Below are 57,671 nucleotides of genomic sequence, written 5' to 3'. Positions count from 1 at the left end.
TTCTACGGCACCCACAACGAAGACTACATGGCCGATCCGCTTGCGCCGATCCACTGGCACTGTTTTAAAGAAACGGCGGGTCTGGGGGCACTTGGCGATCTGGCGGCGCATATCGTCAATATGGCGCAGTACCTGGTTGGGGATATTCATCAGGTCTGCGGCGACCTGAAGATCGTGGTGCCACAGCGTCCGGCGCAGGTCGGTTCCTCGCAAATGGTGACGGTAGAGAACGAAGATCAGGCCCACGCGATGGTGCGCTTTGCAGGCGGTGCGCAAGGGGTGATTGAAACCTCTCGCGTCGCCTGTGGCCGCAAGATGGGGTTGTCGTATGTGATTACCGGGACCAAAGGAACCATCAGTTTTACCCAGGAGCGCATGGCTGAGCTGAAGCTCTATTTGCATGACGATCCGGTCAACCGCCAGGGGTTTCGCACTTTACTGGTTGGTCCGGCGCATCCGGACTACGGCGCGTTTTGTATGGGAGCCGGGCATGGCATCGGCTTTAACGACCAGAAAACGGTGGAAGTGCGCGATCTGGTGGACGGCATTGCCGCCGACGCGCCGATGTGGCCGGACTTCGAAGAGGGCTGGAAGGTGTCGCGTGTGCTTGACGCCATCGCACTCTCGCACCAGGAAGGCCGCTGGCTGAATGTGAACGACATTGTCTGAAGAGGTATCAACGTGGAAAAGCAGTTTGATGTGATATGCATGGGCCGCGTGGCGGTTGACCTCTACAGTCAGCAGATTGGCGCACGCCTGGAAGATGTGTCGAGCTTTGCCAAATATCTTGGCGGATCGTCCGGCAACGTGGCCTACGGAACGGCGCGACAGGGACTGCGTTCATCAATGCTGGCGCGGGTTGGCGACGAACATATGGGGCGTTTCCTGCGTGAAGAATTAAACCAGGTAGGCTGCGATACCAGCCATCTGATTACCGATAAAGACCGCCTGACAGCGCTGGTGCTACTCGGCATTAAAGACCGGGACACCTTCCCACTGATTTTTTACCGTGATAACTGCGCGGATATGGCGATTACCGCCAGCGATGTTGATGAACAGTACATCGCTTCTGCTCGTTGTCTTGCCATCACCGGGACGCATCTTTCTCATCCGCAAACCCGCGAGGCGGTGTTGACGGCGCTGGCTTACGCCCGGCGTCACGGCGTGCGTACGGCGCTGGATATCGACTATCGCCCGGTGCTGTGGGGGCTTACATCCTTAGGCGACGGCGAAACACGTTTTATCGCCGCCGATCAGGTCACCCGTCAGTTGCAGGAGGTGTTGCATCTTTTTGATGTGATTGTCGGCACCGAGGAGGAGTTTCATATCGCGGGCGGCAGTACCGATACGCTGCAGGCGCTGTCGCAGGTTCGCGGCGTGAGTAACGCGACGCTGGTCTGCAAGCGCGGTGCGCTCGGTAGCTCGGTGTATACCGACGCGATCCCGGCCCGGCTGGACGATGGCCTGACGGTGACCGGCGTACGCGTGGAGGTGCTGAACGTGTTGGGGGCGGGGGATGCGTTTATGTCCGGCCTGCTGCGCGGCTACCTGAACGATGAGGGCTGGGAGCAGGCGTGCCGCTATGCTAATGCCTGTGGTGCGCTGGTGGTATCGCGTCACGGCTGTGCGCCGGCGATGCCGAGCAAAGTTGAGCTAGATGATTATCTTTCTCGTGCTGCGGAGGTTCCGCGTCCGGATCTCGATCCGCATCTCAACCATTTGCATCGCGTGACGACTCGCCGTCGCACATGGCCGGAACTGTGCGTGATGGCTTTCGATCACCGCAGTCAGCTTGAAGAGATGGCGCTACAGTGCGGTGCGTCTTTGAAGCGTATTCCGGCATTGAAACAGCTTATTTTGCAGGCCAGCCGTGAAGCGGCCAACAGCGCCGGGCTGGAGGGCAAGGCCGGGCTGCTTTGCGACGGTACGTTTGGTCAGGATGCGCTGAATTCGATAACCGGAGAGGGCTGGTGGATAGGTCGCCCTATCGAACTGCCGGGATCTCGCCCGCTGGAGATGGAACACGGCAATATTGACTCGCAGCTCATCAGTTGGCCGCAGGAACATGTGGTGAAGTGTCTGGTTTTTTTCCATCCGGAAGATGCCCACGCGTTGCGTCTGGAGCAAGAACAGAAAATCGCCGAGGTGTACCGCGCCTGTTGCCAGTCTGGTCATGAGCTGCTGCTGGAGGTGATTTTGCCGGCCAGTATGCCGCGCAGTGATGAACTGTATTTGCGCGCTATTTCCCGCTTCTACAACTTAGGGATTTACCCCGACTGGTGGAAACTCCCACCGCTGACTTCTGCTGGCTGGACGGCGTTGAGTGACATTATTGAACGGCGCGATCCGCACTGCCGTGGCGTGGTGATCCTTGGTCTGGACGCACCGGCAGAGCAACTGCGCGCTGATTTCAAAGCGGCTGCGGGTCATGCGGTGGTGAAAGGATTTGCCGTGGGACGCACGCTGTTTGGCGACGCTTCCCGCGCGTGGTTGAAACACGATATTGACGATGCGCAACTGGTGGCGCGCATTAAAGATAACTACCTGCAGCTTATCGCCTGGTGGCGCGAGCGCGGACAAGCATAATTCAGGAGAAGATAATGACGGTACAATTAGGTATTAATCCACTGACATGGACGAATGATGATCTTCCTTCACTGGGCGCTGAGACGTCGCTTGATACTTGTCTGAGCGAGGGCAAAGAGGCCGGATTTGCTGGTTTCGAACTGGGTAATAAATTCCCGCGCGAGGCGCGACTGCTCGGCCCCATTTTGCAGCGTCACGACCTGCAACTGGTTTCCGGCTGGTATTCCGGACGTCTGCTGGAACGCAGCGTGGAGGAGGAGATTGCCGCCGTGCAGTCACATCTGATGTTACTGCGCGAGCTGGGGGCCAAGGTGCTGGTCTTTGCCGAAGTCAGTGGCTGCATTCACGGCGAGCAGCAGACGCCGGTACATCTGCGTCCGCGCTTCCCGCAAGAGCGCTGGCAAGAATACGGTGAAAAGCTCACCGAGTTTGCGCGCTACACCCAGCAGCAGGGGGTACAGATTGCCTATCACCACCACATGGGAACGGTGATTGAATCTGCTGAAGATGTGGGTAATCTGATGACGAATACCGGTGATGAAGTTGGATTGTTGCTCGACACGGGACACTTGACCTTCGCCGGGGCCGATCCGCTGGCGGTGGCGCAGCGCTGGGCATCGCGTATCAACCATGTTCACTGTAAAGACGTGCGTGCCGACGTGCTGGCGGATGTCAAAAATCGCAAAACCAGCTTTCTCGATGCGGTACTGAGTGGGGTCTTTACAGTGCCGGGCGATGGCTGCGTTGACTATCCGCCGATCATGGCCTTGCTGAAGGCGAACCAGTATCAGGGGTGGTTAGTCGTGGAGGCGGAGCAAGATCCGGCCATCGCGCATCCGCTGACATATGCGCGTCTGGGCTATAACAACCTTAGCCGTCTGGCGCGTGACGCTGGTCTTATCTGAGGAGGTGATATGTCACGTTTATTATCACGTTGGCAGCAGCCGGACGCGCAGGGGCGTACGCAGTCAGTGACGCCGGAAAGCGCCGGTTGGGAATATGTTGGCTTTAAAGCGTACGAACTGGAAGAGGGGCAGCAGCTTACGCTGCCCGCCGTCAGCGAAGAACGTTGTCTGGTATTGGTCGCCGGACGCGCGACCATCACCACGCCGGGTGCAACCTTTACAGATATCGGCGAACGGATGAGCCCGTTCGAACGGATAAAACCGTGGGCGGTCTATGTCACTGCTGGTGAAACCATACAGGTTCAGGCAGTGACCAGACTAGAGCTGGCGGTCTGCGCTGCGCCGGGGAAAGGCACACACCCAACACGGCTGATCGCCCCTAAGGATATCGACGGGGAAGCGCGCGGCAAAGGTCACAACCAGCGTTACGTGCATAACATTTTACCGGAAGATAAACCTGCTGATAGCCTGCTGGTGGTGGAAGTGTGGACCAACGAAGGCTGTACCAGTTCCTGGCCAAGTCATAAGCATGATACCGACAATCCGCCGCAGGAGACCTATCTGGAAGAGACTTACTACCATCGCCTCAACCCGCCGCAGGGATTCTGTCTGCAGCGGGTATACACCGACGACCGATCGCTTGACGAGTGTATGGCAGTCTATAACCGCGATGTGGTGATGGTGCCAAAAGGGTATCACCCGGTGGCAACCCTGGCAGGATATGACAGCTACTACCTCAACGTGATGGCGGGCCCGGTACGCAAATGGATGTTCACCTGGGAAGAGGAACATGCGTGGATTAATCGGGATTATCCGGTTGATAAGTAAGGTTTTGAATGGCTTTGTTAAAAGCGAGTCGTTTTTTCCCTCCTTTTGAGCAGTAAAATGGGAGGGATGGGATGACGGTTGGTACTATTTAAGTGCTCATTATTCTCATAGCTCGCCTGGCTATGAGAATAATGCAAGCGTCGATATATTTGGGGTTATGGCAGTAGCCAGGGTGCTGTCGAAAACACCCCGGCTATCTTTTGTTGCGGGCTGATTAGAAATGATATTTCAGTCCTAACGTTGCCGCGCTGTTGTTGTAACCGTTGTCTCCCATCTGGACGCCCACATTACCCCACAGATTTAAATCTGGCGTAATCTGGCCTTCGACACCCAGTTTAATCTCTCCCAGATTGCGTGCACCTTCCTGGCTGACGCTAACGTCGTCCATTTTTGTGCTAAAACTGCGTGTATTATGGAGCCAGTTAGCTTCAATAAATGGCTGGAATTCGCGGCCTTTGTCCTCATCCATTTTATTAAAGCTTTTCAGATAGGCTCTGGCTCCAAGACGGGTTTGAATATTACCGTTACCATTCATCTCGATACGCGTTCCGTTAGCTTCCCGATGGTCATCTGATTTGACCCCCATCCAGGTAACCTGCGCCTGCGGTTGAACATACCACTCATTAACGGTTCCTTTGCTGCCTGAGAATTCGCCAACTTTAAAGGTATACCCTGTTTCAACAGATGCCGTCAGACCTTTGGATTTATAGGACTCAGAAGCCAGTCCTTCACCTTTGACATGGTTATCAAACCATCCATATTGTGCCCAACCGTCGAAGTACAGGCCTTTATGATCAGTGTTATCGGCAAACCACGTGGCATAAAGGCCAGTGCTGTAGCCATTGACGCTACCTCGCGAGGCGTAACCCGTTGCTGATGAGCGGGTCTGATTATTGTCATGGCCATATCCGGCCATGATCCCGAGACGCCAGCTATCATGCCCGTTGGTTGAGCCCTGCGCGATATCGCTGCCGAGCTGCATCACATAGCGATTACTTTGAGTACGCAACTGGCTGCTACCGTCATACCAACTTTGGTGGCTACCTGCCTGACGCATCCACATACCGGTGGTTTTCATCTCTCCGGTTGACACATCTGTGTACTGAGCTTTGCCCGAGCGATCGTGTAGCTGCATGTTGAACATGGTGTTTACAGCAGCATGGTTCGCGGTATAGGTTCCTCCTTCCGGGCGAAGCATATGCTCTGTGGGCGAAACCGGTTTTTCGGGATTAATCAACTGACTGGTCAGATACCAGTGATTATTGTTAGCCCCCTGACCTCGAACCAATGAATAATCATACGCACCCGCAGTGATACGCCCGCTCTGAGCAAAATCACCATCAGAACGGCCATCAACATGAATAAGCTCAATCCCCTCCAGAGTTTGTGAGCCCTGGCCTCCTGCATTGGTGACACTTACTTGAGTATTGCCAGTAGTATCACCTTTTACAATAAGCTTATCGGTGGCCGAACGATCGTCCCCCAGAACCGTATCAAAATTAATATGACCATTGTTGCCGTGGTAATTTCCTTCAACAATCAGCTGGTTGCCGGCGGACTGTCCAATATTCCCCAAAGATATCGCACCCTGATTGGTGAGATCTCCGCCAACAGTAAAGTGGCCTGATGCTCCATTTCCGGCAACAAACAGTCCGGCATTATGGATACTACCTAATACCGTTCCCGCGCCTGAAAGCATACCGGCCGAAGATATATTGACCTGCTGGCTCGCTAAAGTAACAGGCGCATCCTCCTGACCCAGCATCAGCCCCCCTTGTTGAATATCCGTGGTGCCGGTATAGGTGGAATTCGCAGTCAGAGTGACAGTGCCCTGGCCCTGCTTGATGATATTACCGCTGCCATCGACCTGGTTTTGCATGGTCCAGTCATCCATGCTGTTAAGGATCACGTCACCCTGATTGTGAATCGTCGCCTCCCCCAGATGTTCGGCGGCTGACGCCACTAATTGTGTGTTTTTATCCAGGTTAAGCTGGCCGCTAAATCCACTGTTATCCCCCTTAAGAGCGACGTTAGATTCGCTGAATGAAACTTCACCCTTACCGCTAAGGTTGTTGGACAAGTGTCCCTCAACGGCATTGAGGTTGAGATGACCATCGGCAATAATATCTCCGGTCCCCAATCCCTGAACATTGTCCAGAGTGACCTCTGCGCCGGAAGCGATGGCCGTTGTTGCGCTTAAGGACGCATTAGAGCCCTTCACGCTAAAGACACCGTTATCTATATTCAGATTACCGCTGCCGACCAATGCCCCCGCGGATGTTCCGCCGTTAGAAATCGTCAGGCTACCGCCATTAATATTCAGAACTGATCCCGCTGCGCTGGTTAGCTGCCCAATCGTCTGGCTATGCCCATTCATATCCAAAACGGTGTCTTCTGCCATCTGCAGACCTGCTGTATGGCCCAGGACATTATCATTGAGCATCAGTAGATTACCGCTGCGCAAATCGGTCAGACCGGTGTAATCATTATTCAAACCAGATAGTGAAACTGTGTGGCCTTTCTGGCTGTCGAGCGCCAGATCTCCGGAGCCGGTCAGGCGGGAACTCAATTCCGCAGCCGCCCCGACTTTTCCGTTGGCGTTCAGGCTCAGTGCATTCTGACCCTGTCCTTGTAGTTCAATCTGCGTCAGACCGTAGCCCACATAAAGGCCGTCATGGTTTTGCCCGCTGGTCAGGCGATAGTCGTATGTTCCCTTTGCTACAACCTGCCCGTCCTGGCTGATGTCATGCTGAACAGCATCTGTTATCGCGTTACCGTTCAGATCCTGCAGTTGCAGGTTTCCGGCATCTCCTGTTACAACGGTTGCTGAATTGGTGGAAACCAGTTTAATTTCCGCATTGGCGTCTTCCTGCTCCATTAAGGAGAGACCGGTATCAATACCTTGAGATATGGCGTCCACTACGCCCACAGGATCCACCTGCACAGCACCAGACCCTGTCAGGTCTAACCGGTCTTTAACATTCACCATTTTGTCGGTTTGGTGTATGCCGGGGGTAATGTTACCAAACTCAATGGTACCGCCAGAAAAGGCCAGACTTCCGATGGACTGTGTGCCTGTGCCCAGTGAAATTTCACTCCCTTTTCCTGCAATCAGCCCTGCTTTTGCAAGAGCATCGGTGTTGGTTCCCTGCAGGTTGAATGTCGTATTTTGTAATGCCAGAGCACCAGTGAACCCAGAGGTCGCTGTACTATTTTTAAAAGAGAAAGCGTGATTTCCCGTATCGACCCCCAGGATCCCAGACCCAGAAATCTGGTGGCTAAACAACCAGTCGCTGGTGCTATTGAGCTGCAGTTTCCCGTCAACGGATAACCCGGCAGAGCCCAGGTTTTTCTGATCGGACACGGTTGCAACGGCACCCGATTCAACATTGATCTTTCCTTTAAAGGCGGTGTTATCACCTAATAACGCCACATTTCCGGCGCCGACGGAGATAATTCCGTTCCCCGCAACCTTATTGGTAAACTCCATGTTGTCCTGGGCGTTCAGTAAGAGTTTGCCGCTATTGCTAATATCAGCGGTTCCCAGGTTCTGCGTAACCCCAAGGGTGGCATTCCTGGCAATTTTTACGTTGCCGCTAAATTTTGAGTTATCACCAGATAAAAACGTTGTGCCATTTAGCGCATTGATATTACCCAGCCCCTCACTGCCGCTTGATATATCAGCTGTTATATTGGCGTTATCACTGGTGTGGTTCAATGTGATTTTTTTATTGTCCGTGCCAGCCCAGACAAACTCTATTTTCTTGGCGTCAATAACCCCTGCAGATTTAGCTTTCTCACCTTCTTGAGTGCCTAATGCTAATTCTGAGTTCGTACTCAAGCTAATTTCTGGGGCAGATATTTTTCCCATGTCAGATACCACCAGCGTGGTATTTGAATCTTGATTATAATACCCCAGGCTTAATTTCTCACTGGCGTTAATTTCACCCTTGTTATTAACCGACAGGAATTGATCGCCACCGTAGCTCTTGAAAACACCCATAAAGAATGTTTGTGTATTTACCTGGCTACCTTCGCCGCTAATGTTTCCCCTTTCATAGGTAAGACGACTGGTCCCTTTAACATGAATCTTACCGCCATCAGACACGTTAAAATAACCACCAGTTCGCCAGTTGTCTGATGCGCTGTCATATAAGTCGTCAGCATAGAGTTCGCTGCCTGCATTGGACACGTTTAGGTAACCCGTACCTCTCAGCAGAACGTTTAGCTCGCCATTGATACGCACTGTTCCTTGGGTAATATCCAGCCCACCACCTGATGTGAAGGTCAGGCGGGGGCGAGAGTCCGGCGCATTGATTACCAGGTTAGCATTATCTTTTACATTGATATGGTAATTAATAGACTGGTTTTTTTCGCCGAAATCAACGGTGTTATCTGTGCTGACATCAATATCATTAGCAAAGGCCATTGATGAACATAGCGCTACAGCACCGGCTAATAACGCCCTGGACTTTTTTTTCGTGTTCTTCCTTCCCAGTTCGGAGCACACACACCAGCAATTACGGACTTTACTCCATTTTATTTGATATATTTTGTTCATAAACTCTCCGCAAAATAATCATAATAAAAATTTAACACTTTTGGGGTAAGGTATTTATCGGGCCACATTTTTGAGAGTGAAAATGCAGATCTCCGAATTGATGATATATGTCATGTGTCATTAATGTGGTGTAAACATCAGTACTGGATACTTGATTCAAGTCTCCCTGCGTAGTTTGTCACGTGATAAATTAATTTTGATAATGTAGCCATCAGTCTGAAAATATTTTACCTGAGGCTTTGCCGATATTTCCAGCCCCTTTATTATATTGCTGCTTGTTTTAAAATCAACGGGGGAGGGGGAATCGTCGAGAGTGAACTTAGCTTTGCTATACCTATTACAGTTCTGAGTCTTAGTGGGTAGAAGACGTGTGGACAATATATAGAAAGGGAGATAGCCGCCATGCTGCGGCTATCTCCTGTTTATATCCCGATCAGGAATTCGGTTGATGATTCTCAACTACCCAGACGGTGAGTTCTTTTTCCAACGTTTTATCTCCCGTCGTTGCCTTCACTTTCACCCAACTTTCACCAGCAGTATCCGTTCTCAGTTCAGAGTAGGCATTTCCTAACTTAAAGTTGGTTTTATCCGGTGTCATCGTAAAGGTTCCGCTGTCGGGTTTGGCTCTGCTGCCTGCGCTAAATTCGACACTGCCGTTTAACGGATTGCCAAATTTATCCCGCAATCGGGCCATAAAGCCCACCGGCTCAAGGTTGGCAACGACGTAGCCAAAATCCTGCTCCAGAGTGAGTACTGGATTCTGGGCATCAGCATTCAGCATCAGCGAAGCATTTGCCGAGACGTTGCTACCGTGTTCAGCCAATGTGGCGGTCAGCGTGTAACGACCCGCCTTTTGACCGTGGACATTTACGGTCGCAGTACCGGAAGCATTGGTGGTGACAAGCGTATTATCAATCACCAGAGGATCGCGTGGCGATGGGCCTGTGGCCGTAATCTTCAGCTTACGGTTGCTGACGCTGTTCCCCGATGTATCGCTCAGATGCAGGGTAAACGCCACGTTATCAACATCACTCACTACGGCGGATGTGGTTGACGGTTCGATCGTCAACGCTGCATTTTGCAGATCTGATACCACCTCAATCGCCTTACCCGCCGTAACGCGTTTACCCTCTTTGATAAAGGTTGCCTGCAATTGATAGTGCCCGGCTTCTGTGGCAACAAAGGTTGTCGATGCCATTCCTTTCTCATCCAATGTCAGTTCTGACTGGCCCAGTTTTAATCCATTGGCAGGGGTACTGGTCAGGTGCACGTCGCCACTAAATGGGTTGTTCTCACCGTCGACAACCTGTACCTGAATTTCATGCGTAGCTGATGCGTTTGCCACGATGCTCTCAGCAGGTGCCGCCAAATTCAGCACTGCGCTGTTAATATCAGGTACGAATTCCAGGTCAACGCTTGAGGACTCAACGCTGTGCTGCCCATCTGTAACCCTGGCATTAACAGTGTAATGACCCGCCTTAACCGTTGTTATCGTTACCGTCGCGTAACCCTCTTTATTGGTGGTGATTTTGTCCGGGTACACGAGCCCTTGTGGCGTTACGATAAGCTCCACTTTCTGTCCTTCAACCGACGCGTTGGTATTGTTGAGCATGATCTCAAGTGTGGCTCCATCGCGACCGTTTGCTGCAATATTGGTGATTGCGCCATTGTCTTTGGCTGTCAGAGACAATGTTGCCCCCTCCATTGCAGAGGCAAATGTGACGCTTAGGGATGAGCTGATGTTCCCCACGTTCAGCGTAACCTCATAGGTTCCCGGTGTTGAACTGGTCAGTGAGAATCTTGCTTCACCTTTGGCATCGGTGGTGGCAACGTTCTCGCCATTCGCAACCTTGACCTGTGACGGTAACGCCAGGGTGACCGTGTATCCGGATAGCGCGTTACCATAAGGGTCGGTCAGGGTAACGACCGCGACATTACTCTGTTTGCCATCCGCCAGCGCATTGTCTCTGGTCAGGTTAAACGCCTGCACCACCGGCTGCGTTTTGTCTGCAATCCAGTTGGCTTGTTTTTCCAGTCCGGAGAAATCATGTTTTTGTGACGTCACACCAATGCGTGCCGCCTGAGCCAGTTCAGATGTTGCCTTAGCGCTGTACACGCCGTCTTTCTCTTCTACTGCAGTAAAACGGATCTCGCCGCTGGCTGAAACTGCATAAAAACGTAAGCCGTCGTCGCCGGTGATGGCATTCCCGTCTTTATCTTTTGCTTCTAACGCCAGGTTAATCGGGTGCCCAACGACCTGCTCCATGGGCATTACTGTGAATGTCGATTTTGCCGACTCGGCGGAAACCGCTTTAAGTGTCACTGTCAGGGTTTCTGTTTTACCCAGGACTTTAGCGGTTATGCGTGCCGTCCCCGCCGTTAAACCGGGCGTCAGCATCGCTGTATACACCCCGGAACGGGTTTCCTGCACTTCACCAAGCTTTGGAGCCTGTGCCGAACGCTCACGATTTTTCTGTGCGTCAGGCGTAAATGCCAAAGACAATTCAATGTCATGTGCAAGCCCTGTTAACGGATTGCCATTGGTATCTTTAAGCACCAGCTTAACCGGATGCTGTGACTTCCCATCAGCCGCGATGATCGGTTGCTGCTCGTCGTTCAATGTAAAATCCATTGTGCCGACAGAGGCTGAATTCCCCGTCACCGTTACGCTCATCACTGCATAGTTAGAGACGTTTCCTTTAACATCTCGCGCCGTTGCGCCGATCTGCCACTGATTGGTGCCGCCTGGTGTATAAGCGGGTAACGTCAGTTGCCATGACGTGCCGCTACCGGAAATGCGCCCGCCAGCGGCGGCAAATGCGCTATCGTTCCACTCTACCGACTGAATGCCCCAGTGGGATTTATCCAGTGAAATAGTCACCGGAACAACGGCGCCACCTTCCCCCTGCACGCTTTCAGGCAGGCGGATTTTCAGAACCGATTTTTTGCGGTATTCCAGAACAATATTGTTATTTCGTTCGACAAAATCGTAGCGTCCGTGCTGAACTTCGCGCATCAACGCAACATTGTCGCTATCCAACTGCTTCGCCAGCGGGATGCCGGGGCGATAGTTAATCTCTACGCCGAAGCGTGAATCATGAGTATTGCTCTGCCCCTGCTTGTGTTCAGCGGAAAGCGTAACTAGCGGAACCGGCGTATAGCTGATCCCACCTGTAAAGGCGTACGGATTTTCCTGAAGATGATCGCTGCCAAAGAGGCCGACATTCTTGCCGTAATACTTTTCATATTTAAGCGATGCGCCCAGTTGCGGATACGATGGCAACCAACCTTGGGTATAGATATCCCATCCATCCGCCGGACGTTCCTGATAATCATCCAGATCGTGGGAATCCTTCCATTTTGATAATCTTAAATAAGCATTTGCGCCTGCATGTAAATAATCTCGCCAATACTCAACGCCTGCACCCATACGTGCGTGATGACGACTTAAATCGTAGTCATAAAATAAGTTTGCGCCCAGCATTGAATTATCCGCCGTGAAGTAGCGATAACCCATACCGATATTAGTTTGGGTTCTGTCATCGGTACGGTGAAGCGATGTCTGGCTAAATAAAACATGCTGCTTTGTATCAATCCACGGATAAAGGAAATCGAACGACGAATCTTTCAACGAGAAAGCGTCATCGACGTTGAGTTGAATACGCGCATTACCGTACTTCTGTAGCCACTCTACCACCTCCTTCGTTGCCTGTGCTGAGACGGTATTGGCAGCAAAACTGCCCGCATGGCCGTTTTCAATACTTCTGCCAGCTTGCGCGGCGAGAGAAGACAGGCCGCGCAGTTCTTGCTGTTCTGCGGCGGTCTGCGATGCCTTAACGGCTGACGCATGGCTAATGGTTGGCGTGAAGCTAAGAAGGGCAGGATACAGGGCCTGCAAAGCGATTGTTGACCATGCGACAACCTTATTAACGGGGCCTGTTGCCCCATTGCTCCGCGAAATTTTCTTATTTGACATTCGTAACTCCAATATCAATTAAAAAAATCAAAGGTTATTCTATGTACTGAACGGGATGCGTAATATATGTATTTAGTAGGAAAATTCAAGAGTTGTTCATGGAGAAGTTAACTGGATATTTTTACACGATCCTCTATCGGGGTTGTCTAGCGATGTCGAACGTTTAAATGGCGAATGTTCTAAAAAATACGTTTCTTTTTATCGTGACGATTTTAAGCTTATAGGGATATTCTTTAAGCTAGGTCGTTCACTGTTAAATAAAAAGGGGTATCAGGAAATTAATCTGCTTGTTCGTATTCATCTATCATCACGTTCTCCGGATTTAAGTCTGGAACGTGCCAACGCTATTCAGGACGGGTCAAAGAGCATAAAAAAGCCCGCTTAAGCGGGCTTTTTTATCACTCGGGAGCCGCGGCTCCTTTGCGTATCTTTTTTTGTCTCCTCACCGTCTGGTCGGTGTCCTGCTGAGACTGCTAACTTCCTGTTTTTGCTAGTGCTGTCCTGGCACTATCCAATCATGATTGGTGGAGCTGGCGGGAGTTGAACCAGCATCCGTAATCCTATAACATGCTGTTTTTATTGAAGTCTTTATCATTGATGAATTCGGCGTATCTTTTGCGGATACCTTCAAGTCCCTTTACTGTCTTTTCCTTTATACCAATTTTGTTGAAAGTAATTTTCCCATTCATCAAGATATCATCGTCGTTATTAACTATGTTATAAAAGTCTACTTCTATATCGTATTCCTCTTTGAATTTACTACCACCTATATCTTTATAGCTTATTGTGAGTGTGAGTTTTGGTAAATCTCTATTTACCTTACCTTCGGCACTTAGTGAGTAGATTAAAATCGCACAATTTAAAGATATGCAGGGAAATGGGATTAGTATTTCTGTTAGTGCAGGGTTTTGATTGAATGATAGAATATAATCATGAGTATCCTCTCCATAACGTGAGGCAAATTGATATCCAATCTCGGGATCTGCGTTATCAATTGTTAATTCATTTTCATACAACGAAATCTTAGTCGGCCTTTCTAATTTACTGAAGTATGAGTTTATTGTATCTATAGATTTTTGATATTCATACTCCCAATGGATAACTACATCCAGCGCGGCTCCAAGTCCAATGTTTATAGCTATGTTACTTTTATTTAGATGAGTGTTATTACTTCTTTTTAGATGGATTCTGTTGAATATGTCATTTTTATTATTGTTTAGTTTATAAGTAAATGACTGAGGGTTAAATACAACTTGTGGTTTATAAGATAGTTTTCTTTGTAAACTAGCCTGTCCAACAACCATTAAAGCAGCTATTGCAGATACCAATGCTGCAATAGCTGCTACTAAGGCTATCACTCTATCTGGGGTCATCTTCACATCTCTACTCTATTCAAGAGCAGAGATTATTCTTTAGTTTTGTTTGCAATTCAATGTTTGTAGTGAAGTATTATTATCGTACTCTTTCAGATATCGACCATAATGCCTAAACAACATTTCTGGGCCTTTATGGCCCATCTGAGTTGCCAGCCAAAATAGGTTGGCTCCACGGCTAATATGGCTGGTGGCGAATGTGTGTCTTGTCTGGTAAGGGTTACGATATCAGTGTTGATCGCTGGCAGTGTCATCATCGGTTTAACCCGAACATCAGCATCGGGGAAGATCCGGTGAACCCTCTTGGTCAATTCGCCCAGAATGATATCTTTTGCACCGGGCAGACCATCAAAATTCCTTTTGTCATAAATGAGTTCCACGAACATTGCTCATTGCCTCTTTACTGGATGAATATGCAGTACTTGTACTGTGTTTTTATCCAGTGTTCAAGAGAGGGTGTAATGATGCCACGACGTAGCGATATTGAAATAGCCTGGCATGCTTCGATACAGCAAGAACCGAATGGCCGGAAGACTGTCACCACACAGCGATTTGTCCAGGAACTGAGCAAGGTTAACTGGCACTGGACGATGAAGCAGGCCAACGAATGGATCGAGTGGTATGTGACAACGTTCCGCGATGTATCAACGCAGGAAGGCGAGAACCGTACCTTTCAGTTGTTCAATCCAAACAAACGGAGGACTATAGCCATGGGGTTCCCTTCATCTGCCAGTGATTACGTTGAAACAAGGATCTCCCTCGATCAGTTGCTTATCAGCCAGCCTGCAGCGACTTATTTCATGCGGGCATCACGTTCACATTTCAGGGAAGGAATACTTCAGGGGGCGCTGTTGGTTGTGGATGCGTCACTTACTGCCTGTGATGGCTCATTGCTGATATGTGCAATCGACGGGGAATTCAGGAGCAAGCGATATCGAACTCACCCTCAGCCCCACCTGATAAATCTGGAGAACGGGAGAAGGGAAGCGCTACCAGAAGATGGTGATGGCTACAATTCCTCACACGCAATATTTGGAGTTATCACGTACATCATTAATGATGCCAGGAACGCGGAGTTTGATGACTGCCCGGTTATGTGAATAGCTTAAACTTTACGGTAAAGCCGATGTTTTGTGTCGGGGTTTTTCCCCGATTATTCCCCGTTCAGAAAACAGGCATAAAAAAACCAGCCGTAACAGGCTGGTTCTTCGAGGATTTTTGGTCGGCACGAGAGGATTTGAACCTCCGACCCACGACACCCCATGAAGGATATGATGGTAGTTCTAAAGCTATCTTGAATTAATACCCCAACTCTCAATCTTAAGTAAAAATAGCCAATCGAAAATATCTCATGATTAAGTGTTTTTTTTAGGTCTTTTAGCTTTGGGGGGAATTTTTTCAGTTATATGCTCAAGTGATTTTTTACCTAAAAGAGTTCTTTGAACAAAACTTTCAAGAGCTTCTAACATTTGTTCAAATTCGCTTTTGTTTGGACTCCAACCTCGATGTGCGGCTGCATTACCAGCATTAATTACTGACGTTAAAACAAGTGCTTCAGTTTCTCCGATAAATCCATCCAGCTTTAATTTTTCTACTTTTTCGCCAAGAGGCAGACCCGGATGGATTTGTAAGAGTTCAGCTGTACGATCGAAGATCGTGCGCAAACCAATGGAGGATAGAATGAAATGACTAGAGTTATAAGAGGAATACATTTCATTGAATATTTGGAATAGTTGACCATCGACTGATTCAAGTTTGGATAGCCAAGCTGGTGGTTGAAATGTTTCACTTGATGGGTAGGTAGTGACCATATCAATCGGCGTTTCTATAAGCTCACCATTGCTGTATTCATGAGTAGTATGTTCGCTAAAGTGCTCATTATGATGATAAAAAACCGTTTCACAGCCATTGCATTGAAGAAGGTGGTGGTAATGATATCCATAAACTGGATATTTTTGATCTTCCCAACTGGTGGTCAACTCTCCATGTATGGTGCAGTTACGTAGACCTCCACAAGTGGGACACAGGGCTTTAAGCAGTTCCTTAGTCATAAAAATTTCTGACCCCTGATTCAACAAAAAGTTACATACCAAAAGTTATCAATCGTCTTCAGATATAAAAAAGCCCGCATAAGCGGGCTTTTATGTCACTCGGGAGCCGCGGCTCCTTTGCGTATCCTTTTTTGTCCCCTCACCGTCTGGTCGGTGTCCTGCTGAGACTACTAACTTCCTGTTATTGCTAGTGATGTCCTATCACTGTCCAATCATGATTGGTGGAGCTGGCGGGAGTTGAACCCGCGTCCGAAATTCCTACATCCTCGGTACTACATGCTTAGTCAGTCTTTACATTCGCCTGGCACCTGCGGACAGACACGCCACTACCAGACTAGCCTGATTAGATTTAACGCTTCAACCCCAGGCAGGGCATCCACGCGATCTCTTTTGGGTTTGACCTCTCTTTGATCCCCGTCTTAAGAGCGGAAGCTAGGGAGAGAGGGCTCAGAGCAGGTTATTAAGCTGCTAAAGCGTAGTTTTCGTCGTTTGCGACTATTTTTTTGCGGCTTTTTACGAGGCCAACCGCCCCTCGGCATGCACCTTGGGTTTCGCGAATCCCGTCGAATCCAGAATCAGCCCCAATGTGTTAGGACAAGTATAACAGACTTGTGACACGCGTGACCAGCCCCCACAACCCCTAATCCTCAAGGATTTAGCGCTCACGCAGCGCTTCTTTTGCACGATTAAACGGTTTGATTAAATAGTCGACGATGGTTTTTTCACCTGTTTTTATATCCACTGTGGCAATCATGCCCGGTACGATGGAGAAATGGCGTCCCAGTTTGTTCTGTAAGAAGTCCTGATGGGTGCGGATAAACACGCGGTAATAGAAGATTTCCGGTTTCACTTTATCCTGAATGGTGTCCGGTGAGATGGTTTCGACTACGCCTTCCAGGCCGCCGTAAATGGCGTAGTCATAGGCGGTTATCTTCACCAGCGCCCGCTGGCCGGGATGGATGAACGCGATATCACGCGGCGACAGGCGGGTTTCGATCAGCAGATGATCGTCCAGCGGCACAATCTCCATCATCTCGCCGTTGGGCGGGATAACGCCGCCAATGGTGGTGACCTGGATATTTTTCACAATACCGCGCATCGGCGCGCGTACGGTCAGGCGGGTGACGGAATCCTCGCGTCCTTTTAAAATAGCCGCCAGCATATCCACTTCGGCGTTAGCTTTTGACAGCGCTTCCCGCGCCTGCACAAAGTATTGCGAGCGCAGGTCGGTAATTTTTAATCCCAAATCGCTTTTTTGGCGTTGCAGGCGCAGCACTTCTACGTGGCTGGCGGCACCGCTTTTCTCCAGCCGTTGGGTGATGGCCAGCTCTTTATTTACCGAGACCAGCGCATCCTGCAGTTCCGCCATTGAATCCGCAAGCTGCGCGCGGCGGCTTTTATACAGGCGAGTTTCGGAGGCGATGAGATCCGGCCAGGCGCGCAGTGAATCGGGAAAGACCAGCGGCAGATCGTTAACTTCGGCATTGAGCCTTGCGCTGGAGGCCAGTGAGGCGCGATAACGGGCGGCGCTCTCCCCAACGTTGGACTCTGAACGGGTGGGGTCGAGGCGAGCAACAATTTGATTAGCCTGGACTTTATCTCCCTCGCGGACCGTCAGTTCGGCGAGAATACCGCCATCCAGTGATTGCAAGACTTGCTCTCGCGAGCTGGGGATCACTTTCCCGCTGCCGGTTGAGACTTCATCCAGCTTGCCGAAATATGCCCAGATACCCAGGACGGCAAACAGCAGCGTGCTGAGCAGAATAATGCGGCTGGCCCCGGAAAAACGGTGCTCGCGGCGAATATCGAGGTCGTCCATAGCGGCATCATGCGGATTGGTTTTCATTTTTCCACTCCCGACCGTGAGTAGGGGCAGGTGCCCGGCTCGCATTCAACGCCTGCGTTTTCGGGGCATCCATGACCAGTTGACCTTCTTTCAACACCACCACGCGTTCGACCAGTTCCAGAACCGGTACGCGATGGGTGGCGACAATCAATGTGCGGTTACCCAACCACTGGTTGAGGCGCTGAATAAATTCCCGCTCGGTATGTTCATCCAGCGAGGCGCTGGGTTCGTCGAGCAGCACGATATTGGGCGATCGCAGCAGCATTCTAGCCAGCAGGATCGACTGCCGTTGTCCACCGGACAAACCGTTGCCGCCTTCCATAATGGGATGCGCCAGCCCTTTGGCGAGCTGTTTAACGAAAGCAGCCGCGCCGCTGACCTCCAGCGCTTCGAAGATCTGCGCGTCGCTGGCGTGCGGTGCGCCGAGGGTCAGGTTCTCGCGTAGGGTGCCGAAAAACAGTCGCGCATTCTGGCTGAGAAAACCGATGTTGCGGCGTAAATCGGCCATATCGATTTGCGCCAGACTCAGGTTATCGAGCCGGACATCGCCCTGGATAATCTCCACGCCGCCGGCCATGGCCTGTAGCAGCGTTGATTTTCCGGCACCGTTACGCCCGAGGATCGCCACCCGTTCGCCGGGCATGACCTCCAGGCGCGAGATCCGTAGTGGAACGCGCTGATCGTCACTGTGGTAGCGAAAGTGTGCGTTCTCAAACAGATAATGGCCGTGAAAAATCTCCTGATGCACCCGGTCTTCGTCGTACTGCGTTTCGGTGGGAAGCTGCATGATGCTGTCTAATCCCATCTTCGCCGCCTTAACCTGTTGCCAGCGGGCCAGCACGCCGCACAGATTAGCCATCGGGGCAATCATTCTGGAACCGAGCATTGAAGCCGCCACCACGGCGCCGGTGGTCATCGTGCCTTCAATGACCATCGGCGCACCGAACATAATGATGGCGGCGTAGACCAGGCTTTGTACCGACATGCCCCAGCCAATCAGCCCTTGAGTCAGCTTACGCGTGCGTAGCCCTGACTCTCCGGTAATACGGATATAGCTGTTCCACTGCTGTAAAAAGCGGTTTTCCGCCTGCATCAGCTTGATGTCTTCCAGCCCCTGGACGCTTTCGACCAGCACCGCGTTGCGCAGGGTGGATTCATGGGCAGCCTGGTTGGCAAGCACAGCCAGCTTCTTCTGTAACAGCAAGCCAGGCAGGATCATCAGCAGGGCCGCGACGGGTGCAATCCACGCCAGCGGCGGGGCGATAAATGCCAGCACCACGATAAACAGAAAGAAAAACGGCAGATCGACAATGGTCGACATGGTCGAAGAGGTGATCATCTCGCGAACTTGTTCCAGCTCGCGCAGTTGAGAAATAAAGCTCCCCGTCGAGCGGGGGACGGCGCTGTTGCGCAGCCGCAATGCGTGGCTAAACACGCGATCGGAAATGCGCATATCGGCGCGTTTGCCGAGCAGGTCCATTATGTGGGTACGCGCTTCGCGCAGCAAAAAGCCAAACAGCACCGCTACCAGAACACCGGTAGAGAGAACATACAGCGTCGGATAAGACTGGGCGGGGATCACCCGGTCATAGACCTGCATGGAAAAGATAATCCCGGCGAGCGACAGGACGTTAATCAGAAAGGCGGCAATCATGACCGGCAGGTAAGGGCGGATGTCCTTTAACACCAGTTCGCGCATCCAGTCGGGCTTGAAGCGCGAAATATAGCGGTCTACCCGACTGTCCTTCAGCGCCGACAGCGGGCGCAGCGCGGTAATGCTCATGATCTCCGGCAGAAGTTCTGCAATCGTTAACCTGTTACGCTGGCCCTCTTCGGCGATGATGAAAACATCTAACGTATCTTCGCCGTTAAAATGTTCTATTACCATCAGTTGGCCGTCGCGCAGTTCCGCCACCACCGGCAGGCGCCATTGACCGAACGCCTGCGTGGCGGTATTCAGCGCATGAAATGACAGTCCCACCTGACGCGCCAGTTGCGACAGGGCCGTGGCCCGGCTTTTTCCCGCAAACCATGGGGCGTTGGCCTGGATTGCGCCAGGAGAACAGGCCACGCGATAGTGATTGGCAATATGCGTCATCGCCTGCGCCCACTGGCTCAGGGCGTGTTCGCCAATTACATCATCCGCATGTGAATCGAGGTTGCTCATAGCTTGATCTCCACCGATTGAATGCTGCGATTATTTAAGGCGAACGCCTGGCGAAGCGAGCCGGTGTTATAGAGACAGTTCAACTGGAGCTGGCGCAGCTGGTTTTGAGTCTGGAGTTCAGCAAAACGGGCCTGATACACCTCTTGCTCGGCGTTAAGCACGTCGAGCAGCGGGCGCGAGCCAAGGTCCAGATATTGCTGTTGATAAAGCTCGCGCGTTTGTTCGCTCAGCCGTTGTTGGCGACGTAGAATTTGCAGGGCGGTGGCGAGGCTCATCGCCTGGCTGCGGGACTCCAGTAATTTCTGCCGTACTTCGAGTCGGGTGCGCTGGATGGAGTATTGTGCAGATTCTACCGCATGGCTGGCGGCGTTGCGTCTGGCGGTGAGTCCGCCCCCCTGATACAGCGGCATCTCAACTTTTACCCATGCAGAATACTGGGTTTTGTCGAGTACCTCATGGCTGGGGTATTTGTCGTTGAGATAGTGCTGAACCGACGGTTCCAGAGAGATGGTGGGCGTCATCTGCGCGTTGGCGTAGTCGAGATTTGCCTGCGCCACATTCGCCTGCGCCCAGGCCGCCAGGACCGCGGGAACCAGTTTATCGTCCGGTTTGACCACATCACAACTGCTGTCCAGTTTGACCGGGAATTCATTACTGATGCCGTTAAGCGAGTTCCAGCCGAGGAAGCTCATCAGCGTTGCCTTGCTGCTGTCGAGATTGGCCTGATACTGCGCCAACTGAGAACGTGCAGACTCGATACGCGCATCGGTTTGCACCACGTCTGACAGCGAGGTTGCCCCTTCATCATTGCGTTGACGGGTCAGTCGACCAATGCCGTTTAAGGCGGTGAGCTGCTCTTCGGCGGCGTCCACCATTTGCTGCCACGTCTGCACCTGGACTATCGCGTTGGCGGTGGCGTGGGCGATGGTATCAATACTGAGTAACACATTCGCCTGCTGTTGTGCGGCTCCGGCGGTCTCGGCGCGGACCTGGCTTGCCACTTTGCCGAAGTCGTACAGCATTTGCGATACCGAAATCACCAGCGCCGGGCTGAAGCCGTGGTCGGTGTAGGTATTGCTGTAACCGTTGTTCATTCCGGCAGAAACCTGCGGGTAATATTTTGACTTCGCCACGTCGATTTGCTCGTTTTGCGAGAGCAGTTTGCCGATGGATTCACGAATAGAAGGATGCCAGCTCACGGCACGACTCACCGCGTCGTTGAGCGTCAGGCTACCGGGAGCGGCGGCACTTAGCGGCAGATCGGCAACCGCGCCGTCCAGCGAGGGAAGCATCTGGCTAGTGGCCAGTCCTTCCGGCGTAATAATTTGCGGTTCATCTTCGGCATTCACCCGCAGGGTACAGAGCGTTAATGCCAGCAGTAAGGCAACAGGCGCGACATTTCTCATAGATTATCCCTTACAAAATACGGCAGCGACGACTGTTATTGCCCCGGATGTCATCGCATCCGGGGCTGTAGTTATGGCGCTTTAACGCTATATGTTCACTTCAGGGCACAATGTGATTTTGTTGCACCAGCTCGTCGAGCGTGGTGTGTACGTTCTCCAGCGTGATGAGATTGGTTGAGTGATAAGTGTTGCCCGTACCGTCACGGTCGATGGCAATAACCGTGTTGTTACCGCTGGTGGTAACGGTGAGGTAGTTACCGAGCGTCGCGTTCTGCCCGTTCCAGCCCACCAGCAGGTCACCGATATCGATTTTGTCACCCTGGGCCAGCGAGAAGTTGGTCCAGGTGTCCGCTGTTCCGTTACCGCCGGTAGCGTCGTTGGCATTGAGCAGGTGATAAATCAGCGTATCGCCGTAGGCGCTGCCAGTCAGGCGATCGGCATCGACGGTACTCACCACTTGCGGATTCATATTGATGGTCAGCGTAGCGGTATCGGTATGGCCATTCAGGTCGTTAAGGGTGTAGGTAAATGTCTCTTTGGTGACGATGGTGGAGAGCGAGACATCGCTGTTGAGGGCATAGGTGTAATGACCATCAATGCCAATGGTCAGTTTGCCGTACAACCCGTTAATGATGGCGCTGGTCGTGCTGCTCAGCGGATCCAGCGTGGCGGCGCTGCCGCCCGTGCCATTCACCGTTAGCAAGGTATGCACGCTGGCAATATGGTCTCCGTCATAAATATTGCCGGTGACGCTATTCGCTGTGGAAGTCTCGAAGTTTTGCAGGTCGATTATCGTGCCTTTCACGCTGGGGGTGATGGTGATATTCCCCAGCCCCAGAGCCCCGACGCTGCCGGTATAGTCGAGGCGATAGTTGCCGGGGTGCAGTACTACCCCGCTGAGGGCAATATCAATATTGCCGCCAATCAGCAATCCGCCATTGAATGAGTTACCGGCAATCTTGACGTTGTTGCTGTCATACAGCGCCCAGGTGACGGTCAGTCCGCCCAGCGTCAGACCTGAAGCGACGTTAAAATGCAGTATGGCGTTTTGCACCGCCGTTCCCGTCGCGACTTCAATGACGCCAGTACCATTTTGTGAGGTGGGGGAAAGGAGTTGGGCGCTCCAACTGGCGTTGCCAACGCTGTTGTCGGTAAACGACCTGGATGTATCGGCCTGGGTGGTGACCGCCATCTGGCTGCTGATGTCGTTTACGGCATCCAGCGCCTGTGGGGTTGCCGTAATGTTCAGCGACGCGCTGCCGGTATCGCCGTTTGGTGCTTTGACCTTATACACGAAGCTATCCGGCGTATTGATACCGTCTGCGCCCAGTCCGCTTCTCAGCGTGTAGGTATAGTTCCCTTTCGCATCAATAGTCAGTGTGCCGTACTGTCCGTTAATGGTGGTAGTGCCTGTTGTGTTAACGGTGACACCGTTAACTTCGGTGATAACGGTATTAGCCGGAGCCGAGTCGTTGGCCAGCAGATTTCCATTGGTTGCTGCACTCAGGCTGTCGACGGCGTAGGTGTGATCGGCCTGAATATTCAGGGTATAGCTGGTTAACAGCGTCAGGCCGCCGGAAGCGTTAAGCAGGAACAGATAGTCACCGCCCGGCAGTGTAATGGTATACGCCGGTGAGCTGCCGCCCAGCAGGGCGGTGACCCAGTTCGGCTGTACCCGGTACTGCTCATACTGCTGAATAGACTCGTTGAAGCGGTAGACATAGAGATCAAAGCCGCCCAGCGTTACGCCAAGTACGTTGGCCTGAACCGTGATCGTTCGCGTCGCGCCGTCATCAACGTTGAATTTAATCGGGTTGGTCAAACCGTTGACCAGGCTAACATCCAACAATTGTCCCAAACCAACGCTGGCGAGCGTGAAGCCGGTTTGTTGTGATGGATGGTTGTCGACTGCGATGACCTGCGTCCCGTAAGTCAGCGCAGCCACATCGTCTGCCGCAGTTACCGTGCTGGTGGTTGGGGCCTGACCCAGCGTGACCACCAGTTTTGCCGAGGAGTGATCGCTGCCATGCGTTAGCGTGTAGGTAAAGCTTTCGGAACGTCCATACACTGAGATTGACGTATTGGTCAGAGTATAGGTGTAGCTACCATTCTGATTGATATGCAGGGTGCCGTATTTACCCTGCACATCAATGCCGCCCGCCGGGATGTTCACCATGTTGCCGTTACCGTCAGTGATGGTGGTGACCAGCGTGCCGGAAGGGGCGTTATCCTGCCCATTGGCGGGATCGGTATCGGTGATGATATTGCCAGACTCGGTAGTACCACCGGTGATGGTCCCTGCGCTGGCTTTTACCACCGAGACATCAAGGCTGGTGTATGCCCCTGTCGCCAGTAGGTTGGTGTTGTAGCTGACCACGCGGTAATCCCCGCCAGTCAGTCCGCTGTAATTGAGCGTTACGCCCGAGGCGCCCAGGGTGAGCAGGCTGGCAAAGTCTGGTTTCCCGGTATCCACCACCGTTACCCAGGCATTCAGCGCGGTGTCAAAGCGCTGGATGACGACTTCAAGCGTGTTTAACAGCGACAGCACCACGCCGGTCGCTGCGGCATTGATTGTAATGGATCCGCTGCCGCCAGAAGCGATGCTGAAATTGACGCTTGCTGTATCGTTCCCCAGCACGTTGGCGACATTTCCCAGCGCATTGACCAACAGGAAACCATAATCGCTTTGATGCTCGGTGCTGACGGTGACATCGGTTTGTAGAGGCAGACTGGTGACATTGTCTTCAGCCAGCAGCGGCAATACCGGCGCGATAGCGCTTGTTGGCAATGAGGTATTTCCCGCCGCATCGGTCGCCGTGGCGGACAGCGACTGCCCCTCAATCTGGCGAACCGGCAGGTTGACGCTGTAGACACCGCTGCTGTTGGCGATTGCCGTCACGCTGGTGCCGCCGGGCAGAGAGATGGTAACCGTGCTTCCCGCTTCGGCGACGCCGCTGATGGTACCGCCATCGGCGCTGATCAGTATCGTTGGTGCGGTCGGCGGCGTGGTATCCACAATCACGCTGAACGAGCCGGACACCCCGCTTACGCCGTTGGCGTTTGTTGCCGTGGCGGTAAACGCGTGGTTACCTTCGCTGAGCGCGCCGGATGGGGTAAAGTTCCAGAGCCCGTTACTATCTGCGGTCGTACTACCCATGGGTACGCCGTTGTTGTACAGATTGATGATGGCGTTAGCCTGCGCCGTTCCGCTAAGGGCTGGACGGGTATCATTGGTGGTTTTACCTGCCGCGACCAGACCTGTAATTGTGCCCACGTCGTCAAATACGCTGGCAATAACCGGCGCAGGCGGTACACCAGTAAACGGTGCCAGCACGTTACCCGCTGTGCCGATGTTGCCTGCGGCATCCTGTGCGCTGACCAGCAGCGTTTGCCCACTGATTTGCGGTGGGCTCAGCGTGAAGGTGAAATTACCGGAGGCGTTGGCTGTTGCGGTACCAAGTACGGTTCCGCTGCTGGAAGTGATGATCACCGTACTGTTCGCTTCGGCAACGCCGGTCAGCGTGGTGCCGTTGGCGTTGACCGCCAGACCGGTTGGAGTACCCGGTGCGACGGTATCGACCACAATTGCAGAGGCAGACGATAGCCCGCTGGTATTACCTGCGGTGTCTGTTGCTGTGATGGTGAAGGAATGCGTCCCCTGACCCAACGCCGTAGGTGGCGTGTAATTCCAACTGCCGCTGCCGTCCGCCGTTACGCTGGTTACAAAGGTGCCGTTATCATAAATATCGACCCGAGCGTTGGCTTCCGTGGTGCCGTTTAACGTTGGGCGTGCGTCGTTGGTTGGCTGATTATTGCCAATCGCCCCGATGTTTGGCCCAACATCGTCAATAATGCTGCTGATTGAAGGCTGCGTTGGTGCCGTGGTGTCGACCACTACGCTAAAGCCTGCCGTTGCGCCGCTGGTGTTGCCCGCCGCATCGGTAGCGGTGACGGTGAAGGTGTGCGATCCATTCGCCAGCGGCGTGGTTGGGGTAAACGACCAACTGTTATTGCTTTGCACCAGCGCCGTGCCCAGCAGGGTGCTGCCGTCATAGATGCTGACGGTGCTGCCCGCTTCGGCGGTACCGTTGAGCGTTGGTCGGGCATCGTTAGTCAGTTGCCCGTTGCTAAGCCCCGCGTTGAACACACCGCCTGCGACGTCATCCACCACCGAGGTCAGGAGCGGCGCTGACGGCGCGATCGTGTCAACGTTGATAATAAATTCGCTTGAGGTGGGGCTGACGTTCCCGGCGGCATCCGTGGCAATGGCGGTAAAGACATGCTGGCCGTTGCCCAGTGTGGCAGGCAGATATTCCCAGGTACCATCTATTGCCGCAGTCACCGTCGCCAGCAGCATGCCATTATCGTAGATGGCTACCCGGGCACCGGCTTCCGCCGAGCCGTTCAGTACGGGGCGAGTATCATTGGTGTAAGCGCCGTTCGACAGCGTTCCGGTTCCCGGCACCACGTCATCAAAAGCCTGGATAATCGTTGGCGCAAGCGGAGCAACAGTATCAACAACGATGTTAAATCCAGCGGACGTTGAGCTAACGTTTCCGGCTGCGTCGGTTGCTGTCACCGTCAGCGTGTGGTTGCCGTTGCCAAGCGCGGTTCCCGGCGTGAAGCTCCAGGCGCCTGTACCATCCGCTGTGATTGAACCGATAAACGATCCGTTATCGTAAATTCTCACCGTGGAATTGGCTTCAGCCATACCGCTGAGGGTAGGGCGCGCATCGTTTGTCGCCTGGCCGTTGTTCAGATTTCCGGTCAGCGGGCCGACATCATCTGCAACCTGAGTAATCACTGGTGCTGCCGGTGCTTGTGTGTCGACGGTGTAGGTAAAGCCGCCTGAAGGCAGACTGGTATTGCCTGCGCTATCTGTCGCCGTGACGGTCAGAGTATGCAGGCCGTTACCCAATGTCGTTGAGGGCGTAAAATTCCAGGTTCCGCCTGCGCCGACGATGGTGGTGCCAATGGGCTGACCATCGCTCAGGACGGTAATGGTCGCGCCAACTTCACCGGTACCGCTGAGCGCCGGGCGACTTTCGTTACTGATTTGCCCGTTGGAGATTAGCCCGGTTGTCGGCGCGGTATTGTCCTGAACGGTGAGAATTACCGGTGCAGACGGGGCAACTGAATCGACCAAAACGGTGAACGAGGCAGAAGCTCCGCTGGTGTTGCCCGCCGCATCCGTTGCGGTCACCGTAAAGATATTTTCCCCCTGCGCCAGCGCGTTTGTTGGGGTGAAGCTCCAGCTACCGGAGCCATCGGCATTTGCGGTGCCAATGATCGTTCCGTTACTACGAATGGTGACAATAGCATTAGCCTCGGTCGTGCCACTTAGTGTTGGTTGGGCATCATTGGTCAGTTGGCCGTTGGTCAACAGCGTGCTTCCCGGCTGATCGTCGATGACCGAGGTAATACTTGGCGCGGCGGGCGCCAGCGTATCGACAACTACGACGAACGGTGGCGCTGCCGGGCTGATGTTGCCCGCACCATCCGTGACGGTGGCTGTCAGCGAGTGGCTGCCTTCACTGAGCGCAGGGGCTGGCGTAAAGCTCCAGTTACCGCTGGCGTCGCTGGTGGTTGTGCCAATCACTGTGTTGCCATCACGGATGGTGACAATTGAATCTGCCTCGGTAACGCCCGTGAGCGTTGGGGTATTATCGTTAGTTGACTGTCCGGACGTCAGGTTTTGAATGGTGCCAACGTTGTCTGTGACTGTGACAATGGAGGGGGCATTCGGAATTAAAGTATCAACAATGATCAGAAAATCAGCGGAGGCATCGCCTTGGTTGCCAGCAGCATCGGTTGCGCGAGCGGTAAAGAGGTGATTGCCTTCTCCCAGCGCGTCTGTCGGGGTAAAGCTCCAGAATCCGTTGCTGTTTACCGTGGTTGTGGCATAAGCGATACCGTTATCGTAGAGGGTGATGGTTGCTCCTGCTTCGCCGGTTCCGTTTAAGGTTGGGCGTGAGTCATTGGTAATTTGTCCTTTATCCAGCGGTCCACTGCCGGGTGAAACGTCATCGATAATGCTGGTGATGAGCGGTGCCAGCGGCGCGGTGGTGTCGATGGTAATGGCATAATTGGGTGACTGCCCGCTGGGTATTAAGTTGACGGTTTGTGAGACTGCGAAGTTATAGGTTGTGCCGTTAGTTAGCGGGGTGAGCAACTGATAACTCCAGGCGCCGGAAACCGCATCGGCGGTGACCGTGGCGATAGACGCGCCATTTTGATAGATAGTCACTGTAGCCCCAGCCGTGGCGGTTCCTTGCAACCGCGGTAAAGTGTCGTTGGTGGTTTTTCCGCTGCCGATTTCGCCCATGCCGGGGGCTACGTCATCAACGATCTCAAGAGTTGGCGGGTGTGGAACGCTGGAGGTAGCAGCGGTAAACGGGGTGGGATTGCTCTGGTTACCCGCGGGATCCTGGGCGATGGCATTCAGTGCCTGACCAGCCGTTTGCGCTGGTGAAATCGTGACAGAGAAGATACCTGAACCGTCTGCCACCCCCTGGCCGAGAATGGTGCTACCGCTGCGAATAATCACGGTACTACCAGCATCGGCTGTACCGCTAACCAGCGTACCGTTCGGATCAACGCTGGTAACGATAGGCATTGCAGGAGGTAGCGTATCAACAATCAACGTGACAGGATTTCCTGCCGGCAGCACATTACCGGTAGCATCTTGTGCGCCGAAAGTCAGCGTATGAATCATGTTGGGCGTGAGGGGAACATCTATGCTCCAGGAGCCATTCGCGCCCACGGTGGTTATCGCGATGGGAATGCCACCGTCATAAATTAACACCGTACTGCCCGGCGTACCCGTCCCGCTAATGGTTGGGGTGGTATCGTCCGTGACGCTACCGCTGGTGAGCGAACCGGTAATCACGCCGACGTTATCTTCGATATTCGTCACAAGTGGCGCTGTGAGCGGGGTGGTATTCACCGTAAACGAAATGCTATTTGAGCTGCCGCTGATGTTACCTGCCGCATCGGTTGCGGTAGCGGTCAGCGTGTAGTTGCCGTTTGCCAGCGCAGTCCCGGGCGTAATACTCCAGGTGCCACCAGCCACCGTTGCCGTACCGATCACTACACCGCTGTTATACAGGGTGATGATATCCCCGTCAGTGCCAGTACCGCGAATGGTTGGCGTGGCGTCATCGGTCACGGCATTGGGCAAGAGATCGCCTACCGAGCCACCGACGTTATCATTGGCGGCGATAATCACCGGAGGTGCAGACGGCGTCGTGTCGATGTTCAGTGTTATGGCATTCGACGGCTGGCTGACGTTGCCAGCCGGATCGGTTGCGGTAAGGGTTATCTGGTAAGTACCAGGGGAAACCGGTGCTGATGGAGTAAAGCTCCAGGTTCCGTCTGCACCTACTGTTGCTGTTCCCTGCAAAGGGGGAGTGCCGTTCAGATAAACGGTAATCAAATCCCCAACGTTCCCTGTACCGCTAAAGGTTGGCGTGGTGTCATTGGTGTTGCCATTCGTGACCACGCCCGTTACCGGAGCCACATCGTCAGTAATGATAGGGGCGCCAGGCTGCGCGGGAGGCGTATTGTCTACCGTCAGAGTGAAGCTAGCCGATGGGATCCCCGTATTACCTGCAGCGTCAGTCGCCGTGGCGGTGAATTTGTGTGGCCCCTCGATGAGCACGGGATCTGGGGTAAATGTCCAGGTTCCATTTGGTTGAACGGTGGCGGTGCCAATACTGACGTTATTGTCAAAAATAGTAATGGTTGCGCCCGGCTCGCCCGTACCGGAGAGGGCCGGGGCGGTACTTTTCGTACTACCGCCGTTCGCCAGAGCAACGGTGGCGCTGCCCACGAGTCCTTCACCGGCGATAATCACCGGAGCCGCTGGTGGGGTGGTATCAATGGTCAGCGTGAAATTTCCGGCATTGCTGGCGTTACCCGCTGCATCTGTTGCGATAGCCGACAGCGCATGTGGACCTTCACTCAGCGGTTGAGTGACCTGGAAACTCCAGGTGCCCCCAGACACGACCGTTGCGGTTCCAATAAGTGTGGCGCCATCATAGATAGTGATGGTGGAGTCGACGGTCCCGGTCCCCTTCAGCAGCGGCAGGGTATCGTTTGAACGGCTACCGGTGGGCAGATCGGTTGGTGCATTCCCGACGTCGTCGGTTGCGGTCAAAATCACGGGGGTCCCAGGTGCTTGGGTATCCACGGTAACACTGACTACGATGGGCGAGGTAATGACGTTACCGGCTGCATCTGTTGCTGATACCGTAAACTGGTGGATGCGATCGTTGAGCGCCAGATTAGTTGGAACGGTATAGCTCCAGGTCCCCGAGCTGTCGATAAGCATCACCGTCATCAGCAGACTGCCATCGTACAGGCTCACGAGCGAGCCCGGCTCACCGGTACCTGAGAGGGTTGGCGTGTTGTCGTTGGTAATCCAGGCATTGCTCGTGGCGTTACCGGCGCTGCTGCCAACATCAGCGTTAACCAGCGTTATGACTGGCACTGTCGGCGCGATGCTATCGACAATGATTTTCCAACTGGCGGCAGTGCTGGTGTTATTAGCGGCATCGGTTGCCGTCACTGTAAATACGTGTGCCCCCTGGCCCAATGCCGAGGTGGGCGTATAGTTCCAGTGACCGTTGATATCAGCGGTAATGGTCGTAAGCAGAGTTCCGTTATCGTAAATTTTGACCTGAGAGCCGGCCTCAGCTTTGCCCTCAATTTTCGGTTTATCGTCGTTGGTTAACCCATTGTTATTGATGGGGCCTGTGATATCGGCGACGTCATCAGTAACGGCAATGATAACGGGTTGGTTTGGCGCGGTGAGATCCGGGGCAACAGCTGAAGTTGGCAGGCTTTCGTTACCAGTGCTGTCCGTTGCGGTGACGTTTACTGTTTCATTGTTGATTTTCGACGGGGTGATCTGGACGGTGAAATTGCCGCCGCTGTCAGCCTGACCCACGCCAATAGGAGCCCCGTTGCTGTCTTTGACGGTGATGGTACTTCCGGCTTCGGCGTGACCGCTAACCGCTCCACCATTTCCTGCAACTGTGACGCCTGTCGGCGCATCAGGTGCGGTGGTGTCCGGTGCGTTGACAGAGGCGTCGTCGCCCTTGTTGCCTGCGGTGTCGGTCGCATTTGCCGTAAGGGTCTCGCCGTTGGTTTGTGGCGGAACCAACGTTGCGGTGAAATCCCCATTTGTATCGGCAGTTGCTGTTCCAATGATATTGCCATCCGGATCCAGAATATTGACCGTACTGTTGGGTTCGGCCTTGCCGGTGACCTGGTCTCCAGTGCCATTAACTAGCAGGTTTGTTGGGGGCTGTGGCGCGGTAATGTCTGGTGCAAGCGCAGTTTCTGGCAGGCTTGGGTTTCCTGCCGGATCGGTTGCGATGGCTTCAATGGTTTCGCCATTGGTCTGTGGTGGGTTAATGGTGATGGTAAATGAGCCATCCGGCCCGGCGACGCCGCTGCCGATCTGAGTTCCGCCACTGCCGGTGATAACCACGGTATTGCCTGGCTCGGTCGTTCCGGTGACGACAGTCCCATCCGCAGATACGTTGAGATCATCAGGTGGCGACGGTGGTTGGGTGTCGATGTTGATATTGAACGCTGGTGACATGCCTCCTGTACCTGACTGGTTTGTCGCGGTGGCGGTGAAGGCGTGTAGCTCATCTGATAACGGGGAGCTGGAAGTCCATGTCCAGTTACCGTTACCGTCAGCCAGTACGCTGTCGATAATTGTGCCGTTGTCGTAAATAGTCACCGTGCTGTTGGCATCGGCAGTGCCAGAGAGCGTGGGGGTATTATCGTTGGTGGCCTGATTGTTGCTCAATGGCCCGGTTGATGGGGAGAAGTCATCCATCACGCTGACGATAACCGGTACGCCAGGATAGCCCGAGTTCGTCGCATTGAATGGGGTATCTGGCCCGATGTTACCAGCCTGGTCCTGAATCTTCGCGATTAGCGCTTCACCGTGCGTCTGTGAAGGTGAAATCGCGATGACGAAATTGCCGGTTTGGCCGACCGTGGTTGAACCCAAAATCTGATTATTACTACCGATGATAATGACCTGGCTTCCTACCTCTGCACTACCGGTTACCTCGGTGCCTTCCGGATTAACGGAGGAAATGACCGCGCCTTCAGGCGGGGTAGTATCGACGGTGAATGTAGGTACGCTCGTTTCCGCGCTCACGTTACCCGCATCGTCAGTTTGCGTCAGCGTCAGATTGTGAACACCGTCGCTAAGCGGTGTGTCCGGTGTAAACGTCCAGTTGCCATTGTCATCTACCTGGACCATACCAATCAGAATGCCGTTATCAGAAATGCTGATGTAAGAACCAGCTTCGCCAGTGCCTGTGAGCGTTGGCGTGGCATCGTCGGTTACGCCGTTAATACCGATCAAGCCTTTAATGGAACCGGAATCGTCAGTTACTTCTGTGACCACAGGGGCGTCGGGGGCAAGCGTATCGACAATAATCTCCCAACTGTCTGACATGCCGCTGCTACCTGTACCGTCTGATGCACTGACGGTAAACTTGTGGGTACCGTCTGCGAGTGGAGAGGATGGCGTAAACGACCAGTTGCCGTTGGCATCGATAGCGACCTGGCCGATTTCTACGCCGTTATCAAAAATATGCAATGTAGCATTTGCGGGGCCGGTACCCTGGAGAGTGGGCGTATTATCGTTGGTGGATTCCTGCTGATTAACAGGACCAGTAATCAGCTCCTGGTCATCGATTACACTGGTAATAACCGGCACATCTGGTGCGTTAGGTGTTGTCGTTGGCGGATCGCCACCATCGCCATCGCCATTACCGTTTCCACCACCATCGCCGTTACCGTTGCCATTACCGCTTCCGGCGTTGTTATCGCTCCCACCGCCGCCACCTCCACCGCCGCCACCTGCGGCAAGGCCAATTCCGCCAGCAACCGCGATCCCGCCAAGAACCCACGGCCAGACGGCGCCGCCTTCATGGCTTCCCTCGGCAGTCATTAACGGAGTGAGATCGTCTAAATGCTGGAAGTGGAACGCTCCATCAGTATCCTGAACCCACCACAGCGCGCCATTGCTGTCTTCCAGAACAAGCTGGTTTTGCGCATCACCTTTTCCGACGTAGAAGTTTTTAATGGTGATGGTTTCACCCGAGCGGAGTGTGACAACCAGATCCTGATTAACGCGTGTCAGTTGACTTACCTCCTCACGCGACACTGACAGTTTCACGATAGAAGGCGAACTGAGCGTAACTTCAGAGGATTCAACATTTGTGGAAACGCCAGTTAATTTTGATACAACGGCGAGTAGACGCATATGTTCACTCCTGATGGCATGTCGGGAGTATTAATCCGCAACAGCGAGCTGGGAAAATGAGCAGACAGGGGCCCCGTTCATCATAAAGATGAATTTACACATGTAATTACATTGATTAGGTCATGCAGATGCTCGTTTACTTAGTAAATACGTTCGGGACCTGCCGACAGAATAGTTCTTTCGTATTAGATGATATAGTCAGAAAGAAAGTATTCTGCAACTTATCCATATTAAAAATATATTTGGCTAATTGAAAAGGATACTTTCCGGTGCGTATTTAATGATTTGTTTTTGGTTAACTTATTGTATTTTAATGTTTTTTATTTAAATTGAAATGAGGGGGATATAATAAACAACAGTAATAATAGTGTTATAAAATAAGCCTAAATATAGGCGATATGGTCTTGAAGTTTTATTTTATTAGACTATGGGTCGCTACGGTAATGCCATGGCAGTTTATTTCATACCTGAACGATTCAGCACAAATAAACCATAAATTTGATGAATGTATTGGGTGGGTTTCAATAACTAAAAAATAAGAACCAGTCTCAGGGGGAGAGACTGGTCACAGAGGAGTAGCGTTTAGCGACCAGCATTTTTCATAATACGCGCTTTATCTAACTGCCATTCGCGTTCTTTCACATCGGAGCGCTTGTCGTGCTGTTTCTTACCTTTTGCGACGCCAATTTTCACTTTGCACCAGGCATTTTTCCAGTACAGTGAAAGCGCAACGACGGTATAACCGTCACGATTCATACGACCATACAGGGAGTCGAGTTCACGCTGGTTTAACAACAGCTTACGGGTACGGGTGGGATCACATACCACATGCGTTGAGGCAACAGCCATTGGCGTGAAGTTGGCGCCAAACAGGAACGCTTCGCCGTCTTTAAGGATGACATAGCTATCGCCGATGTTAGCTTTACCTGCGCGTAGAGATTTGACTTCCCAACCTTGCAGAGCGAGTCCTGCTTCGAACTCTTCTTCAATAAAGTATTCGTGTCGTGCGCGCTTGTTAAGCGCGATTGTGGCTGAGCCAGGTTTGTGTGCTTTTTTCTTCGTCATAATGCCGCTCAGTATAGGTAATCTGGAATCGAAAAACACCCCATTTCATCCAGCGGGGCGCAAGGCGCTATCTTAGCACGAGTTAGGCTATAGCGTTTTTTTTAGCGGGGGATAAATGGTATTATTTGTGTGATTGATATTGATGGAAATTGTTATGCCTCAGATTAGCCGGACCGCTTTAGTACCTTACAGTGCGGAACAGATGTATCAGCTAGTGAATGATGTTAAATCCTATCCCCAGTTTTTACCGGGTTGCACCGGTAGCCGTGTGCTGGAGTCAACTCCGGGACAGATGACCGCGGCTGTGGATGTCTCGAAAGCAGGGATTAGCAAAACGTTCACCACGCGCAATCAATTGACCAGTAACCAGAGCATCCTGATGCATCTGGTCGACGGCCCGTTCAAGAAACTCATTGGCGGATGGAAGTTTACGCCACTGAGTCATGAAGCATGTCGTATTGAATTTCATCTCGATTTTGAGTTTACCAATAAGTTAATCGAGCTGGCGTTTGGTCGTATCTTTAAAGAACTGGCTTCAAACATGGTGCAGGCCTTCACGGTTCGCGCGAAAGAGGTTTACAGTGTCAGCGTCGGCTAAAATTGTCGTTGAAGTGGCGTATGCGCTGCCCGAGAAACAGTATCTACAGCGTGTAACACTGCAACAGGGTGCTACGGTGGAAGAGGCAATCCGCGCTTCCGGTCTACTGGAATTACGTACCGATATCGATCTCAGCAAAAATAAAGTCGGGATATACAGCCGTCCGGTTAAGCTTGCTGATGTTCTGCATGACGGCGATCGGGTGGAAATATACCGGCCACTGATTGCTGATCCGAAAGAGCTGCGCCGACAGCGAGCAGAGAAATCCGCAAAAAAATAGCAGACAATAAAAAAGGTGCTCATTGAGCACCTTTTTTTGATCTGTTAATCCTACTTGTTGTCGGTCAACGCAGGTTTGTTATCAATGTTCGTCAAAACGCCGCTGCTGTTAAAAGTCAGCGTCAGTGTTTGCTGGGTTACGCCTTCATGACCAGGTTGCTGACGGAACACATAAAACCAGGTGTTAGTGCCAAAAGGATCGGACATCATTGGTGTACCCAGAGCATAAGCAACCTGCTGTTGCGTCATACCCGTGCGCACTTTGGCGACATCGGTAGGTGTCAGATAATTTCCCTGGTTGATGTCAGGGCGGTAAACCACTCGCTCCAGAGTGGAACAGCCTGCAGTCAACATCAGTAGTACTGCTGCAGCAGCAGTCAGCGTTTTACAGCGCATAGTGATTTGATTCCTTTTCGGGCCCGAGCAGTACGCGGCTCATATGTAATATGCCGATGATAATAGACCTTTCACCACTTTAAAACCTTTTGCTGTCGGGTCGGTCGGCGATTTTATGTTGAACTCAGACCTTAACAAGGTAAAAAAGTTTATGCCGCCAGCAGTTCTTTTGCATTTGCGAGGGTATTGCGCGTTACTTCGCTACCTCCGAGTAAGCGGGCTAATTCCTGCAGACGAGCGCGTTTATCAAGTGGCTGCATGTGTGTTTCGGTCATCGCGCCGTCAGTTTCTTTGCTGACATAGAAATGTTGATGGCCACAGCCAGCAACCTGCGGCAGGTGAGTAACACACATTACCTGGGTTGACTCGCCCAACTGACGCAGCATTTTTCCCACCACCGCAGCAGTCGGGCCGCTGATGCCGACATCCACTTCATCGAAAATCAGCGCCGGTGTTTCCATTTTACGTGCGGTAATAACCTGAATAGCCAGTGCAATGCGCGACAGTTCCCCACCGGAAGCGACTTTCGCAATCGGCTGTAACGGCTGGCCTGGGTTAGTGGTCACTTTAAACTCTACGCGATCGGCACCGTCTGAGCTTAAATGATGTTCCTCAAATTTCACATCAATGCAAAAGACACCGTGCGGCATTGAGAGAGTATGCATGCTCTCTGTAATAAGCTGTCCCAGTTCCTGAGCATAATGCTGGCGCTGTTGGTGCAGCATTTTTGCCGTTTCCAGTGCCTGCTGGTGGTGATTGTTCACCGCCAGGGTTAAGGTTTCGAGAGAGTCGGCCTGGTCGTCTAACTGCTGTTGTTCATCCAGCAATGACTGATAGAACTGTGGCAGCGCTTCAGGGGCAACATGATGCTTTCGCGCCAATGAGATTTGTTTGGAAATACGCTGCTCAAGTTCGAACAAACGGTTAGGGTCTAAATCCAGACGATCGCAATAGTGGCGCAGCTCGTCGCTGGCTTCGCTGAGCTGGATAGTAGCCTCTTCCAGCATGTCCAGAATACCGGAGAGCTTACCGTCCATTCCTGCCAGTTCACTAACCAACTGTTTTGCCGTGTACAGCTGGCTTTGCAGATTAACGTCTTCGCCGTCTGCCATGATAGCCAGTGCCTGTTGGCTGGTGGTGAGCAATTGCCCGCTGTTAGCCAGACGCTTGTACTCTTCATCAATTTGCTCAAATTCACCTGGCTGCGGGTTGAATTCGTTCAGTTCTTTTAACTGGTATTGCAATAGCTCTGCCCGGGCTGCGCGTTCCTGACTCTGTTGTTGATGATGTGCCAGGTCACGGCAGCTTTGGTGCCACAGTTGGTAGCGCACAGCCATTTCCTGAGTCAGGGATGCTTCATTGGCGTAGCCATCAAGCAGGGATTTTTGGTGTTCTGATTTTGTCAGGAGCTGATGCGCATGCTGACCGTGGATTTGAATAAGCAACTGGCCCAACTCGCGCAGCTGTGACAGCGGTACGGCAGTGCCGTTAATGAAGCCACGTGAACGTCCGTCGCTGCTGATAACGCGACGTAGCAAACACTCACGGCCTTCCTCAAGCTGGTTTTCTTCCAGCCAGCGCAGGGCCGCGGGGGTGTCTTTTAAGGTGAAGCGGGCGCAGAGGTCGGCTCGCGTGGCGCCTGCACGTACCATGTCGGCGTCTGCGCGTCCGCCCAGGCACAAACCGAGAGCATCAATGGCAATGGACTTACCCGCACCGGTTTCACCGGTAATAACGGTCATTCCGTTCTGGAAATCGATCTCAAGTTCACGAACGATAGCAAAATTGCTGATGGTCAGTTGTGCCAACATAGCTGTTTTCCTGTATGAAAAACCATAACTGTAATTGTATACAGTATAAACTGGTTTTTTATACAGTAAAGAGGTTGGCGTTAAATTAGAATAATTTTTTTGACCAGCCTAGCTTAGTGCTTAATGTGTTGAAATAGCTGTAATCTTTTGGGTGTATCAGGTTCAGATGATAATCACAGCGGCGAATTAATACGTCTTCACCTTCCTGTATAGGCAGGGCGATCTGGCTGTCACAGCTGATTTCCAGATCGTTACGGCGATGAGAGAAGCGCAGGCGAATGGTGCTGCTACTGTTGATCACCAGCGGTCGTGCGGAAAGCGTATGTGGGAACATCGGCACCAGCGTAATGGCATCCAGCGAAGGCGTCAGTATCGGGCCTCCGGCAGAGAGTGAGTAGGCGGTAGAGCCGGTCGGTGTGGAAATAATCAAGCCGTCTGAACGCTGGGAGAAGGCAAAAATTTCATCGATATAGACTTCAAATTCAATCATGTGCGCCACTTTTCCGGGGTGCAACACAACTTCATTGATCGCAGTGCTAATACGCTTCTGGCAGTCCAGTTGGCACACCTGGGCTTCGAGTAAAAAGCGCTTTTCGCTGATGTAGTGGCCTTCCAGCACGTCAGCTAACTGTTGTTGCGCATTGTCTGGGTCAAGGTCGGTCAGGAAACCGAGGTTGCCGCGGTTAATGCCAATAACCTTGATGTCATAACGTGCCAGGGTGCGTGCGGCGCCCAGCATATTGCCGTCGCCACCGACAACCACGGCGAGGTCTGCCTGCTGGCCAATCTCTGCGAGCGTACCGGTTTTCACATTTTTCAGCTGCAGCTCGTGGGCGATTTGTTGCTCAACGATTACCTCATAACCTTTGGCGCACAGCCAACGGTAGAGCATTTCATGTGTGGTCAGTGCAGTGGGGTGACGTGGATGCCCCACAATGCCAATACACTTGAAATGTTTGTTCATTTTCTCGAGGTCCTTGTAACGAAGATTAGTGACAATGTGAGTACTTCCCTTGAAACCCTGAATCTTATCCCCATAATAATCCAGGTTAGCGAGATGAATGCGAAAAAAACGCGGAGAAATTCATGAGTAGTAAAGAACAGAAAACGCCTGAGGGGCAAGCCCCGGAAGAAATTATCATGGATCAGCACGAAGAAGTTGAGGCGGTTGAATCAGACGCTTCTGCTGAGCAGGTGGATCCGCGCGATGAAAAAATTGCGAATCTGGAAGCTCAGCTTGCTGAAGCCGAAACTCGCGAGCGCGACAGCGTGTTGCGTATCAAAGCGGAAATGGAAAACCTGCGTCGTCGTACCGAACTGGACGTAGAAAAAGCGCATAAGTTTGCACTGGAAAAATTCGTCAACGAGCTGCTGCCGGTGCTGGATAGCCTGGACCGTGCGCTGGAAGTTGCGGACAAAGATAATGACGCGATGGCGGCTATGGTTGAAGGTATTGAGCTGACCCGTAAGTCAATGCTGGATGTTGTGGCGAAGTTTGGCGTACAAGTGGTTGCGGATATCGACGTGCCGATGGACCCGAACGTGCATCAGGCGATTGCCATGGTAGAGTCTGACGACGTTGCTGCCGGTAATGTGCTGATGGTTATGCAGAAAGGCTATACCCTGAACGGACGTACCATCCGTGCGGCGATGGTCTCTGTGGCGAAAGCCAAAGGCTAATCAGTCTCAGACCGGGTAATGCTGATGCGCTACCCGGTCTGGATTACTCTCACTGGTCCGATACACTTTCCCGCAGCGGTTTGACGGGCAACACCTGCACCTGTTTAATCATATTGTCCTGCACGTCGAGAATATCGATATCGTACTGCCCAATACGCACACGTGTGCCGGCAACCGGGATTTCTTCCAGCGCTTCAAGAATAATACCGTTCACGGTACGTGCATCATCCTCCGGCAGGTGCCAGTTAAACGCTTTATTGATTTCACGAACGTTGGCGCTACCGTCAATGATCACCGAACCGTCATTCTGCGGTGTGACTTCTTCGGCAAGCGTCGGTGACATTGAGGTCGTGAAGTCACCAACAATCTCTTCCAGGATATCCTCGACCGTAACCAGTCCCTGAATATCACCATATTCATTGACGACCAGGCCCACTTTCTTCTTATTACGCTGAAATTTAATGAGCTGGGTGCTGAGTGGCGTGCCTTCCGGAACGTAATAAATTTCGTCGGCGGCGCGTAACATGGTCTCTTTGGTGAACTCTTTTTTCTCGGCCATCAATCGCCAGGCTTCACGTACGCGTAGCATACTGATAGCGTCGTCCAGCGAGTCACGATACAGCACAATACGACCGTGCGGAGAGTGCGAAAGCTGACGCACGATTGATTTCCAGTCATCGTTGATATCAATGCCGATAATTTCATTACGCGGGATCATGATGTCATCGACGCTGACTTTTTCCAGATCCAGCACTGACAGCAGCATATCCTGGTTACGGCGTGAGATTTGCGAGCGTGATTCATTCACCAGCGTTCGCAGTTCATCTTTGCTCAGCGAACCGCTCACTACGATATCCGTTTTGATGCCCATCATGCGCATCAGCAGCCGCGTGATGGTGTTGAGTAGCCATACCAACGGCATCATCAGAATCTGCAGGGGAGCCAGCAGGACACTGCTCGGATAGGCGACTTTTTCCGGATATAGTGCGGCAATCGTCTTTGGCAGTACTTCGGCAAAAACCAGTACCACAAACGTCAGTACCCCAGTGGCAATGGCGACTCCCGCATCGCCATACAGGCGCATACCGACAATAGTACCGAGCGCGGAGGCCAGAATATTCACCAGATTATTGCCGATGAGCACCAGGCTTATCAGACGATCAGGCTTGCGAAGTAACTTTTCAACGCGTTTTGCCTGTCGATTTCCCTGCTTGGCCCGATGACGTAGACGATAGCGATTCAGGGTCATCATTCCGGTTTCAGAACCGGAAAAATAGGCGGAAATGACCACCATGATGAGGAGCGTGACAATGAGCGTGGTGGTGGAGATGTGTTCCACGTAGGATTCCTTAAAGATTTAACTCACGAACTGCTGCAGAATACGACTGCCGAAATAGGCCAGTGTCAGAATGCCTGCGCCTGCGACGTTAAACCATACGACGCGACGTCCGCGCCAACCTCCATGGTAATGCCCCCACAACAGAACGATATAGACAAACCATGCCACGATAGAGAGAACGGCTTTATCAATGTTCTCGGTACTGAACAGGTTATGCATGTAAAACAGGCCTGTGCACAGGGTGAGTGTCAGCAGAACCACGCCAATTTGGGTGATATGAAACATTTTCCGCTCAATACTCATCAGCGGCGGCATCTCATTGCTGAAAGCCAGTTTTTTGTTTTTCAGTTGGTAGTCAATCCACGCAAGCTGTAGCGCATAGAGTGCGGCGATAATCAGCGTGGCGTAAGCGAAAAGCGAAAGCCCGATATGGATCATCATGCCCGGCGTAGCTTCGAGATGGGTGATGAACTCGTTCGGCATAAACGTGGCGAAGGCCAGGTTTATCAGCGCAAAGGCGTAGACAATGGGCAGCAATAGCCAGCCACGATTGCGGGAAGCGACAATGGTCATTACCGTACAGATCATCAGGCTCACCAGCGAGCCGACGTTCAACAGACTCAGGTTTTGTCCGCTTTCACCGCCGGGCAGAATACGCGCTTCCAGGGCGATAGCATGGCTTACCAGCGCGACAACCGCAGAGAGAATAGCCATACGCCGCCAGCCGCTGTTTTTTTGCAGCAGAGCGGGAATAATCAGCGCGAGGCTGACTGAGTAGGCGACAAGAGCAAGCAGAGCAAAAACGGGCATATAGGTGTCGACAATTGGCCAGTGATAAAGAAAAGCAGTATAGCGTTACGTGACCGCTGCTCCAACCGTTGCATAACAACAAAGGCGGCTTCATGTTATACTGCGACAAATTTCTGTTGATGTGTCGCTGTCGCGACCGACCGTTTCCACTCCAGGCGAGAGACAATGTTTGATAATTTAACCGATCGTTTGTCGCGCACGCTGCGCAATATCAGTGGCCGTGGACGCCTTACTGAAGACAACGTTAAAGAGACGCTGCGCGAAGTGCGCATGGCGCTGCTGGAGGCTGACGTAGCGCTGCCGGTAGTGCGTGAGTTTATCAATCGCGTAAAAGAGAAAGCGGTTGGTCATGAAGTTAACAAAAGCCTGACGCCGGGTCAGGAATTCGTCAAGATTGTCCGTAACGAACTGGTTGCGGCAATGGGCGAAGAAAACCAGACCCTGAATCTGGCTGCACAGCCGCCAGCCGTGGTGCTTATGGCGGGCCTGCAGGGTGCGGGTAAAACGACCAGCGTCGGTAAGCTGGGTAAATTCCTGCGCGAGAAGCACAAGAAAAAAGTGCTGGTGGTCTCCGCGGACGTTTATCGCCCGGCGGCGATCAAACAGTTGGAAACTCTGGCCGAGCAGGTCGGCGTGGACTTCTTCCCGTCGGATGTTGGCCAGAAGCCGGTCGATATCGTTAACGCCGCGCTGAAAGAAGCCAAACTCAAATTCTATGACGTGCTGCTGGTGGATACCGCCGGTCGTCTGCACGTTGACGAAGCGATGATGGACGAAATCAAACAGGTCCACGCTTCTATCAAACCGGTAGAAACGCTGTTTGTGGTCGACGCCATGACCGGTCAGGATGCCGCGAATACCGCAAAAGCCTTTAACGAAGCGCTACCGTTAACCGGTGTAGTACTGACAAAAGTTGATGGTGATGCCCGTGGCGGTGCGGCGCTTTCTATTCGTCATATTACCGGTAAGCCGATTAAATTCCTCGGCGTCGGCGAGAAAACCGAAGCGCTGGAGCCGTTCCACCCGGACAGGATTGCTTCGCGTATTCTCGGCATGGGCGACGTGCTGTCGCTGATCGAAGATATCGAAAGCAAGGTTGACCGCGCGCAGGCAGAAAAATTAGCCAGCAAGCTGAAAAAAGGCGATGGCTTCGATCTCAACGATTTCCTTGAACAGCTTAATCAGATGAAAAACATGGGCGGTATGGCAAGCCTGATGGGCAAGCTGCCGGGCATGGGTCAGATCCCTGACAATGTGAAATCGCAGATGGACGATAAAGTTCTGGTGCGTATGGAAGCCATCATCAATTCGATGACGATGAAAGAACGCGCTAAGCCGGAAATTATCAAAGGTTCCCGTAAACGCCGTATCGCTGCCGGTTGCGGTATGCAGGTACAGGACGTAAACCGCCTTCTGAAACAGTTCGACGACATGCAGCGCATGATGAAGAAAATGAAGAAGGGCGGTATGGCGAAGATGATGCGTGGTATGAAGGGGATGATGCCGCCCGGCTTCCCTGGCCGCTAATCGGCCTGGCTTGTTTGCCATTTCGGCACCGGGGTGTGCTCGCCATCCTCACGTACTGCGTGTACGCTCCGGTGGCTGCGCACACACCGGCACCGAACTGACGGCACCGCCGACGGCCTTTTATAGCAGAGTTATCAACTGCTGATTGCATTTTCCCCAGAAATCAGTAAAATTTTCGGGCTTTTAATATGACACCCGGGCTCCGTTCCTCGATGGGGCCTGGGTGTTTTATTCACACAAGAGGATGTTATGGTTACTATTCGTTTAGCTCGTCACGGCGCTAAAAAGCGTCCGTTCTACCAGGTTGTTGTTACCGACAGCCGTAATGCACGCAACGGTCGCTTCATCGAGCGCGTTGGCTTCTTTAACCCAATCGCTAGCGAAAAAGAAGAAGGCACTCGCCTGGATTTGGATCGCATCGCTCACTGGGTTGGCCAGGGCGCGACTATTTCTGATCGCGTAGCTACGCTGATCAAAGCAGCAAACAAAGCAGCTTAATCTGTCACGGTGGTCATGATGAGCAAGCAACTCGCCGCACAGGCTCCTGTAGAACCCATCGTTTTGGGGAAAATGGGGTCTTCTTACGGTATCCGTGGTTGGCTCAGAGTGTTTTCTTCCACTGAAGACGCCGAAAGCATTTTTGACTATCAGCCCTGGTTTATCCAGAAGGCGGGTCAGTGGCAGCAAGTACAGCTGGAAAGCTGGAAGCACCACAATCAGGATCTGATCATCAAGCTGAAAGGCGTTGACGATCGTGATTCGGCGAATCTACTGACTAATTGCGAAATTGTCGTGGATTCCTCGCAGTTGCCAGCGCTGGAAGATGGTTCCTACTACTGGAAAGACCTTATGGGCTGCCAGGTAGTGACCACTGAAGGCTACGATCTCGGTAAAGTCGTCGATATGATGGAAACCGGTTCGAATGACGTCATCGTCATCAAGGCAAACCTGAAAGATGCGTTTGGTATCAAGGAACGTCTTGTGCCGTTCCTCGATGGGCAGGTTATCAAGAAAGTCGATCTCGCTACTCGTACTATCGAAGTAGATTGGGATCCTGGTTTTTAAACCACCGGATAAACGGTAAAAGTCGGCGTTATGGGGATTGGCTTGTGTTTATAGGTATCGTTAGCCTGTTTCCAGAAATGTTCCGCGCAATTACCGATTACGGGGTAACTGGCCGGGCAGTAAAAAATGGCCTGCTGAACATCCAGAGTTGGAGTCCTCGTGACTTTACTCATGACCGGCACCGTACCGTGGACGATCGTCCGTACGGCGGCGGACCGGGGATGTTAATGATGGTGCAACCTTTACGGGACGCCATTCATGCAGCAAAAGCTGCGGCTGGTGAAGGCGCAAAGGTGATTTATCTGTCACCTCAGGGACGCAAGCTTGATCAAGCGGGCGTTAGCGAACTGGCCACGAATCAAAAGCTGATTCTGGTATGTGGTCGCTATGAAGGAATAGATGAGCGCGTGATTCAAACCGAAATTGACGAAGAATGGTCAATCGGCGATTACGTACTCAGCGGTGGTGAGTTACCGGCAATGACGCTGATCGACTCCGTTTCCCGGTTTATTCCGGGAGTTCTGGGTCATGAAGCTTCAGCAATCGAAGATTCGTTTGCTGATGGATTGCTGGATTGCCCGCACTATACCCGACCTGAAGTGTTAGAGCAGATGGAAGTACCGGCAGTGTTACTGTCAGGAAACCACGCTGAGATACGTCGCTGGCGTTTGAAACAGTCGCTGGGCCGGACCTGGCTTAGAAGACCTGAACTTCTGGAAAACCTGGCTCTGACTGAAGAGCAAGCAAGGTTGCTGGCGGAGTTCAAAAAGGAACACGCACAACAGCAACATAAACATGATGGGCAGGCGTAAGCCCCCAATATCAGTTTACCCAGGATAAGAGATTAAATTATGAGCAACATTATTAAGCAACTTGAACAAGAACAGATGAAGCAGGACGTACCTTCCTTCCGTCCGGGTGATACCGTGGAAGTGAAAGTATGGGTTGTTGAAGGTTCCAAAAAACGTCTGCAGGCATTCGAGGGCGTGGTTATCGCTATTCGTAACCGCGGTCTGCACTCTGCATTCACTGTTCGTAAAATTTCCAACGGCGAAGGCGTTGAGCGTGTCTTCCAGACTCACTCTCCGGTAGTTGACAGCATTGCTGTTAAACGTCGTGGTGCTGTTCGTAAAGCTAAACTGTACTACCTGCGTGAGCGCACTGGTAAGTCTGCTCGTATCAAAGAGCGTCTTAACTAAGATTCGCGCAAGCGACATCCTGTTAGAAAAGGGCTGGCCGAAAGGCTGGCCCTTTTTTTATCCCGACGTTTGCTCTGTTGTTCTTTATGGCAATGGAATGACTGCGCGGCGCGCAGCCAGTTGGGGGATGATTATGGCGTCGTGATCACGACTGCAACGCGACGATTTTCAGCACGACCTTTTGATGTCTGGTTGCTGGCAATGGGATATTTCTTCCCGAGACCCTGAGTCGTCAGGTTGGTGCGGGGAATGTTGGCACCCTGTGCCCAGGCATCGGCAACCACATTCGCGCGTTTGAGTGACAGAGCTTCGTTATAGCTGTCTTCACCGTAGTTATCAGTATGACCGTCCAGGCGAGCATGATTTAGCCCGGTAGCTGCCAGTTTGGATGCCATTTCCTTGATCTGTTTTTCACTTTCAGGACGGAGTTTATAGTCATTTTTATCAAACAGGATGTTATCAGACAGGCCCAGAGACCAGTCTCCGGAAGCTTCGGTAAATCCGTACGATTTCATGGCTGCAATTTGCTCTGGGGTAAATTTTCCCTGAGGCGCCTGACAGCCTGCCAGAATCAGTAAAAGCAGAAGAAACGGGGATAATAAACGTTTTAGCATGTGTGTAATTCCTTATTTAATAATAGTGCGTTCAGAACGCAAATTTTTGGCCTGATACATATTTTGATCGGCAAGTTCTTGTAATTTCTCGGCAGAGGCATGTTCCCACGTCAGCGCAAAACCGATGCTGAGTGTCATGCTTGCTAAATGACCATTATGCAGGTCAAAAGGTCGGTCAAACTCTTGTGACAGTGCCGCGCAGATCCGCTGAACCTCATATTCAGAATGAACGCTATACAGCACCATCGCGAACTCGTCGCCGCCAAGTCTGTATGGCGAATGTCGATTACCACCAAACTCGGACAGCCTTTTAGCGACTTCAATCAGAACCCGATCCCCCGCAGCGTGGCCCCAGGTATCATTGATAAATTTAAAATTATCACCATCAAGGAATAACAAAGCGGAGCTGCTGTGGGCGGCATCGTCATTCATCAGCGCGTTAATACTGCTACGAAAAGCGGCGCGATTTGCCAGGCCTGTCAGAGGATCATGTAGCGCGGTACGCAAAAGTTGAGCGTTCTTTGCCTGCAGCCGAAGTTGCCACTCCTCCATCTCGTCCAGCAGACTATTAAAGTCCTGGGCAAAAAGATGAAACTCTTCAATGCGTTCCTCGGAAACGCGTCGCGAAAAGTTACGGTTGGTACGTACATCATGTACCACCTCGGTTATATTTTGCAGGGCTTCCACGACGCCATTGTGTAAATAGCGGGTGAGCATTAATGCTATGCCTGATGCCAACAAAATGCACCCGGTAAGAACGGCCAGCGACAAATAGATGAAACGGCTGATAACGCTATCGCGTGCAGTCAATCGTACTTCGCCGATGACGTTGCCATTATGCAAAATAGGCTGAGTGACCGGTTGTGGGAACAGCCAGTGGCTGATCAGTCCGCTGATCTTCTCCGTGGTGTCTTGCGCGTTATAGCGCCAGGTGGCGATCACCTTCTGGTGTTTATTACGCACTTCCGCAACGGAAAATTGCCCTTGCTGGCCCAGTGCCGCCAGTGTTTCAGTTGCTGCAACACTATCAGAAAAGACTAATGCAGCTTCAAGCGTGCGGGTCATGGTCGCGGCAGTCAGATCCAGGTTCTTTTGCGCATACTGTCTTAAGGCCAGCACGGAAGAAATGCTGAGCAGCAGCCAGATCAACGTCATCGTCACCAGGACACTGATTATGCTGATACGCCGTAATGTCCGTTTAAACGTCGGGCGTGTTACAGGAGAATGGCCCTTATCCATGCTTATTATTCCGTGCAAGCATCAATACGTCAGGACTGACCCTTACGCCGCTGCGTGAAAGGGAATCCATATTTACGGAAAATCTCACATCTTCATCTTTAATTATGAGGCAAAAGGCGCTGCCAATAACGCATTCGGGATTTTGTTCTGCAATTAATAGCAATGCCTTTGTCGGATATTTATTCTTTAATTCCACCTGATAAGTAGGTGATTCTTTTCCAAAATAAAAACCGTCACATTGCGAAACTAATATTTCTTGTTCCGTACGAATGATGACGGGAAGATAGGGTAATGCCCCAGTACTGGTATCTTCCAGAACACTGGAAAAACGCGATGAAGAGAAAATACACAGTTTGGGTGGCCCGGAAAGTGCTGGCCAGCGTGTATAACTGACGATGCCGGAAACCATAGCACGTACAGATTTTGCTTCTTCTGTAACGCTTTGGGCGTACAGCGGTAACCCGGTCAGGAGCAGTGCCAGTAGAAGTATGAGTCGGTAAGAATAGCTCATGAATAGTTACCTACCAGCGTTTGCCGTAAAGCGTCGAAATACATTCAAGATTGTTTAAGACAAAATAACATTATTTTCCTAAGTCGTCATTATTCCAGGGGTAAAGCTGATGATGATTTAAGTTAAATCCTAGTTTGCTATAAAATTTAAGCCATTGTTTAGTTTAATCTTATTGAGGCAGCACCTTCGTTTGCTCCTTTTTTCCAGGCATCGTGTAACTGGTCAATATTTTCGACCGTATCACAACTTGGGGGAAAGGTTTTCCCGGCCAGACCTCTGGCGTAAACAAAATCTTGTTGGCAGATTTTGCGTTGCCCTTCGGCATAACCCTTAAGATATTTCGTACGATCGACCTCGGGATCATTGAAGTTGTCGGCAAGAGTTTCATTATCTTTAACGGCATACCCCGAAATGGCATCTTGTATCCCGGCGTCATACCAGTCGGTACCAGTCCAGGTAGGGGCATGGGTGTAGGGATCTATCTGACATCCGCTAAGAAGGAGTAGAAATAAGATACTGATGAGTTGCTTCATTGCCTGTGCTCCCTTGTTTTTTTAAGCATAGCGGATCTGAAAATTCGGGGGTGTAAATTTAAATGTACGATTATAAGGGCTTTTATTGCCATAAAATAACGTCGTGTAAATTAAAATTTACGGATTGTGGATTGAAATCTTTACCTGTTATGGTATCGTTATTTCCTCCTCGCTGAGGATCAACTATCGCAAACGAGCTAAACAGGATCACCATCATGCAAAAAGACGCGCTGAACAACGTACATATTACCGACGAACAGGTTCTGATGACCCCGGAGCAGCTGAAAGCTGAATTTCCGCTGAGCCAGGAGCAAGAGGCGCAAATCGCCCAGTCGCGTAAAACCATCTCAGATATTATCTCCGGTCGCGATCCGCGCCTGCTGGTCGTATGTGGCCCATGCTCCATTCACGATCCTGAAATGGCTATTGAGTATGCTCGTCGATTTAAAGCCCTTGCCGCAGAGGTCAGCGATAGCCTCTACCTGGTGATGCGCGTCTATTTTGAAAAACCCCGTACCACCGTCGGCTGGAAAGGGTTAATTAACGATCCTCATATGGATGGCTCTTTTGATGTTGAAGCAGGTCTGAAAATTGCGCGTCAGCTGCTGCTTGAACTGGTAAATATGGGACTGCCGCTGGCAACTGAAGCGCTGGATCCAAATAGCCCGCAATACCTGGGCGATCTGTTTAGCTGGTCCGCAATCGGAGCCCGTACCACGGAATCGCAGACACACCGCGAAATGGCTTCCGGTCTTTCCATGCCGGTCGGCTTTAAGAATGGTACTGACGGTAGCCTGGCGACCGCCATTAACGCCATGCGTGCGGCTGCGCAGTCGCACCGCTTTGTTGGTATTAATCAGGCCGGGCAGGTTGCGCTGTTGCAAACTCAGGGGAATCCGGACGGCCACGTGATCCTGCGCGGGGGTAAAGCGCCGAACTACAGCCCGGCAGATGTCGCCCAGTGCGAAAAAGAGATGGAGCAGGCGGGACTACGACCTTCTCTGATGGTAGATTGCAGTCATGGTAATTCCAATAAAGATTACCGCCGTCAGCCTGCCGTGGCTGAATCCGTAATTGCACAAATCAAAGATGGCAATCGCTCGATCATTGGTTTGATGATTGAAAGTAATATTCACGAAGGCAACCAGTCTTCTGAACAGCCGCGCAGCGAAATGAAATACGGCGTGTCCGTAACCGATGCCTGCATTAGCTGGGAAATGACGGATGCGCTGCTGCGTGAAATTAGTCAAGATTTAAACGGTCAGCTGTCGGCGCGTGTAGCATAAGAGGTTGGTTATGGTTGCTGAATTGACCGCATTACGCGATCAAATTGATGAAGTCGACAAGGTGCTGCTGGATTTACTGGCACGCCGCCTGGAGCTGGTTGCCGAAGTTGGTGAAGTAAAAAGCCGTTTTGGGTTGCCGATTTACGTGCCGGAACGGGAAGCCTCTATGCTTGCCTCTCGCCGGGCAGAAGCGGAAGCCCTTGGCGTGCCGCCGGACCTGATTGAAGATGTGCTACGCCGCGTTATGCGTGAGTCCTATTCCAGTGAGAACGACAAAGGGTTTAAAACGCTTTGTCCTTCTCTGCGGCCGGTAGTGATCGTCGGTGGCGGCGGTCAGATGGGGCGTCTGTTTGAAAAAATGCTCACCCTGTCAGGTTACCAGGTGCGGATCCTGGAACAGCAGGATTGGGATCGCGCGCCGGAGATCGTCTCTGATGCTGGGATGGTGATCGTCAGTGTGCCGATCCACATCACCGAGCAGGTGATCGCCAAACTACCGCGTCTGCCGTCTGACTGCATCCTGGTGGATCTGGCTTCAGTGAAAAATGGTCCTTTGCAGGCGATGCTGGCTGCACATGATGGCCCGGTGGTGGGGTTACACCCAATGTTTGGTCCGGACAGCGGCAGCTTGGCAAAGCAGGTCGTCGTCTGGTGTGATGGACGTCAGCCGGAAGCCTATCAGTGGTTTCTGGAACAGATTCAGGTATGGGGTGCACGACTACATCGGATCAGCGCCGTTGAACACGATCAGAACATGGCGTTTATTCAGGCATTGCGTCACTTTGCGACCTTTGCTTACGGTCTGCATTTAGCGGAAGAGAATGTTCAACTGGAGCAGCTGCTGGCGCTCTCTTCGCCGATTTACCGTCTTGAACTGGCGATGGTTGGCCGTCTGTTTGCCCAGGATCCGCAGCTCTATGCCGATATTATTATGTCGTCTGAGAACAACCTTGCGCTGATCAAACGCTACTACCAACGTTTTGGTGAGGCGATTGGTTTACTGGAACAGGGCGATAAGCAAGCGTTTATCGACAGTTTCCGTAAGGTCGAGCATTGGTTTGGCGATTATGCGAAACGCTTCCAGAGTGAAAGCCGTACTTTGTTACGCCAGGCGAATGACAGCCGTCCTTAATTAAGATGCCGGATGGCGGCTTCGTCTTATCCGGCCTACAAAAATCGCATGAATTGTAGGCCGGATAAGCGTAGTGCCATCCGGCACTGTCAAATGTTAGCTCGGATCGACCGGCACCACGTTCTCACTCGGATAGCATCCCAGTACTTTCATCGAACGTGTAATCTCACCCAGCTCTTTCAATGCTTTTTGCATTTGGGGCGATTCCAGATTGGCCTGGATATCAAGATAAAACATCTCTTCCCACGGATTGCCGTGAATCGGGCGTGACTCCAGTTTAGTCATAATCAGATTATGGTTACGCAGCACCAGCAATGCTTCTACCAGCGCACCGGCCTGTTGTCCTGTTGCCATCAGCAACGTGGTTTTTGCCGGAACCTGGTCGGATACATTGATTGCTTTACGTGCCAGCACCACGAAGCGGGTGATGTTTTGCGACTGGTTAGCCTCAATATGCTCGAGAACCTGCAAACCATACAGTACGCCTCCGGCTTCGCTCCCCAGGGCCGCCACGCGCGGCGAGTTAGCCTGCGCAACTTTTTCCATTGCCGCAGAGGTGCTTTCAGTGTACTCAATCTTCCAGTGCGGGTAGCGATTCAGGAACTTGCTGCACTGCTGGAACGGCTGCGGATGGCTGTATACCGTTTCAATGGTCTCAAGATCCGTCGTGCCGGACACCAGTACACAGTGGTCTATCGTAATGGTCATCTCGCCAACAATAGACAGGCTGGTGTGCTGTAGCAGGTCGTAAACGTCGTTAATCCCACCGGAGCTGGTGTTTTCAATCGGAACCACAGCATAGTCAGCCTGTCCGGTTTCGACCTGATTAAAGATATCGGCAAATTTTGCGCAGCCGCTTTCAATAAATTGTTCAAAATGGCGGGCGGCGTACTGACGTGCTGCCAGATGGGAATATGATCCTTTTGGCCCCAGGAAGGCCACGCGCGCGGAGTGTGGGTTAATTTTGTTCAGGTGTTGCTGGAGCAGAGCCTGTTGAGTCAGGACGGAGTCTTCGATTATGAGCTGGAACAGGCGGGTAATGTAGTGAGCATCGAGATGATGTGCTTTGCCCAACTGAATCAGACGGTCCAACAGGTCACGTTCACGGTCGATATCTCGTACCGGACGATGTGAAAGCAGTTTGGCTTTACCAACTTCTACGGCCAGTCCACGTCGCTCAGCCAGCAGGGCCAGTAATTTTTCATCCAGCGTGCTAATCTTATCGCGCAGCGCCAGCAATGGGTTTTCCGATGTCATAGTGTTGCCTTTCTTGTTATCAATAAAAAAGGCCCCCCGTTGTGGGAGGCCTTATTGTTCGTCTTCGCATTCTTTATCACACGACGAAACGCCTCCCATTCAGGGGAAGGTAAAAAAGAATGCGAAGAAGAACGGAACAAGTTTCATGTAATTTTCCTTTGGCTACGTCAGTAAAGTACCCGTACTGTTTTCACCCTGTCAACAAAAAACGCGCCCGAAGGCGCGTTGGCGATACACTCAATGTAAGGGACTACTCTTCTTCTGCTTCGACGAAGTTGGCGTCTTTGACTGAAGTTGTTGCACGACGGGCTTCGCCTTTGTGCTGCACTTTATTGAGCTGCCGTTCCAGCTTGTTGATCAAATCGTTAATTGCGGTGTACATATCCTCGTGTTTTGCGCTGGCGACCAGATGTCCGTTCGGTGTATTGATGGTGGCATCAGCAATGAAACCCTGTGGCTCCTTAGACAGAATGATATGTGGATTAATCAGATGAGTTTGCCATTTTTCAAGTTTGGCGAGACGGTCTGCGACATGCTGGCGAATTGCCGGAGTAATTTCCATTTGTTTACTGGTAATGTTCATTGTCATAAATTTTACCTCTTGTCTTTCCCGTCTTGGTGATTCCAGCATACCGTTCCCAATGTCAAAATGCGTGATGTAAATCACATTTTTTTGTCGCTTTTTGTCAAGAAAACCTTTTTGTGAGGCACCGCAGGAACAGGCGATTTTTTACTTGAGGAATACCTGAAAGCAGGCCATATTTGATGGGATGCGTCGGAGCTAAACCGCTTCAGTTGTAGCGTTAACGGATAAAAAAACGGCAGCCCTTGGGCTGCCGTTTTGCATTCTGAGGCAAATCAGGTATTGCTGCTGTTAGCGGCAATGATTTTCGCTACTTTTTCTGCCTGCGCATTCATCTGCATCTGGCGATAAGCTTTTTCCATTAACGGCAGAGCATCACGTGTTGCCTGAGTATCAGGGTAGTCGCGCAGCATGCCTTCCACACGGTTTACCACGGCAACCCATGCACCGCGGGCAGTGTAGTATTCCGCAACAGAATATTCATACTTCGCCAGACGATCTTTCAGGAACACCAGACGTTTGGTGGCATCAGTGGTGTACTGGCTGTTCGGATAGCCACGTACCAGTTTGGAAAAGTCATTAAACGCAGCTCGGGCGTGTTGGGGATCGCGATCGCTGCGATCAACACCAAAGAATCCTTGCAGTGCGCTATCATCCAACGCCATATTGGTCAGGCCACGCATATACATGACATAATCAATGTTAGGGTGTGTCGGGTTAAGACGGATAAAACGATCGATAGCAGCCTGAGCAAGTGGCAGATCGGCGTTTTTGTAGTAGGCGTAGATGAGATCTAATTGCACCTGCTGAGAATACGGTCCAAATGGATAACGGTTATCCAACGCTTCCAATTGCGTTATTGCCTGTTTCCAGTTACCGTCCTGCAGCTTTTGCTGAGCAGTCGCGTAGATTTCATTTGGCGGATTATCGGGCACCTCTTCCTTTGAACCAGAGCAACCCGCCAAAAACAGGCTCAACGTGGCTGCTGCCACCAGATATTTCATGCGCGTCATGACGTTTTGACTTTCCTCAAAATGTAATACGGGAGATTCTCTGTTCCTGCTCCCGGTTAAGACCAGCTACAATAGCACACTATATTAAACGGCAAAGCCGTAAAACCCAACGTTAAACGAAGAAGCAGTTTATGGCACAACGAGTAGAACTCACCGCAACAGTCTCCGAAAATCAGCTCGGTCAACGCTTAGATCAGGCTTTGGCCGAATTGTTCCCTGATTATTCGCGATCGCGCATAAAAGAATGGATCCTCGACCAGCGCGTGCTGGTAAATGGCAATCTTTGCGATAAACCGAAAGAAAAAGTGTTGGGTGGAGAGCGTGTCTCCATCAATGCAGAAATTGATGAAGAGGTTCGTTTTGAACCTCAGGATATCCCACTGGATATCGTTTATGAAGATGATGATATTCTTGTCATTAACAAACCCCGTGACCTTGTAGTGCATCCGGGCGCCGGGAATCCTGATGGTACGGTATTGAATGCGTTACTGCATTACTACCCGCCAATCGCGGATGTTCCTCGTGCCGGTATCGTACACCGTCTGGATAAAGACACGACCGGATTAATGGTGGTGGCAAAAACGGTTCCGGCACAAACACGTCTGGTTGAGTCATTGCAGCTGCGCGAAATTACCCGTGAGTACGAAGCCGTAGCAATTGGTCACATGACTGCTGGCGGAACCGTTGAGGAACCGATTAGCCGTCACCCGACCAAGCGTACGCACATGGCGGTACACCCAATGGGGAAACCGGCGGTAACGCACTATCGCATTATGGAACACTTCCGTGTGCACACGCGTCTGCGGTTGCGTCTGGAAACCGGACGTACGCACCAGATCCGCGTGCACATGGCACATATCACTCATCCGCTGGTGGGCGATCAGGTCTACGGCGGTCGTCCACGTCCACCGAAAGGCGCTTCTGACGAATTTATCTCCGTACTGCGTAAGTTCGACCGCCAGGCGCTACATGCGACCATGCTGCGTTTGTATCACCCGATTTCCGGTATCGAAATGGAATGGCATGCGCCGATCCCACAAGATATGGTGCAATTGATTGAAGTGATGCGCGCTGATTTCGAAGAACATAAGGATGATATTGCCTGGCTATGAGTAAGCTAATTGTTCCGCAGTGGCCGATACCGCAAGGTGTCGCGGCGTGTAGTTCTACCCGTATTGGCGGAGTCAGTATGCCGCCTTACGATTCGCTGAATCTGGGCGCCCATTGCGGCGATAACCCGGAGCATGTTGAAGAGAACCGCAAACGACTGTTTGCTGCGGGCAATCTGCCGTCAAAGCCGGTCTGGCTGGAGCAGGTCCACGGTAAGGATGTCCTGAAACTGACAGGCGGGCCTTACGCCTCCAAACGCGCAGATGCGTCGTATAGCAACACGCCGGGCACAGTGTGTGCGGTAATGACCGCTGATTGTCTGCCGGTGCTGTTTTGCAATCGCGCCGGGACGGAAGTGGCTGCGGCCCATGCGGGTTGGCGAGGATTATGCGCTGGCGTGCTGGAAGAGACGGTGGCGTGTTTTGCCGACGAACCTGAAAACATTATTGCCTGGCTAGGTCCGGCGATAGGCCCAAACGCCTTTGAAGTGGGAGCAGAAGTTCGCGAGGCATTCATGACGAAAGATCCGCAAGCGAACCTCGCATTTGTACCGCGCGGCGACAAGTATCTGGCGGATATCTACCAGCTTGCCCGTCAGCGGCTGGCAAATGTCGGCGTGGAGAACCTCCACGGCGGCGACCGTTGCACCTTTAGTGAAAGTGAGACGTTCTTCTCTTATCGTCGCGACAATACCACGGGTCGTATGGCAAGTTTTATTTGGCTGATATAACCTAAAGAATCAAGACGATCCGGTACGTGTAATTTTCTTTTCACATAATTCAGGTCATTCACCTTGAATAATTGAGGGATGACCTCATTTAATCTCCAGTAGCAATTTTGACCTGTTATGGGAGGAGTTATGCGTCTGGATCGTCTTACCAATAAATTCCAGCTTGCTCTTGCCGATGCCCAGTCACTCGCATTGGGGCACGACAATCAATTCATCGAACCACTTCATCTAATGAGCGCCTTGCTGAATCAGGAAGGGGGATCGGTACGTCCTTTATTAACGTCTGCTGGCATTAATGCTGGCCAGTTACGTACAGCCATTGACCAGGCGTTGAGCCGTTTGCCGCAGGTAGAAGGTACCGGCGGTGATGTGCAGCCTTCTCAGGAACTGGTGCGTGTACTGAATCTTTGCGACAAGCTGGCGCAAAAACGTGGGGACAACTTTATTTCGTCAGAACTGTTCGTTCTGGCGGTGCTTGAGTCACGCGGTACGCTGACCGATTTATTAAAATCAGCAGGGGCGACGACCGCCAATATCACTCAGGCAATTGAACAAATGCGTGGAGGTGAAAGCGTGAATGACCAGGGGGCTGAAGACCAACGTCAGGCCTTGAAAAAATATACCGTCGATCTGACTGAACGTGCTGAACAGGGCAAACTCGATCCTGTTATCGGCCGTGATGAAGAAATTCGCCGTACCATTCAGGTGCTGCAACGTCGTACTAAAAATAACCCAGTGTTAATCGGTGAACCCGGTGTCGGTAAAACAGCCATTGTTGAAGGGCTGGCCCAACGCATCATCAATGGTGAAGTGCCGGAGGGCTTAAAAGGCCGTCGTGTACTGGCGCTGGATATGGGCGCGCTGGTGGCTGGGGCCAAATATCGCGGTGAGTTTGAAGAGCGCTTAAAAGGCGTGCTGAACGATCTCTCGAAACAGGAAGGCAACGTCATTCTGTTTATCGACGAATTGCATACCATGGTTGGGGCGGGTAAAGCCGATGGCGCGATGGACGCCGGGAACATGCTGAAACCAGCGCTGGCTCGCGGGGAACTGCACTGTGTAGGCGCCACAACGCTTGATGAATATCGCCAGTACATCGAAAAAGATGCGGCGCTGGAACGTCGTTTCCAGAAAGTGTTTGTGGCTGAACCTTCAGTGGAAGACACCATCGCAATCTTGCGTGGCCTGAAAGAACGTTATGAGCTGCACCATCATGTGCAGATTACTGACCCGGCGATTGTTGCGGCAGCTACGTTGTCTCATCGTTATATTGCCGATCGTCAGTTACCGGATAAAGCTATCGACCTTATTGACGAAGCGGCATCCAGCATTCGTATGCAGATTGACTCCAAGCCGGAGGAACTCGACAGACTCGACCGCCGTATTATCCAGCTCAAACTGGAACAGCAGGCATTAATGAAAGAGTCTGATGAGGCAAGTAAAAAACGTCTCGATATGCTCAATGAAGAGCTGGACGACAAAGAGCGCCAGTATTCTGAGTTAGAGGAAGAGTGGAAAGCTGAAAAAGCCTCCCTCTCGGGAACGCAAACTATCAAGGCTGAGCTGGAGCAGGCAAAAATCGCCATCGAACAGGCGCGCCGCGTTGGCGACCTGGCGCGGATGTCTGAACTGCAGTACGGCAAAATTCCTGAACTGGAAAAACAGCTGGAAGCAGCCACCCAGTCTGAAGGCAAAACCATGCGTCTGCTGCGTAATAAAGTAACGGATGCAGAAATTGCTGAGGTGCTGGCGCGCTGGACCGGGATCCCGGTTGCTCGCATGCTGGAAGGCGAACGGGAAAAACTGTTGCGTATGGAACAGGAGCTGCACAGCCGTGTGATTGGTCAGAACGAAGCGGTGGAAGCCGTTTCTAACGCCATCCGTCGTAGCCGCGCGGGCTTGTCCGATCCGAATCGTCCGATTGGTTCATTCTTGTTCCTTGGTCCAACCGGGGTCGGTAAAACCGAACTGTGCAAAGCGCTGGCAAACTTTATGTTCGACAGTGACGACGCAATGGTGCGTATCGATATGTCCGAGTTTATGGAGAAACACTCGGTGTCTCGCTTGGTTGGGGCACCTCCGGGATATGTCGGTTATGAAGAAGGTGGGTATCTGACGGAAGCAGTACGTCGTCGTCCTTACTCTGTCATCCTGCTGGATGAAGTGGAGAAAGCGCACCCGGATGTGTTCAACATTCTGCTGCAGGTGCTTGACGATGGTCGTCTGACTGACGGACAGGGAAGAACGGTCGATTTCCGTAATACGGTTGTCATCATGACCTCGAACCTGGGCTCCGATCTAATCCAGGAACGCTTTGGTGAGCTGGATTACGGCCACATGAAAGATATGGTGCTGGGCGTCGTGAGCCATAACTTCCGCCCGGAATTCATCAACCGTATAGATGAGGTTGTTGTATTCCATCCGTTGGGTGAGCAGCACATTGCTTCTATTGCTCAGATCCAGCTGCAGCGTCTGTACAAACGTCTGGAAGAGCGTGGCTATGAAATCCACATTTCTGACGAGGCGCTTAAACTGCTGAGCGCGAATGGTTACGATCCGGTGTATGGCGCACGTCCATTGAAACGTGCTATCCAGCAGCAGATCGAAAACCCGCTGGCGCAGCAAATTCTGTCTGGTGAACTGATTCCGGGCAAAACGATTCGTCTGGAAGTGAATGACGATCGCATCGTGGCAGTGCAGTAAGTCACAAAACAACAATAAACGGGCCCTGCGGGGCTCGTTTTTGTTTAAAATTCAGGCGAAAATAGATGTATTGATTGAAAAGTAATCGCTTGATAAGTTTTTTATATTTTTAACTTGTCAGCCTGAAATAACTCCCTATAATGCGCCTCCACTGACACGGAACAACGGATTACAAGCCGCCGGGTCAGCGGGG

Annotated in this window: 40 protein-coding genes, 1 other RNA gene, 3 pseudogenes and 1 other annotated feature (1 of these 45 running past the window's edge); of the genes and pseudogenes, 18 read left to right on the top strand and 26 right to left on the bottom strand. The window is 51.9% G+C overall.

Translation table 11 applies throughout. From position 1 onward, the window contains the following. The 4 genes in view from OGV57_RS08010 to iolB are tightly spaced (at most 14 nt apart) and all read left to right on the top strand, a layout consistent with a single transcriptional unit that may run on beyond the window. On the top strand, window positions 1–669 hold the 3' portion of the coding sequence (locus OGV57_RS08010) for a Gfo/Idh/MocA family protein (RefSeq protein ID WP_008321518.1). 465 nt of this gene lie to the left of the window's left edge; only the last 669 of its 1,134 coding nucleotides appear in the window; its start codon lies off the left edge, out of view; its stop codon occupies window positions 667–669. A 12-nt stretch (window positions 670–681) separates the two neighbouring features. Continuing rightward, window positions 682–2,586 carry a bifunctional 5-dehydro-2-deoxygluconokinase/5-dehydro-2-deoxyphosphogluconate aldolase gene (locus OGV57_RS08005; protein ID WP_286530950.1) on the top strand — a complete coding sequence of 635 codons (1,905 nt, stop codon included), beginning with the start codon at window positions 682–684 and terminating at the stop codon, window positions 2,584–2,586. 14 nt (window positions 2,587–2,600) lie between these two features. Continuing rightward, window positions 2,601–3,491, top strand: coding sequence for a myo-inosose-2 dehydratase (gene iolE, locus OGV57_RS08000; protein ID WP_048232633.1), 891 nt, complete (start codon window positions 2,601–2,603; stop codon window positions 3,489–3,491). Between the two features lie 9 nt (window positions 3,492–3,500). Beyond that, window positions 3,501–4,319 (top strand): 5-deoxy-glucuronate isomerase, encoded by an 819-nt coding sequence (gene iolB / locus OGV57_RS07995; protein WP_049014726.1) that lies wholly within the window; start codon window positions 3,501–3,503, stop codon window positions 4,317–4,319. Window positions 4,320–4,533: 214 nt separating this feature from the next. On the opposite strand, the gene OGV57_RS07990 is transcribed toward iolB, so the two are convergent. The 6 genes and pseudogenes from OGV57_RS07990 to OGV57_RS07965 all read right to left on the bottom strand — a co-directional run. Further along, window positions 4,534–8,880: an autotransporter outer membrane beta-barrel domain-containing protein gene (locus tag OGV57_RS07990; RefSeq protein ID WP_071684359.1), complete on the bottom strand. Its 4,347-nt coding sequence runs from the start codon at window positions 8,878–8,880 to the stop codon at window positions 4,534–4,536. A gap of 433 nt (window positions 8,881–9,313) precedes the next feature. Then, window positions 9,314–12,856, bottom strand: coding sequence for an inverse autotransporter beta domain-containing protein (locus OGV57_RS07985; RefSeq protein WP_054528702.1), 3,543 nt, complete (start codon window positions 12,854–12,856; stop codon window positions 9,314–9,316). 560 nt (window positions 12,857–13,416) lie between these two features. Then, window positions 13,417–14,235 carry a hypothetical protein gene (locus tag OGV57_RS07980; protein WP_213190914.1) on the bottom strand — a complete coding sequence of 273 codons (819 nt, stop codon included), beginning with the start codon at window positions 14,233–14,235 and terminating at the stop codon, window positions 13,417–13,419. A gap of 33 nt (window positions 14,236–14,268) precedes the next feature. Further along, window positions 14,269–14,457, bottom strand: a pseudogene (locus tag OGV57_RS07975) (integrase); the annotation flags it as partial. Beyond that, a pseudogene (locus OGV57_RS07970) lies at window positions 14,457–14,615 on the bottom strand (DinI-like family protein); the annotation flags it as partial. The pseudogenes OGV57_RS07970 and OGV57_RS07975, both read right to left, overlap by 1 nt. Window positions 14,616–14,708: 93 nt before the next feature. Continuing rightward, window positions 14,709–14,789 (bottom strand): annotated as a pseudogene (locus tag OGV57_RS07965) (DinI family protein); the annotation flags it as partial. Between the two features lie 150 nt (window positions 14,790–14,939). Between OGV57_RS07965 and OGV57_RS07960 the strand changes: the two are divergent. Continuing rightward, entirely contained in the window at window positions 14,940–15,329 is a 390-nt protein-coding gene (locus tag OGV57_RS07960) for a HumD family translesion DNA polymerase (RefSeq protein WP_032948127.1), read from the top strand. A gap of 255 nt (window positions 15,330–15,584) precedes the next feature. On the opposite strand, the gene OGV57_RS07955 is transcribed toward OGV57_RS07960, so the two are convergent. From OGV57_RS07955 to smpB, 7 genes are all read right to left on the bottom strand, one after another. Next, on the bottom strand, window positions 15,585–16,280 hold the full coding sequence (locus OGV57_RS07955) for a DUF4145 domain-containing protein (RefSeq protein WP_016150826.1): 696 nt from the start codon (window positions 16,278–16,280) through the stop codon (window positions 15,585–15,587). A 219-nt stretch (window positions 16,281–16,499) separates the two neighbouring features. Continuing rightward, window positions 16,500–16,863: a transfer-messenger RNA gene (ssrA, locus tag OGV57_RS07950) on the bottom strand. Between the two features lie 72 nt (window positions 16,864–16,935). Then, window positions 16,936–18,099 (bottom strand): beta-barrel domain-containing protein, encoded by a 1,164-nt coding sequence (locus OGV57_RS07945; protein WP_085951585.1) that lies wholly within the window; start codon window positions 18,097–18,099, stop codon window positions 16,936–16,938. Between the two features lie 7 nt (window positions 18,100–18,106). Beyond that, a complete protein-coding gene (locus OGV57_RS07940; RefSeq protein WP_054528700.1) occupies window positions 18,107–20,293 on the bottom strand; it encodes a type I secretion system permease/ATPase in 2,187 nt (728 codons plus the stop codon). After that, window positions 20,290–21,699, bottom strand: a complete 1,410-nt coding sequence (locus OGV57_RS07935; RefSeq protein WP_003845860.1) for a TolC family outer membrane protein — start codon at window positions 21,697–21,699, stop codon at window positions 20,290–20,292. The genes OGV57_RS07940 and OGV57_RS07935 overlap by 4 nt, the downstream gene beginning before the upstream one ends. 100 nt (window positions 21,700–21,799) lie before the next feature. Continuing rightward, entirely contained in the window at window positions 21,800–32,998 is an 11,199-nt protein-coding gene (locus OGV57_RS07930; protein ID WP_054528699.1) for a BapA/Bap/LapF family large adhesin, read from the bottom strand. Window positions 32,999–33,580: 582 nt separating this feature from the next. After that, window positions 33,581–34,063: an SsrA-binding protein SmpB gene (gene smpB / locus OGV57_RS07925; protein ID WP_003031211.1), complete on the bottom strand. Its 483-nt coding sequence runs from the start codon at window positions 34,061–34,063 to the stop codon at window positions 33,581–33,583. A gap of 154 nt (window positions 34,064–34,217) precedes the next feature. On the opposite strand from smpB, the gene ratA reads away from it, so the two are divergent. Then, a complete protein-coding gene (ratA, locus tag OGV57_RS07920; protein ID WP_003031213.1) occupies window positions 34,218–34,661 on the top strand; it encodes a type II toxin-antitoxin system toxin RatA in 444 nt (147 codons plus the stop codon). Continuing rightward, complete coding sequence (locus OGV57_RS07915; RefSeq protein WP_003839823.1) at window positions 34,645–34,941, top strand: RnfH family protein; 297 nt, start codon at window positions 34,645–34,647, stop codon at window positions 34,939–34,941. The genes ratA and OGV57_RS07915 overlap by 17 nt, the downstream gene beginning before the upstream one ends. 50 nt (window positions 34,942–34,991) lie before the next feature. Here the strand turns inward: OGV57_RS07915 and bamE are convergent, their stop codons facing one another. From bamE to nadK, 3 genes are all read right to left on the bottom strand, one after another. Beyond that, window positions 34,992–35,336 (bottom strand): outer membrane protein assembly factor BamE, encoded by a 345-nt coding sequence (gene bamE, locus OGV57_RS07910; protein WP_003826401.1) that lies wholly within the window; start codon window positions 35,334–35,336, stop codon window positions 34,992–34,994. 149 nt (window positions 35,337–35,485) lie between these two features. Continuing rightward, window positions 35,486–37,147: a DNA repair protein RecN gene (gene recN / locus OGV57_RS07905; RefSeq protein ID WP_032937967.1), complete on the bottom strand. Its 1,662-nt coding sequence runs from the start codon at window positions 37,145–37,147 to the stop codon at window positions 35,486–35,488. Between the two features lie 85 nt (window positions 37,148–37,232). After that, complete coding sequence (gene nadK / locus OGV57_RS07900) at window positions 37,233–38,111, bottom strand: NAD(+) kinase (RefSeq protein WP_003031220.1); 879 nt, start codon at window positions 38,109–38,111, stop codon at window positions 37,233–37,235. A 122-nt stretch (window positions 38,112–38,233) separates the two neighbouring features. Here nadK and grpE point away from each other — a divergent pair, with 122 nt between their 5' ends. Further along, on the top strand, window positions 38,234–38,827 hold the full coding sequence (gene grpE / locus OGV57_RS07895; protein ID WP_003031221.1) for a nucleotide exchange factor GrpE: 594 nt from the start codon (window positions 38,234–38,236) through the stop codon (window positions 38,825–38,827). Between the two features lie 49 nt (window positions 38,828–38,876). On the opposite strand, the gene OGV57_RS07890 is transcribed toward grpE, so the two are convergent. Together OGV57_RS07890 and OGV57_RS07885 are read right to left on the bottom strand one after the other, a co-directional pair. After that, a complete protein-coding gene (locus OGV57_RS07890; protein WP_008324538.1) occupies window positions 38,877–40,166 on the bottom strand; it encodes an HlyC/CorC family transporter in 1,290 nt (429 codons plus the stop codon). 18 nt (window positions 40,167–40,184) lie between these two features. Continuing rightward, a complete protein-coding gene (locus OGV57_RS07885) occupies window positions 40,185–40,976 on the bottom strand; it encodes a cytochrome C assembly family protein (protein WP_054528698.1) in 792 nt (263 codons plus the stop codon). Between the two features lie 165 nt (window positions 40,977–41,141). On the opposite strand from OGV57_RS07885, the gene ffh reads away from it, so the two are divergent. The 5 genes from ffh (at window position 41,142) to rplS (ending at window position 44,767) form a co-directional block, all read left to right on the top strand. Further along, window positions 41,142–42,503 (top strand): signal recognition particle protein, encoded by a 1,362-nt coding sequence (gene ffh, locus OGV57_RS07880; RefSeq protein ID WP_003031226.1) that lies wholly within the window; start codon window positions 41,142–41,144, stop codon window positions 42,501–42,503. 249 nt (window positions 42,504–42,752) lie between these two features. Further along, window positions 42,753–43,001 carry a 30S ribosomal protein S16 gene (gene rpsP / locus OGV57_RS07875; protein WP_003031228.1) on the top strand — a complete coding sequence of 83 codons (249 nt, stop codon included), beginning with the start codon at window positions 42,753–42,755 and terminating at the stop codon, window positions 42,999–43,001. An 18-nt stretch (window positions 43,002–43,019) separates the two neighbouring features. Further along, window positions 43,020–43,568: a ribosome maturation factor RimM gene (gene rimM / locus OGV57_RS07870; protein WP_003031230.1), complete on the top strand. Its 549-nt coding sequence runs from the start codon at window positions 43,020–43,022 to the stop codon at window positions 43,566–43,568. 44 nt (window positions 43,569–43,612) lie between these two features. Next, window positions 43,613–44,380, top strand: coding sequence for a tRNA (guanosine(37)-N1)-methyltransferase TrmD (trmD, locus tag OGV57_RS07865; RefSeq protein WP_003031232.1), 768 nt, complete (start codon window positions 43,613–43,615; stop codon window positions 44,378–44,380). 39 nt (window positions 44,381–44,419) lie between these two features. Continuing rightward, window positions 44,420–44,767: a 50S ribosomal protein L19 gene (gene rplS, locus OGV57_RS07860; protein WP_002914145.1), complete on the top strand. Its 348-nt coding sequence runs from the start codon at window positions 44,420–44,422 to the stop codon at window positions 44,765–44,767. A gap of 131 nt (window positions 44,768–44,898) precedes the next feature. On the opposite strand, the gene OGV57_RS07855 is transcribed toward rplS, so the two are convergent. The 4 genes from OGV57_RS07855 to OGV57_RS07840 form a co-directional block, all read right to left on the bottom strand. Further along, window positions 44,899–45,381, bottom strand: a complete 483-nt coding sequence (locus OGV57_RS07855) for an OmpA family protein (protein WP_003839836.1) — start codon at window positions 45,379–45,381, stop codon at window positions 44,899–44,901. A 12-nt stretch (window positions 45,382–45,393) separates the two neighbouring features. Then, entirely contained in the window at window positions 45,394–46,620 is a 1,227-nt protein-coding gene (gene dgcN, locus OGV57_RS07850) for a diguanylate cyclase DgcN/YfiN (protein WP_003839838.1), read from the bottom strand. Further along, window positions 46,613–47,131, bottom strand: a complete 519-nt coding sequence (gene yfiR / locus OGV57_RS07845; RefSeq protein ID WP_003839843.1) for a regulatory sequestration protein YfiR — start codon at window positions 47,129–47,131, stop codon at window positions 46,613–46,615. The genes dgcN and yfiR overlap by 8 nt, the downstream gene beginning before the upstream one ends. 158 nt (window positions 47,132–47,289) lie before the next feature. Next, entirely contained in the window at window positions 47,290–47,664 is a 375-nt protein-coding gene (locus OGV57_RS07840) for a DUF2799 domain-containing protein (RefSeq protein WP_016150789.1), read from the bottom strand. A 215-nt stretch (window positions 47,665–47,879) separates the two neighbouring features. On the opposite strand from OGV57_RS07840, the gene aroF reads away from it, so the two are divergent. Beyond that, window positions 47,880–48,950 carry a 3-deoxy-7-phosphoheptulonate synthase AroF gene (aroF, locus tag OGV57_RS07835; protein ID WP_003031241.1) on the top strand — a complete coding sequence of 357 codons (1,071 nt, stop codon included), beginning with the start codon at window positions 47,880–47,882 and terminating at the stop codon, window positions 48,948–48,950. A gap of 10 nt (window positions 48,951–48,960) precedes the next feature. Next, complete coding sequence (gene tyrA / locus OGV57_RS07830; RefSeq protein WP_054528697.1) at window positions 48,961–50,082, top strand: bifunctional chorismate mutase/prephenate dehydrogenase; 1,122 nt, start codon at window positions 48,961–48,963, stop codon at window positions 50,080–50,082. Between the two features lie 96 nt (window positions 50,083–50,178). Here tyrA and pheA read toward each other — a convergent pair whose 3' ends face one another. The 4 genes from pheA to bamD all read right to left on the bottom strand — a co-directional run bounded on the left by pheA (window position 50,179) and on the right by bamD (window position 52,935). Then, on the bottom strand, window positions 50,179–51,339 hold the full coding sequence (gene pheA, locus OGV57_RS07825) for a bifunctional chorismate mutase/prephenate dehydratase (protein ID WP_003826458.1): 1,161 nt from the start codon (window positions 51,337–51,339) through the stop codon (window positions 50,179–50,181). Between the two features lie 22 nt (window positions 51,340–51,361). Beyond that, window positions 51,362–51,487 (bottom strand) — a sequence feature (Phe leader region). Continuing rightward, the gene (gene pheL, locus OGV57_RS07820) at window positions 51,439–51,486 is read right to left on the bottom strand and encodes a pheA operon leader peptide PheL (RefSeq protein WP_100250063.1); all 48 of its coding nucleotides are present in this window, start codon (window positions 51,484–51,486) and stop codon (window positions 51,439–51,441) included. Its footprint overlaps the feature before it by 48 nt. Before the next feature lie 102 nt (window positions 51,488–51,589). Further along, a complete protein-coding gene (gene raiA / locus OGV57_RS07815) occupies window positions 51,590–51,928 on the bottom strand; it encodes a ribosome-associated translation inhibitor RaiA (RefSeq protein ID WP_003031244.1) in 339 nt (112 codons plus the stop codon). Between the two features lie 269 nt (window positions 51,929–52,197). After that, window positions 52,198–52,935 (bottom strand): outer membrane protein assembly factor BamD, encoded by a 738-nt coding sequence (bamD, locus tag OGV57_RS07810; RefSeq protein WP_003031245.1) that lies wholly within the window; start codon window positions 52,933–52,935, stop codon window positions 52,198–52,200. A gap of 131 nt (window positions 52,936–53,066) precedes the next feature. Here bamD and rluD point away from each other — a divergent pair, with 131 nt between their 5' ends. The 3 genes from rluD (at window position 53,067) to clpB (ending at window position 57,478) form a co-directional block, all read left to right on the top strand. Further along, window positions 53,067–54,047 carry a 23S rRNA pseudouridine(1911/1915/1917) synthase RluD gene (gene rluD / locus OGV57_RS07805; protein ID WP_003031246.1) on the top strand — a complete coding sequence of 327 codons (981 nt, stop codon included), beginning with the start codon at window positions 53,067–53,069 and terminating at the stop codon, window positions 54,045–54,047. After that, window positions 54,044–54,775 (top strand): purine nucleoside phosphorylase YfiH, encoded by a 732-nt coding sequence (gene yfiH / locus OGV57_RS07800; protein WP_016150787.1) that lies wholly within the window; start codon window positions 54,044–54,046, stop codon window positions 54,773–54,775. The genes rluD and yfiH overlap by 4 nt, the downstream gene beginning before the upstream one ends. A 129-nt stretch (window positions 54,776–54,904) precedes the next feature. Further along, window positions 54,905–57,478 (top strand): ATP-dependent chaperone ClpB, encoded by a 2,574-nt coding sequence (clpB, locus tag OGV57_RS07795; protein ID WP_003031249.1) that lies wholly within the window; start codon window positions 54,905–54,907, stop codon window positions 57,476–57,478. The last annotated feature ends 193 nt before the right edge of the window (window positions 57,479–57,671 follow it).

Origin of the sequence: Citrobacter sp. Cf087 (assembly GCF_030334285.1) — a bacterium.
Lineage (GTDB): Bacteria > Pseudomonadota > Gammaproteobacteria > Enterobacterales > Enterobacteriaceae > Citrobacter > Citrobacter freundii.
Note: the sequence above shows the minus strand (reverse complement) of the source record. Positions and strands in the feature narration are given on the sequence as shown.

Excerpts from the sequence above, each read along its gene's own strand:
- OGV57_RS07955 (WP_016150826.1), bottom strand. The coding sequence starts at position 16,280 with ATGACTAAGGAACTGCTTAAAGCCCTGTGTCCCACTTGTGGAGGTCTA.
- OGV57_RS07960 (WP_032948127.1), top strand. The coding sequence starts at position 14,940 with ATGGGGTTCCCTTCATCTGCCAGTGATTACGTTGAAACAAGGATCTCC.
- OGV57_RS07885 (WP_054528698.1), bottom strand. The coding sequence starts at position 40,976 with ATGCCCGTTTTTGCTCTGCTTGCTCTTGTCGCCTACTCAGTCAGCCTC.
- aroF (WP_003031241.1), top strand. The coding sequence starts at position 47,880 with ATGCAAAAAGACGCGCTGAACAACGTACATATTACCGACGAACAGGTT.
- ratA (WP_003031213.1), top strand. The coding sequence starts at position 34,218 with ATGCCTCAGATTAGCCGGACCGCTTTAGTACCTTACAGTGCGGAACAG.
- clpB (WP_003031249.1), top strand. The coding sequence starts at position 54,905 with ATGCGTCTGGATCGTCTTACCAATAAATTCCAGCTTGCTCTTGCCGAT.
- OGV57_RS07930 (WP_054528699.1), bottom strand. The coding sequence starts at position 32,998 with ATGCGTCTACTCGCCGTTGTATCAAAATTAACTGGCGTTTCCACAAAT.
- OGV57_RS07840 (WP_016150789.1), bottom strand. The coding sequence starts at position 47,664 with ATGAAGCAACTCATCAGTATCTTATTTCTACTCCTTCTTAGCGGATGT.
- dgcN (WP_003839838.1), bottom strand. The coding sequence starts at position 46,620 with ATGGATAAGGGCCATTCTCCTGTAACACGCCCGACGTTTAAACGGACA.
- rluD (WP_003031246.1), top strand. The coding sequence starts at position 53,067 with ATGGCACAACGAGTAGAACTCACCGCAACAGTCTCCGAAAATCAGCTC.
- OGV57_RS07935 (WP_003845860.1), bottom strand. The coding sequence starts at position 21,699 with ATGAGAAATGTCGCGCCTGTTGCCTTACTGCTGGCATTAACGCTCTGT.
- rimM (WP_003031230.1), top strand. The coding sequence starts at position 43,020 with ATGAGCAAGCAACTCGCCGCACAGGCTCCTGTAGAACCCATCGTTTTG.
- OGV57_RS07855 (WP_003839836.1), bottom strand. The coding sequence starts at position 45,381 with ATGCTAAAACGTTTATTATCCCCGTTTCTTCTGCTTTTACTGATTCTG.
- grpE (WP_003031221.1), top strand. The coding sequence starts at position 38,234 with ATGAGTAGTAAAGAACAGAAAACGCCTGAGGGGCAAGCCCCGGAAGAA.
- recN (WP_032937967.1), bottom strand. The coding sequence starts at position 37,147 with ATGTTGGCACAACTGACCATCAGCAATTTTGCTATCGTTCGTGAACTT.
- iolE (WP_048232633.1), top strand. The coding sequence starts at position 2,601 with ATGACGGTACAATTAGGTATTAATCCACTGACATGGACGAATGATGAT.
- rplS (WP_002914145.1), top strand. The coding sequence starts at position 44,420 with ATGAGCAACATTATTAAGCAACTTGAACAAGAACAGATGAAGCAGGAC.
- bamE (WP_003826401.1), bottom strand. The coding sequence starts at position 35,336 with ATGCGCTGTAAAACGCTGACTGCTGCTGCAGCAGTACTACTGATGTTG.
- rpsP (WP_003031228.1), top strand. The coding sequence starts at position 42,753 with ATGGTTACTATTCGTTTAGCTCGTCACGGCGCTAAAAAGCGTCCGTTC.
- OGV57_RS07940 (WP_054528700.1), bottom strand. The coding sequence starts at position 20,293 with ATGAGCAACCTCGATTCACATGCGGATGATGTAATTGGCGAACACGCC.
- nadK (WP_003031220.1), bottom strand. The coding sequence starts at position 38,111 with ATGAACAAACATTTCAAGTGTATTGGCATTGTGGGGCATCCACGTCAC.
- iolB (WP_049014726.1), top strand. The coding sequence starts at position 3,501 with ATGTCACGTTTATTATCACGTTGGCAGCAGCCGGACGCGCAGGGGCGT.
- bamD (WP_003031245.1), bottom strand. The coding sequence starts at position 52,935 with ATGACGCGCATGAAATATCTGGTGGCAGCAGCCACGTTGAGCCTGTTT.
- raiA (WP_003031244.1), bottom strand. The coding sequence starts at position 51,928 with ATGACAATGAACATTACCAGTAAACAAATGGAAATTACTCCGGCAATT.
- smpB (WP_003031211.1), bottom strand. The coding sequence starts at position 34,063 with ATGACGAAGAAAAAAGCACACAAACCTGGCTCAGCCACAATCGCGCTT.
- yfiR (WP_003839843.1), bottom strand. The coding sequence starts at position 47,131 with ATGAGCTATTCTTACCGACTCATACTTCTACTGGCACTGCTCCTGACC.
- ffh (WP_003031226.1), top strand. The coding sequence starts at position 41,142 with ATGTTTGATAATTTAACCGATCGTTTGTCGCGCACGCTGCGCAATATC.
- OGV57_RS07990 (WP_071684359.1), bottom strand. The coding sequence starts at position 8,880 with ATGAACAAAATATATCAAATAAAATGGAGTAAAGTCCGTAATTGCTGG.
- pheA (WP_003826458.1), bottom strand. The coding sequence starts at position 51,339 with ATGACATCGGAAAACCCATTGCTGGCGCTGCGCGATAAGATTAGCACG.
- OGV57_RS07945 (WP_085951585.1), bottom strand. The coding sequence starts at position 18,099 with ATGGACGACCTCGATATTCGCCGCGAGCACCGTTTTTCCGGGGCCAGC.
- tyrA (WP_054528697.1), top strand. The coding sequence starts at position 48,961 with ATGGTTGCTGAATTGACCGCATTACGCGATCAAATTGATGAAGTCGAC.
- OGV57_RS07985 (WP_054528702.1), bottom strand. The coding sequence starts at position 12,856 with ATGTCAAATAAGAAAATTTCGCGGAGCAATGGGGCAACAGGCCCCGTT.
- yfiH (WP_016150787.1), top strand. The coding sequence starts at position 54,044 with ATGAGTAAGCTAATTGTTCCGCAGTGGCCGATACCGCAAGGTGTCGCG.